Raw genomic sequence first — 57,671 nt, forward strand, 5'->3', positions numbered from 1 at the left:
CGCGCCCCCGCCCCCCCCCCGCGCCGTCGTGCATTCCCCCCACGCGTCCGGTCCGCCCCCCGCGGGCCGGACGCTCCTGCCCCGGGATACGGGACTTCTCCAAGCGTCGTAGCAGGTGTTTCGCTGACACCACAATCAGAACACACGGCTGTGAACATTGTCAACGCGTCTCCATGAACTCGGCTGGTTCACATTCTTTATGGCCGCGTTTGTGTCGATGACGACGGAGAGTGCGCGTACCTGAGCGCCGATTGTGCGAATCGGATCGGCGACTTGCCCTGAACTTGGGAAAGTTCCGCGTATTGCGGCGTGCCCGGCCGTATCTTTGATCGTTGGTCATGGGTCATACGCAATGCCGCCGTACCAGCGCCATCGAACCTCGGGAGTTCGTGTGAGTCGCACGTCGCGTTCCGTCCCCACGCTCGCCCTCGCCGCGCTGCTCGCCGGCTTCGCCCTCACCGGCTGCGCGGACTCCAAGTCCGGCGCGGCCGCGGTGGTGGACGGCGACCGGATCGAGATCTCCAGCCTCAACGCGCGTGTCGAGCAAGCCGCCGACACCCGCGAGAAGGCCGGGGGACAGCAGGTGCCCGGCGTGGATGCGACGCGTGCGCAACTCGCCTACATGCTCGAGGAACGCGTCACCAAGGAAGCCGCCGACCGCGCCGGCATCACCGCCACCGCGACCGACGTCGTCGACTGGAAGCGCGTCTGGACGGTGCAGAACCGCGGCGCCTCGCTGACCGACGTCGCGGCCCGCAGCGGCATCGCCGGAGACCAGCTCGACCGCTTGGTGGCCACCGAAGTGCTGCAGGACAAGCTCGTCCTGCAGCAGGCCGCCAAGGAGGGCAAGGTGCCGACCGACGCCATGCTCACCCGCATCCTGAGCGACACCGCGGCGACCCTGAAGATCACCGTCAACCCGCGCTACGGCAGCTCCTGGAGCCCGACCGACGAGGGCGGCGCGCTCAGCCCCACCCAGTACGCCTGGCTGACCCCGAAGTTCATCGCCTGACGCACCACCGCAGGACCGCGGGGGGTCGTGCGGGCGCCGGTCATCGCGGACGCCGTACGGTGATCACGTGAGCGACGTAGAGACTCCTGCCGAAGATGCCGCAGATGCCGCCGACTCCGCCGGGAGCCCGGAGGGCGCCGAGCCGCGCCTGGTCCTGCTGACCGGGACGCACCGCGTCGCGCCCGGGCTGCTCAGCTGGCCCGCCTGGCAGGTGCTGCGGGCGGCGTCCGCGGCGCCCGGCGGGCAGGTGCTGACCGCCGATCCGGCGCATCCGCAACTGCCGTTCGTGCGCGAGGCCGGGGTCGAGGTGACCGTCGTCGCGGCCGGGCCCGCCGCGGCGCTGGCCCGGCGGCTGCTCGCGGACGCGCGTACCGCTCCGGTCGTGTGGCTGGCCGGCTCGGACGGCGACCCCGACCTGGGTGCCGCGATCGGTGCGGCCGCGACCGGCGCGTCCGGCCCCGGCGACCTGCCCGGCATCGAGGTCGTGCCCGGATCGTGGGACCTGCCCGGTGCCCGCCTGCTGGACTTGGTGGCCGTCATGGACCGGCTGCGGTCGCCCGGCGGCTGCCCGTGGGACGCCAAGCAGACCCACGAGTCGCTGGTCCGCTACCTGGTCGAGGAGGCGTACGAACTCGTCGACGCGATCGACTCGGGCGACCGCGCGCACCTGCGCGAGGAACTCGGCGACGTGCTGCTGCAGGTGGCGTTCCACGCCCGGGTCGCCGAGGAGGACCCCGAGGACCCGTTCACGATCGACGACGTCGCGGGCGGCATCGTCGAGAAGCTGATGCACCGTCACCCGCACGTGTTCGGCGATGTGGTGGCCGAGACCGCCGAGCATGTCGAGCGCAACTGGGAAGAGCTGAAGGCGCTCGAAAAGGGCGACAGTCGCGAGTCGGTCGTCGACGGCATCCCGCTCGGCCAGCCCGCGCTGTCGCTGGCCGGAAAGATCATCTCGCGCACCCGGCGCAGCGGACTCGACGTCCCCGTGCCCGGCGCCGTCGCCGAGCCCGAGCAGGTGGACGCCGAGTCCGTCGGAACGCTCCTGCTGGCCGTCACCGACCTGGCCGGACGGCACGGCATCGACGCCGAAACCGCCCTGCGCGCCGCCGCGTTGCGCCACCGCGACCGGGTCCGCGAGGCCGAGGCGCGCGGCACCGCGGAGTAGCCGGCGCGCTCAGCCTACGTGTGCGCCCTCGTGGTGCTCGATGCGCTTGGGCAGGGCCAGAACCAGCAGGAAGACCAGGCCCATCCCGCCGGCGACGCCGTACAGGGTGCGTTCGAAGGACCGCGCGAAGTCGGTGGCGCCTGCCTCGCGGCCCGCGTCCTGCACGGCCTTGCGCACCTGGTCCTGCATCGGCTGCGGCAGGGCTCGCAGCGGTGCGTCGTCGCACGAGGCGGGCACGATGGCCGGGTCCTCTTCCTCCGCGCGGTCGCGCACGCAGTCGCGGAAGCCGGTGACCATCTGGTCCTGGTACGGGGCCGGCACCCCGGCCGCCGCCAGGTCGCGGCGCAGCTGCGGTTCGGCTGCCGAGGCCGCGGCCCCCGCCTGGGCGGTCATCAGGCCGAAGAACACCACGCCGATGAGCGCGATGCCGACCGCGTTGCCGAGCTGGTTGACCGCGTTCAGGACGCCGGAGGCCGATCCGGCGTCCTTCTCCGCCACCCCCGAGAGCACCGTGTCGGCCAGCGGCGGCAGCAGCATCCCCATACCCGCGCCCGCGACGAACAGCGGAACCGCCATGTGCCAGGCGGATATCGCGGTGCCGTAGTGGTCCACCACCACCGCGTACGCCAGCATCCCGGACGCCATCACCAGCGCCCCGAGGCTGAGCACCTTGCGGCCCAGCCGGGGGACGAGCAGTTGGATCGAGGCGCCCGCCGCCACCGAGACGCCGATCGTGAACGGCACGCCGGCCAGGCCCGCGTGCAGCGGCTCCCAGCCGAGGCCGAGCTGCTGGTACAGGCTCCAGGTGAGGAAGAACGCCGCCATGCAGCCCTGGAACAGCAGCAGCACCAGCATGCCCGCGGAGAACGACCGGGCCCGGAACAACCCGAGTTCGACCAGCGGTGACCCGTCGCGCCGCGTCTTGACGCCCTCGTACCAGACGAAGACCGCGAACAGCGGGACCGAGGCGGCCATCGACGCGTACGTCCACCACGGCCAGCCCAACTCGCGGCCCTGCACCAGCGGGTACACCAGCATCAGCAGCCCGGTGGTGACCAGGCCGACGCCCACCAGGTCGAGCTTGAGCGCGTGCGGGGCCTTCGACTCGCGCACGTACACCACCGTGGCGATGATGCCGAGGATGCCGACCGGGATGTTGACCAGGAAGATCGGCCGCCAGCCCCAGCCGAACACGTCGCCCTTGATGAGCAGTCCGCCCACCAGCGGGCCGCTGATCGCGGCGAGTCCGGAAATGCCGCCGTACAGCGCGAACACCTTGCCGCGCTCGGACGGCGGGAAGGTCACGTGCACGATCGCGAGGATCTGCGGCACCATGATCGCCGCCATGAACCCTTGGAAGGCGCGCGCCCCGATGAGCATGCCGGGACCGGTCGAGATGCCGCACAGCAGCGACGCCACCGTGAAGCCGGTCATGCCGATGAGGAACAGCCGGCGGCGGCCGAAGATGTCGCCGAGCCGCCCGCCGGTGATCAGCACCACCGCGAACGTCAGCGCGTACGCGGCCGCGATCCACTGGATCGAGGCGTAGCTCGCGCCGAGTTCGCCCTGGATCGCCGGGATGGCGACGTTGACGATGGTGACGTCGAGCAGGTCCATGAAGCCGGCCGTGAGGACCACGGCCAGCGCGATCCAGCGGCGCCGGTCCAGCGGTTCGCCCTGCTCGCCGGCGGCCGCGCCGGCCGCGCCGGCCGCGTCGGGCGGATGCCCGGGCGGCTGCGCGCCCGCCCGGTCACCGTCCGGCGGGCCGCCCGGTGCGCCGATGCGGGGGCCCGGCTGCTCCGGTTCGTCCTCCCCGGCGCCGCGTACTGCCTTGCCGATGGTGTCGGCCATGCTGCCTCCCCGGTTGCCGTCGCCTCCGCGTCCTTGATTCTGGCAAGCAAGAACGCGGAGGCCGCAGGCGGGTCCGTCCGGCGCAGGCCGTCCGGTCAGGGCGTCCCGTACGTCTTCTCGCCGCCCAGCCACGTCGCGCGCACCGTGATGTTCGCGATCAGGTCAGGCGCCGACTCCCGCGGATCGCGCCACAGCAGCACCAGGTCCGCCGGCGCACCCGGCACCAGCGCCGCCCGGTCGTCGGCGAAGGCCTGGTACGCCACTCCCGCCGTGTACGCGTCCAGCGCCTGGTCGACGGTCAGCCGCTGGTGCGGCGTCCACCCGTCCGCATCCGGCTTGCCGTCCGCGGTCTGCCGGGTCACCGCCACCTGGATGCCGTCCAGCGGCACCAGCGAGCTCACCGGCCAGTCGCTGCCGAACGACAACCGGGTGCCGCGCGCCGCGAGACCGCCCATCGGGTACTGCAGCGCGGCGCGTTCGCCGCCCAGCCGCGGGATCGTCAGGTCGGTCTGCAGGGCGTCGAGCTGCGCCCACAGCGGCTCGAAGTTCGCGATCACGCCGAGTTCGGCGAACCGGTCCAGGTCCGCCGGGTCGACCAACTGCACGTGTGCGATGACCGGACGCCGGTCCCACTCCGGGTTCGCCTCGCGCGCCGCCGCCACCGCATCCAGCGCGGCCCGCACCCCCGCGTCCCCGATCGCATGGATGTGCACCTGGAAGCCCAGCGCATCGAACGCCACCACGGCTTCCCGCAGTTCGTCCGGCGACCACACCGGCATCCCGCAGCTGTGCGGGGCATCGCAGTACGGCTCCAGCATCGCCGCGGTACCCGACTCGATGACGCCGTCCGCGAAGAACTTCACCGTGTGCGCGGTCACCCGGCCCGCCGACTCGGCCGCGATCCGCGCCCGCGCGGCCGGGAACGCCGCCGACTGCGCGTCGCGCCAGCGGTCCGGGTCGGCCCGGAACGCCAGATTGGCCCGGAACCACAGCAGCCCGGCCGCCTCGGCCGCCAGATAGGGCGCGACCATGTCCGGCTCCACCCACGCGTCCTGCACCCAAGTCACGCCGAACTCCGCGTACTTGCGCCCGGCGATGTGCAGCGCCTCGGCCAGCTCCTCGACACTGCGCCCGGGGATCCGGTCCAGCACCAGATCGCACGCATGCCATTCGCGCAACGTCCCCAGCGGCGTACGCCCGTCCTCGCGCCGCACGATCCACCCGAGCCGCGGATCGGGCGTCGCCTCGGTGATCCCGGAACGCCGCAGCGCCTCCGAGTTGCACCACACCGTGTGGTAGTCCGACGCCCGCAGCACCACCGGCCGGTCCGCGACCGCCTCGTCCAACCACCGCGCGTCGAAAGCCCCTTCGGGCGCCAGCGTCGGGTCGTAACTCCCCCCGACGATCCACTCCGCCCCCGGATTCGCGGCCGCCCACGCGCCCACTTCCGCGACGATCTCCGCCACCGACGCGCAGTCCTTCACCGCCGGCCCGAACGCCTCCAGCCCGCCGAACATCGGATGCGCATGCCCGTCCCCGAACGCCGGCATCAGCAGCCCGCGCCCGACATCCACCACCCGGTCCGGCCGCTCGGCATCAGCCATCCGCACCGCCTCGTCCCCGAGCGCGGCGACCACCCCACCGCGCACCAGCAACGCAAACGTGTCGCCGTGCGCGGCACTGTTCGTACGTATGCAGCCGTCCCGCCCGTAGAAGAACCAGCTTTCGCCTGACACAGACTCATCGCCCCTTCACCTCGCACCGGTCCGGCCCCGGCCGGACCATGCCGACGATAAGGGTGAGGCGCTGGAGACCCGCGGAGACTGACAGCAGCTGCCCCGGGACCAGCCGAGTGAATTGTCCTCCTGATGGCTGGTCGGCGATGGCCCGTCCGGTGTCCCGGACCGGAGGTCAGACGCGGCGGAAGATCAGCGCGCGCTTGACTTCCTGGATCGCCTTGGTGACCTCGATACCGCGCGGGCAGGCGTCCGTGCAGTTGAAGGTCGTGCGGCAGCGCCACACGCCTTCCTTCTCGTTGAGGATCTCCAGGCGCTGCTCGGCGCCCTCGTCGCGCGAGTCGAAGATGAACCGGTGCGCGTTGACGATCGCCGCGGGGCCGAAGTACTGGCCGTCGGTCCAGAAGACCGGGCAGGACGTCGTGCAGCAGGCGCACAGGATGCACTTCGTGGTGTCGTCGAACCGCTCGCGGTCCTCCGGCGACTGCAGGCGCTCGCGCGTCGGCTCGTTGCCGGACGTGATGAGGAAGGGCATCACGTCCTTGAAGGACTGGAAGAACGGGTCCATGTCGACGACGAGGTCCTTCTCGACCTCCAGGCCCTTGATCGCCTCGATGGTGATCGGCTTGGTGACGTCGAGGTCCTTGACCAGCGTCTTGCAGGCCAGGCGGTTGCGCCCGTTGATGCGCATCGCGTCGGAGCCGCAGATGCCGTGCGCGCACGACCGGCGGAACGTCAGCGAACCGTCCTGCTCGCCCTTGACCTTGAGCATCGCGGTGAGGATGCGCTCGGTCGGGTCCGCCTCGACCTGGAAGTCCTGCCAGAACGGCACCGGCGGCTCGCCGTTCGGGCCGACCAGGTCGGGGAGGAAGCGGCGGATCCGCAGGGTGATAACGATCGGCGTGTGGTCGCGGGCCGGCTTCTGGGCCGGAGCCGGGCCCGAGGCCGCCTCTTCGATAACGGCAGTCATCAGTACTTACGCTCCATCGGCTGGTAGCGGGTGACGACGACCGGCTTCCAGTCCAGCCGGATCGAGACGTCGCCGTTCGCGTCGACCTCGCGGTACGCCATCGTGTGCTTCATGTAGTTCGCGTCGTCGCGCGCCTGGTAGTCCTCGCGGGCGTGGCCGCCGCGCGACTCCTTGCGGTTCTGCGCGCCGGCCACCAGGACCTCGGCGAGGTCGAGCAGGAAGCCCAGCTCGACGGCCTCGAGCAGGTCGGTGTTGAACCGCTTGCCCTTGTCCTGGATGGAGACGTTCGCGTAGCGCTTCTGCAGGGCCTTGATGTCCGCGGCGGCCTGCTTGAGGGTCTCCTCGGTGCGGTAGACGCCGGCGTTGGCGTCCATCGTCTCCTGCATCTCGGCGCGGATCGCGGCGACCCGCTCGGTGCCGTCGCTGTCGCGCAGGCGCTCCAGCAGGGCGACGACGTCCGCGGCCGGGTTCTCCGGCAGCTCGACGAAGTCCGCGGTCGCCGCGTACTTCGCGGCGGCGATGCCCGCGCGGCGGCCGAAGACGTTGATGTCGAGCAGCGAGTTGGTGCCCAGCCGGTTGGAGCCGTGCACCGAAACGCACGCGACCTCGCCCGCGGCGTACAGGCCGGGGACCACGGTCTCGTTGTCGGACAGCACCTCGGCCTCGACGTTGGTCGGGATGCCGCCCATCGCGTAGTGCGCGGTGGGGTACACCGGGACCAGCTCGGTGGTCGGCTCGACGCCCAGGTAGGTGCGCGCGAACTCGGTGATGTCCGGGAGCTTTTCCTCGATCTGCTCGGCCGGCAGGTGGGTGAGGTCGAGGTAGACGTAGTCCTTGTTCGGGCCCGCACCGCGGCCTTCGAGGACCTCCAGGACCATGGAGCGCGCCACGATGTCGCGGGGCGCGAGGTCCTTGATGGTCGGCGCGTACCGCTCCATGAAGCGCTCGCCGTCGGCGTTGCGCAGGATGCCGCCCTCGCCGCGGGCGCCCTCGGTGAGGAGGATGCCCAGGCCCGCGAGGCCGGTCGGGTGGAACTGGTAGAACTCCATGTCCTCCAGCGGCAGGCCGCGGCGCCACGCGATGCCCATGCCGTCGCCGGTCAGGGTGTGCGCGTTGGAGGTGGTCTTGAAGACCTTGCCGAAGCCGCCGGTCGCAAAGATGACCGCCTTCGCCTGGAAGACGTGCACCTCGCCGGACGCGAGCTCGTAGGCGACCACGCCGGAGGTGGTCTTGTTGCCGTCCTCGTCGTCGACCAGCAGCAGGTCGAGCACGTAGAACTCGTTGAAGAACTCGACGTTCTGCTTGACGCAGTTCTGGAACAGCGTCTGCAGGATCATGTGGCCGGTGCGGTCCGCGGCGTAGCAGGACCGGCGGACCGCGGCCTTGCCGTGGTCGCGCGTGTGCCCGCCGAAGCGGCGCTGGTCGATGCGGCCCTCGGGGGTCCGGGAGAAGGGGAGGCCCATCTTCTCCAGGTCCAGGACCGCGTCGATCGCCTCCTTGCACATGATCTCGGCGGCGTCCTGGTCGGTGAGGTAGTCACCGCCCTTGACCGTGTCGAAGGTGTGCCACTCCCAGTTGTCCTCCTCGACGTTCGCGAGGGCGGCGCACATGCCGCCCTGGGCGGCGCCGGTGTGGGAGCGGGTCGGGTACAGCTTGGTGAGAACGGCCGTCCGGCTGTTCTTGCTCGCCTCGAGGGCGGCACGCATGCCGGCGCCGCCCGCGCCGACGATGACGGTGTCGTACTTGTGGATCTGCATGACCTGTATGTCCTCTGGTACCGATCTCCGCGACCTCATGAGGCACGCGTTCGGGTGCGTTCGAGTGCGGTCCGTCGGCCGGCTACTGGCCGATGTTCGGGTCGAAGGTGAAGATCACCAGGGTGCCCGTGAAGAGCACGATCAGCGCCGACGTGTAGAGCAGCACCTTGAGCCAGAAGCGGGTCTGGTCGCGCTCCGCGTAGTCGTTGATGATCGTGCGCAGACCGTTGACGCCGTGCAGCTCGGCGAGCCACAGCATGACCAGGTCCCAGGTCATCCAGAACGGGTTGGCCCAGCGGCCCGCGACGAACGCGAAGCCGATCCGGGTCACGCCGCCGTCGATGATCAGCTGGATGATCAGGTGGCCGATGACCAGGACGACCAGCAGGATGCCGGACAGCCGCATGAACAGCCAGGCGTACAGCTCGAAGTTGGTCTTCGTGGAGCGCGGCGAGCGCTTCGACCGCGGGGCCTCGAGGGCCGGGCCGCCGCCGGTGATCTTGGGAGCGTTCTCGATCAAAGCCATGTCGTTCAGCTCCCGAAGACTTCGCGGAACGCGTGGTTCAGGATCGGGTACGCGGCACCCGCCATGAGGACCACCCAGATGCCCATGACGATCCAGAACATCTGCTTCTGGTAGCGCGGGCCCTTCTCCCAGAAGTCGACCGCGACGATGCGCAGGCCGTTGAGCGCGTGGAAGAGGATGGCCGCCACGAGGCCGTACTCCATGACGCTGACGATCGGGTTCTTGTAGATCTCGATCGTCTCGTCGTAGGCCTCGGGGGAGACCCGCACGAGAGCGGTGTCGATGACGTGGGCGAACAGGAAGAAGAAGATGAGGACTCCGGTGACTCGATGAGCCACCCAGGACCACATGCCTTCCCGGCCGCGGTAGAGCGTTCCAGCCGGCACGGAAACTACCCTCCGGATGCGGTAGACGGGGCTCGGCCGGCAAGCCGTCGGTCGGCCCGGCCGGGACCCTTCCTCCGGCCCCGGCCATGTTAGCCACCTAATCTCCCGGCTCCGGCCCGGGGGCGCGCGATGTGATCGATTCCGCACCCGCACGGGAACCAAACGGGTGACACGGGACGTCCAGGATCGTTCCCCGCGACCCGAAGTGACGGAGCGTCACCAAAAGCCGGGGCGCCGCGGACCGCGCGTATTCCTTGCTCCGGTCAAGTGACTTGGGGACGGATGTCACACCGAGGCCGTGTATCGATCTTCCGGCACTGTCCCTACGATGCGTTCACATGACGGAGGCTACTGTCGACGGCGGCACGTCTACCGGCTCCACCTTTGCTTCGCAGTTCCCGCAGCCCACGCGTGAACAGTGGCAGGGCCTGGTGGCCGGCGTGCTCCGCAAGTCGAGGGTGATCGGTGCGGACGACGCACCCGAGAACCCTGAGGATCTGCTCGCGACCACCACCTACGACGGCATCAGGCTGGCCCCGCTCTATACGGCCGACGATGCCTCGCCCGACGCCGGCGTCCCCGGACTCCCCTCGTACGTACGAGGCGCCCGCGCGGCCGGCAGCGCGCTCGACGGCTGGGACGTCCGCCAGCTGCACGCCGACCCGGACCCGGCGCGCACCGCCGAGGCCGTGCTCGCCGACCTGGAGAACGGCGTCTCGTCGGTCTTCCTGCAGACCGGCCCGGGCGCCCTCGACCCGGCCGAACTGCCCCGCGTGCTGACCGGCGTGCTGCTCGACCTCGCTCCGGTGGTCCTCGACCCTGGCGCGGACTTCGCCCCGGCCGCCGACGCGCTCCTCGCGGTCTTCCGCGGCAGCGACGTCGCGCCCGGCGAGATCCGCGGCAACCTGGGCGCCGACCCGCTCGCCGTGCACGCCCGCACCGGACGCGCGCCCCAGGCCGGTGCGGACCTCGCCGCCGCTGCCGGCCTCGCGGTGCGTGCGCACGCCGAGTTCCCGAACCTGCAGGCCATCGCGGTCGACGCGCAGCCGTACCACGAGGCGGGCGCCTCCGAGGGCCAGGAGCTGGGCGCCGCCACCGCGGCCGGCGTCGCGTACCTGCGCGCGCTCACCGCCGCGGGCCTGGACGTCGACACCGCCCTCGGCCTGGTCGAGTTCCGCTTCGCGGCCACCGCCGACCAGTTCCTCACCATCGCCAAGCTGCGCGCCGCCCGCCGCCTGTGGGCCCGCGTCGCGCAGGCCTCGGGCGCCGCGTCCGGCGCGCAGAAGCAGCACGCGGTCACCTCGTGGTCGATGGCCACCCGGCGCGACCCGTGGGTCAACATGCTGCGCACCACCGTCGCCGCCTTCGCGGCCGGCGTCGGCGGCGCGGACGCCGTGACGGTACGCCCGTTCGACGCCGCCCTCGGCCTCCCGGACGCCTTCGCCCGCCGCATCGCCCGCAACACGCAGGCCCTGCTGCTCGAAGAGTCGCACCTCGCCCAGGTCATCGACCCGGCCGGCGGCTCCTGGTACGTCGAGAAGCTCACCGACGAGCTCGCGCACAGCGCCTGGGCGTTCTTCCAGGACATCGAGCGCGCCGGCGGCATCGCCGCGGCGCTCGACTCCGGCCTGGTCGCGGACCGCATCGCCGAGGTGCGCGCGGCCCGCGAGAAGGCGCTCGCCACCCGTACGGACCCCCTCACCGGCGTCAGCGAGTTCCCGAACCTCACCGAGGAGCCCGTGGTCCGCGAGCCCGCGGCCGCACCGGAAGGCGGCGGCCTGCCGCGCGTCCGGTACGCCGAGGGCTACGAGGCGCTGCGCGACCGCTCCGACGCGATCCTCGCCGCGAAGGGCGAGCGCCCGACGGTCTTCCTGGCCACCCTCGGCCCGGTCGCCCAGCACACCGCGCGCGCCCAGTTCACCCGCAACCTGTTCGCCGCGGGCGGCATCGACGCGGTCGAGGCCGGCCCGGTCGAGACCGACGACGAACTCGTCGCGGCCTACCGCGCGGCCGGAACGCCGCAGGTCGTCGCGATCACCTCCAGCGACAAGGTCTACGCGGACGCCGAGAAGCTCAGGCAGACCACCGCCCGGCTTCACTCCGCAGGCGCGCACCACGTCTTCCTGGCCGGTGCCCCCAAGAAGTGGGCTGAGAGCAACGTCGACGGGTACGTGTACCTCGGGTGCGACGCGCTCCAGGTGCTGGACCAGGCTTACTCGATCATCGCGGGAGCCGACCGATGAGCATTCCCGACTTCACCGGCATCGACCTCGGCACGCCCGAGGCCGCCGACGCCGAGGCCTGGGTCGCCGCCGTCGCGCAGGCGACCGGCAAGGACGCCGCCGAACTGGCCCGGGACACCCCCGAGGGCATCCCGGTCAAGGCGCTGTACACCGGGAAGGACACCGAGGGCCTGGACTTCCTCGGCACCTACCCGGGCATCACGCCGTACCTGCGCGGCCCGTACCCGACGATGTACGTCAACCAGCCGTGGACCATCCGCCAGTACGCGGGCTTCTCCACCGCCGAGGCGTCCAACGCCTTCTACCGCCGCAACCTCGCGGCCGGCCAGAAGGGCCTGTCGATCGCCTTCGACCTGGCCACCCACCGCGGCTACGACTCCGACCACCCGCGCGTCGCGGGCGACGTCGGCATGGCCGGCGTGGCGATCGACTCGATCTACGACATGCGGCAGCTGTTCGACGGGATCCCGCTCGACCAGATGTCGGTGTCGATGACGATGAACGGCGCGGTGCTGCCGATCCTCGCGCTCTACATCGTCGCGGCGGAGGAGCAGGGGGTGAAGCCGGAACAGCTCGCGGGGACCATCCAGAACGACATCCTCAAGGAGTTCATGGTCCGGAACACCTACATCTACCCGCCCAAGCCCTCGATGCGGATCATCTCCGACATCTTCGCGTACACCTCGCAGAAGATGCCGAAGTTCAACTCGATCTCCATCTCCGGCTACCACATCCAGGAAGCCGGGGCCACGGCCGACCTGGAGCTGGCGTACACCCTCGCGGACGGCCTGGAGTACCTCAAGGCCGGCATGGACGCGGGCATGGACGTCGACGCGTTCGCCCCGCGGCTGTCCTTCTTCTGGGCCATCGGCATGAACTTCTTCATGGAGATCGCCAAGATGCGCGCGGCCCGCCTCATCTGGGCGGACCTGGTCCAGTCGGTCGGCGCCAAGAACCCCAAGTCGCTGTCGCTGCGCACCCACTCGCAGACCTCCGGCTGGTCGCTGACCGCGCAGGACGTCTTCAACAACGTGGTGCGCACCTGCATCGAGGCGATGGCCTCCACGCAGGGCCACACCCAGTCGCTGCACACCAACGCCCTCGACGAGGCGCTCGCGCTGCCCACCGACTTCTCCGCGCGCATCGCGCGCAACACCCAGCTGCTGCTGCAGCAGGAGTCGGGCACCTGCAACGTGATCGACCCGTGGGGCGGCAGCGCGTACGTCGAACGCCTCACGTACGACCTGGCGATGCGCGCCCGCGAGCACCTCGCGGAGATCGAGAAGGCCGGCGGCATGGCCGCCGCGATCGACGCGGGCATCCCCAAGCTGCGCATCGAAGAGGCCGCGGCCCGCACCCAGGCCCGCATCGACTCGGGCCGCCAGCCGCTGATCGGCGTCAACAAGTACCTGGTCGACAACGACCAGCCGATCGACGTCCTCAAGGTCGACAACGCGCAGGTCCGCGCCGACCAGATCGCCAAGCTCGAACGCCTGCGCGCAGAGCGCGACTCCGCCGAGGTGGCCCGCGCGCTCGCCGCGCTGGCCGGCGCCGCCGAGGCCGACCTGGCCGGCGAGCGCCCGAACGACCTGGAGCACAACCTCCTCAAGCTCGCCGTCGACGCGGCGCGCGCCAAGGCCACCGTCGGGGAGATCTCCGACGCGCTGGAGAAGGCGTACGGTCGGCACCAGGCGACGATTCGCACGCTCACCGGCGTGTACCGCGAGGAGGTGGGTGCCACGGGCAACGTCGAGCAGGTCCGCACGCTCGTCGAGGCCTTCGAGGAGGCCGAGGGCCGCCGCCCGCGCATCCTGGTCGCCAAGATGGGCCAGGACGGCCACGACCGCGGCCAGAAGGTCATCTCCACGGCCTTTGCCGACCTCGGCTTCGACGTCGACGTGGGCGCGCTGTTCCAGACCCCGGAGGAGGTCGCCCGCCAGGCCGTCGAAGCCGACGTCCACGTGGTCGGCGTCTCCTCCCTCGCGGCCGGCCACCTGACCCTGGTGCCGGCCCTGCGCGAAGAGCTGGCCAAGCTCGACGCGGGCGAGATCATGGTCGTGGTCGGCGGCGTCATCCCGCCGTCCGACGTCCAGCCGCTGCTCGACATGGGCGCCGCCGCGGTCTTCCCGCCCGGCACCGTCGTCTCGGACGCCGCGGTCGACCTGCTGAAGCGACTGTACGGCCAGCTCGGCCACGAGCTTCCGGCCTGACATGCCGCGGGTGATCGATGTCGGCCAGTACGCGGAAGGCGTGCTGGCCGGCAACCGCACCATCCTGGCCCGCGCGGTCACCCTGGTGGAGTCCACCCGGGCCGACCACCGGGACCTGGCCCAGGAGTTGCTGGTCAAGCTCCTGCCGCACGCGGGCGGCGCGCACCGGGTCGGCATCACCGGCGTGCCCGGGGTCGGCAAGTCCACCTTCATCGAGGCGCTCGGCACCAAGCTGACCGGTGCCGGGCACCGCGTGGCGGTGCTCGCCGTCGACCCGTCCTCGACGCGGACCGGCGGCAGCATCCTCGGCGACAAGACGCGCATGGGGCAGCTCGCCGTCGACCCGGCGGCCTTCGTGCGGCCGTCCCCGACCGCGGGCACCCTCGGCGGCGTCGCGCGCGCCACGCGCGAGTCGATCGTGCTCATGGAGGCGGCCGGCTACGACGTCGTCCTCGTCGAGACGGTCGGTGTCGGGCAGTCCGAGGTGACCGTCGCCAACATGGTCGACTGCTTCCTCTTCCTGACCCTCGCGCGCACCGGCGACCAGCTCCAGGGCATCAAGAAGGGCGTCCTGGAAATGGCCGACATCGTCGCGGTCAACAAGGCGGACGGCGACTACGCGGCGGCCGCGAAGATGGCGGCCCGCGAACTCCAGGGCGCACTGCGGCTCATGCGCCGCCCCGGCGAGCCCTGGTACACCCCGGTGCTGACCTGCTCGGGCCTCACCGGCCTCGGGCTGGACGAGCTGTGGGACACCGTGGTCAAGCACCGCGAGACGCTGGAGAACGCCGGGCTGCTCGCCGAACTGCGGCGCCGCCAGCAGGTCGACTGGACCTGGGCCGCGGTCCACGACGCGCTGCGCGCCGAACTGCACGCCGCACCCCAGGTCAAGGCCCTTGTCCCGGACCTGGAACGCCAGGTCAGGGACGGCGAGATCACCGCGACCCTGGCCGCGGCCCGCATCCTGGACGCCTTCCGGGACCGCAACGCCTGACTCTCCGGAACCCGCCCCCGTCGCTTCGCCGGGGGCGGTTTCGCGTTCGGGGGTGACCTCACCGGCAGCTCGGCAGTTGTTGACAGTTGGTGGGCGAAAGACTGGGCAGGGACAGCCCATGTCTTCTCACGACAACCAGTCGCCCAAGTGGACGTACCGTCATACCCCCACCGGCCCTGGAACATGCGGCTCGGAGAGCACTTTTTCTCACCCTAACGGGGGTAATTCGCTCTCTACCACGCCGGGGGCATTGAGGCAACGTACCCTTGTCGGGGTGAGCGCATCCCAGCCCGAAGGCTCCGGGAGCGGGGCTTCGGTCCCGCCCTCCGTCCTGGCCTCCCGCGTCGCCGCATACGGCGACGAACTCGTGGCCTTCCGCCGCGATCTGCACATGCATCCCGAGTTGGGCCGGGAGGAGTTCCGCACCACCAAGCTCATTCACGACCGCCTGGTCAAGGCCGGTCTGACGCCCCGTCTGCTGCCCGGCACCGGAGTGGTGTGCGACATCCTCCCGGCGCGCGGCAGCGGCGACGGCCGCGGGACCATCGCGTTCCGCGGCGACATCGACGCGCTGCCGGTCGAGGACCAGAAGGACGTGGCGTACCGCTCCCAGGTCCCCGGCGCCGCGCACGCGTGCGGCCACGACCTGCACACCGCGGTCACGCTCGGGGCCGGCCTGGTGCTCGCCGACCTGGCCCGCGAGGGCAGGCTGCCGCGGCCGGTCCGGCTGATCTTCCAGCCCGCCGAGGAGAAGTTGCCCGGCGGCGCCCTCGACGTCATCAAGGCCGGCGGCCTGGACGGCGTCGAGGAGATCCACGCGGTGCACTGCGACCCGGGCGTCGAGGTCGGGCGCGTGGCGCTGCGGGTCGGGGCCATCACCTCCGCGTGCGACCGGCTGATCGTCACGCTCGGCGGCCCGGGCGGGCACACCGCCCGCCCGCACCAGTCCACCGACCTGGTCACCGCGCTGGCGAAGATGGCCGGCGAGCTGCCCGCCGCGCTGGCCCGGCGCATCGACCCGCGGTCCGGGGTCAGCATCGTGTGGGGCCGCATCGCGGCCGGATCCGCACCCAACGTCATCCCGCAGCGCGGCGAACTGGACGGCACGCTGCGCTGCCTGGACCTGGAGGCCTGGCGGCAGGCGCCGGACCTGCTGCAGGAGCTGATCGACGCGATCGCCTCGACCTACGGCGCGAAGTGGGAGCTGGAGCACCACCGCGGCGTGCCGCCGGTGGTGAACGAAGCCGGGGCGGTCGCCGCGGCGCGCGGGGTGGCCGCCGGGTTCCTCGGCGCGGACGCGATCGAGACGACCGGGCAGAGCCTGGGCGGCGAGGACTTCTCGTGGTATCTGGAGGATGTCCCGGGCCAGCTCACCCGGTTGGGCGTGCGGGCTCCGGGGGAGGCGCCGTACGACCTGCACCAGGGCCGGTTCGATGCGGACGAGCGCGCGATCGGGGTCGGTGTGCGGCTGTTCGCCGGACTTGCCACGAGAGCTCCCCGGTAGCCGGTCGATAACGACCCGGACACGAATCAGGCCCCGTACCGAGAGGTGCGGGGCCTGGCTTTTACCGGAGCGCAACAGTGGGAAACCGTGGAGCGGTAAGACGTCGCCTACTGTGCGGTACGCGTCACCCGGTCGGCTCAGCAGATCGTGTCCAAGTGGTGATCCGACCTGTATGTCAGAGATATTGATTTTGTATGTATGCTCGGCGGCGGTTCGGTGTCTACGCGCGTACACGCCGGATTCTACCCGCGTTGAACGCCGTACGTCAGCTCTTCGGCACCGTACGTCGTACCGCTTGATTCGCTGATTTCGCGCCACGTGGCGCGCATCGGAAGGAGACACCCCGTGCGCCGGGTATCCAAGGTCGCTGTGATCGCGGTCAGCGGGGCTCTCGCCCTGACCGCCACTGCTTGCGGTAGCAAGCCGAAGGACGACGACAAGGGCTCGCAGCCGAGCGCCGGCTCGACCGCGACGGGTGGCGCGGGCGCCACCAACGCCGCGAACTTCAAGGGCTGCATGGTCACCGACCAGGGCGGTGTCGACGACCGTTCGTTCAACGCTGCCGCGTGGGCCGGCTTCAACAAGGCCAACAAAGAGCTCGGCATGCAGATCAAGAAGGTCGACTCCAAGACGGAGAACGACTACGTGCCGAACATCGACAGCCTTGTCGCGGACAAGTGCGACGTCATCGTGTCGGTCGGCGGCCTGATGGCCAAGGCGACCGGCGAGGCCGCGAAGAAGAACCCGAACCAGAAGTTCATCATCGTCGACTCCTCGAGCGTCGAGCCGAACATCAAGGGCCTCGAGTACAACACCGCGCAGGCCGCGTTCATGGGCGGCTACCTCGCTGCGTCGCAGTCCAAGAGCGGCAAGGTCGCGACCTTCGGCGGCATGAAGATCCCGCCGGTCACGATCTACATGGACGGCTTCGTCGAGGGCGTCAACTACTACAACAAGCAGAAGAACAAGTCCGTGCAGGTCCTCGGCTGGGATGTCGCCAAGCAGGAGGGCTCCATCGCGGGCAAGTTCGACTCGCAGGCGGACGGCCAGCGCATCGCGAAGGACTTCATCGCGCAGGGTGCGGACGTCATCCACCCGGTCGCCGGCGCGACCGGCCTGGGTGCCGCGGCCGAGGCCAAGGAGTCCGGCAAGGCCGTCATCGTCTGGGTCGACACCGACGGCTACGAGAGCGCGGCCAACTACAAGGAGGTCATGCTCTCGACGGTCACCAAGGCGATGACCGAGTCGGTCTTCCTGTCGCTGAAGGAAGCCTCCGAGAACAAGTACACGACCAAGCCGTACCTGGGCACCCTCGCGAACGACGGCGTGGGCCTGGCTCCGTTCCACGACTTCGACTCCAAGGTCTCGGCCGAGACCAAGGCCGAGCTCGCCAAGATCAAGTCGGACATCGTGGCCGGCACCATCAAGGTCGAGTCGGCGGCGGCCCCGAAGGGCTGATCCGACACCGGATGCCGCGGACGACTGCGTCCGCGGCATCCGCCGTTGCCGCGGCCCGCTCCGACGGGCCGCGGCGCATCGCTTCACCCGCAGCACCAGAACCCTTGACCACCCCCGCACGCCCCGCCGCCCGGGACGTAGCGCCGCTGAGGAGGTGACCGCGCTGAAGCTGGAACTGCGCGGGATCACGAAACGGTTCGGATCGCTGGTCGCGAACGACCACATCGACCTGACCGTCGAGCCCGGAGAGATCCACTGCCTCCTCGGGGAGAACGGCGCGGGCAAGTCGACCCTGATGAACGTCCTGTACGGGCTCTACGAGCCCACCTCGGGCGAGATCGTGGTCGACGGCACGCCGCGGGAGTTCAGGACCGCCGGCGACGCCATCGCGGCCGGCATCGGCATGGTGCACCAGCACTTCATGCTGGTCCCGGTCTTCACCGTCGCCGAGAACGTCATGCTCGGCCACGAGGAGACCCAGGCGCTCGGCTGGCTGGACCGCCGCCGCGCCAAGAAGAAGGTGCTCGACCTGGTCGCCGAGTACGGCCTCGCGGTCGACCCGGACGCCCTGGTCGAGGACCTCCCGGTCGGCCTGCAGCAGCGCGTGGAGATCCTCAAGGCGCTGGTCCGCGACGCGAAGGTGCTCATCCTCGACGAGCCCACCGCGGTGCTGACCCCGCAGGAGACCGAGGAGCTGTTCCGGGTCATGCGCTCGCTGCGCGAGTCCGGGGTGTCCATCGTCTTCATCACCCACAAGCTCAAAGAGGTCAAGGCGGTCGCGGACCGCATCACGGTCATCCGGCGCGGCAAGGTGGTCGGCAGCGCCGACCCCGCGGCCTCGGAGACCGAACTGGCCTCGCTCATGGTCGGCCGCCCGGTCGACCTGGTGGTGCACAAGGAGCCGGCGCAGCCCGGCGAGGTGCGGTTCGCGCTGGACAAGCTCACCGTGCTCGACGACTTCGGCAACGTCCAGGTCGACGCGGTCGACCTGGAGTTGCGCGAGGGCGAGATCCTCGGCATCGCGGGCGTGCAGGGCAACGGCCAGACCGAGCTGACCCAGGCCATCCTCGGCCTGCGCAGGCCGGCTGCCGGATCGATCCGCCTGGACGGCCGGGACATCACCGCGCTGAGCCCGCGCAAGACGCTGGACGCCGGCGTCGGGTTCGTCCCCGAGGACCGCCAGCACGACGGCATCGTCGGCGAGTTCACCGTCTCCGAGAACCTGGTCCTGGACCTGGTCACCCGGCCGCCGTTCGGCAACGGCATCTCGGTGGACCCCAAGGCGGTCCGGGACAACGCGCGCAAGCGCGTCGCGGAGTTCGACATCCGCACCCAGAGCATCGACACCCCGGCCGGCTCGCTGTCCGGCGGCAACCAGCAGAAGGTCGTCGTCGCCCGCGAGATGTCCCGCCCGCTGCGGATGTTCATCGCGTCCCAGCCCACCCGCGGCGTGGACGTCGGCGCGATGGAGTTCATCCACCAGCGCATCGTCGCGGAGCGCGACATCGGCACCCCGGTGATCATCGTGTCCACCGAACTGGACGAAGTGGTCGCGCTGGCCGACCGGATCGCGGTCATGTACCGCGGCCGCATCGTCGGCATCGTGCCGCCCACCGCGAGCCGCGAGCAGCTCGGCCTGCTGATGGCCGGCGTCGACGACCCGGAGCTGCTGGCCCGCGCGGCCGGCAACCCGAACCTCGTGACCGAGGACGACAGCACCGCGACCGCCGAGGGCTCCGCGCCCGAGGCCGACCCGACCGCCGGGGAGGAGGGACAGGCATGACCGAGTCGAACAACGCGAACCGCGGCAACGACGCGAACGACGCGAGCGGTTCCGGCAAGGCGAACGAGCCGGCCGCCGCGCCGACCGCGACGCAGCCCGCCGCCAAGGCGCCGCAGAAGTCGTTCGGCCGCCAGGTTCTCGACGGCATCGTGACCGGCAACTCGGCCGTGGTCACCTTCCTCGCGATCGTGCTGGCGCTGGTCGTCGGCGCGATCCTGATCGTGCTGTCCGACCAGGACGTCCTGGACAAGTACCAGTACTTCTTCGCGGACCCGGGAGACGCCCTGTCGGCGTCCTGGACCGTGGTGAAGGACGCGTACGTCGCGCTGTTCAAGGGGGCGATCCTCGACCCGGACACGCTCGACTCGAACTACGCGCCCTACATCCTCAAGCCGATCTCCGAGACCATCTCGATGGCCACCCCGCTGATCTTCGGCGGTCTCGCGGTCTCCATCGCGTTCCGGGCCGGCCTGTTCAACATCGGTGCGCAGGGCCAGCTGATCGCGGGCGCGATCCTGGCCTCCTGGGTCGGCTTCACCTTCGACCTGCCCGGCGCGCTCCTGCTGATCCTGGTCATGCTCGGCGGCATCATCGGCGGCGCGCTGTACGCGGGCCTGGCAGGCGTGCTCAAGGCGCGCTTCGGGGCCCACGAAGTGATCGTCACGATCATGTTCAACTACATCGCGGTGTACTTCCTGGGCTGGCTGCTCACCACCACGACGTTCCGCGAGGCCGACCAGCAGCAGCCGATCGGCAAGCCGCTGGACGACGGCGCGCTGCTGCCCCGGCTGTTCGGCGACGAGCTGCGCATCAACCTCGGCATCATCCTGGCGCTGGCCGCGGTCGCGCTGTACTGGTGGATCCTCAACCGCTCCGCGATGGGCTTCGAGCTGCGCGCGGTCGGATCCAACCCGGACGCCGCACGCACCGCGGGCATGAGCGTGGGCCGCGCGCAGATCGTCTCGATGGCGATCGCCGGCGGTCTGGCCGGCATGGTCGGCGTGTGCCAGCTGGCCGGTCCGTACAACGCGGGCCACCAGCTGAGCCCGACCATCGACGCGGGCCTCGGCTTCACCGCCATCACGGTCGCCCTGCTCGGCCGCACCAAGCCGCTCGGCGTGGTGTTCGCGGCGCTGCTGTTCGGCGCCCTGCAGGCCGGCGGTTCGACGATGCAGGCGGCGGCCGGCGTCTCCATCGACATCGTCATGGTCATCCAGGCGGTCATCGTGCTGTGCGTCGCGGCGCCCGCACTGGTCCGCACGATCTTCCGCCTCAAGGGCGCGCACAAGGGCGGCGAAGGCGGCCTGGTGGCGAAGGAAACCGCAGGGGCGGAGGCCGTCTGATGTCGAACACTCTCATCACGCCCGAGGCGGAAGCGCCGCAGGAGGCCTCCGGTGCCGCCGCGCGCACGCTGCGGGCCGCGGCCCGGCGCCGCGCCCTGATCACCGGCGGCGGCTTCATCCTGCTCGGCCTGTACGCGCTGTGGGCGTTCGGCCTGGGCACCAAGAGCGGCATCGACGCGACGTTCGGCATGACCGTGTCCGGTTCCGGCCCCGAGGTCGGCGACCTGGACGTCGCCGCGCGCGCCACCGCCATCGCCATGGCGGTGCTGTGCATGGCGGCCGGTGTGGCGCGCATCGTGCTGGCCCCGGACAACAAGCTCGTGGGCCGGCTCACCGCCGGGGTGTTCGTGGTGGCCTTCCTGGTCGCCTTCCTGTGCTGGGCGGTGGCCGGCAAGCAGATGTCCTTCGCGGGCGCGCTGCAGAACACCATGCTCGCCGCCACCCCGCTCATCCTGGGCGCCCTCGCGGGCGTCATCGGCGAGCGTTCCGGCATCGTCAACATCGCCATCGAAGGCCAGTTCCTGTTCGGCGCGTTCGGCGCCGCGCTCACCGCGTCGGTCACCGACTCGCTGTGGGCCGGCCTGATCGCGGGCGCGGTGGCGGGCGGCCTGGTGGGCCTGCTGCTCGCGGTGTTCGCGGTGCGCTATGTCGTCGAGCAGGTCGTCCTCGGTGTCGTCATCAACCTGCTGGTGGCCGGCCTGACCGGCTTCCTGTACTCGCAGCTGATGCGCCCGAACGCCGACAAGTACAACAACCCGGACATCTTCCAGAGCCACGCGATCCCGCTGCTGTCCGACATCCCGGTCATCGGCCCGGTGCTGTTCGACGTCAACATCATCGTGTACCTGATGTACGCGCTGGTCGTGATCGTGCACTTCGCGCTCTTCAACACCCGCTGGGGCCTGCGCGCCCGCGCGGTCGGCGAGCACCCCACCGCGGCGGACACGGTCGGCATCAAGGTCAACCGCACCCGGTACCTGAACGTCTCGATGGCCGGCTGCATCGCGGGCATCGGCGGCGCGTTCCTGACCATCGGCACGGTCGGCTCGTTCAGCAAGGACATGGCCTCCGGCGCGGGCTACATCGCGCTTGCCGCGGTCATCTTCGGCCGCTGGCGGCCGCTGGGCGCGGTCGCCGCGGCGCTGATGTTCGGCTTCTTCAAGGCGCTGGCCACCTCGCTGCAGACCCTGCAGACGCCGATCCCGACCGAGTTCCTGACCATGCTGCCGTACATCGTCACGGTGTTCGCGGTGGCCGGCCTGGTGGGCAAGGTGCGGCCGCCGGCCGCGGCCAACAAGCCGTACGTGAAGGGCTGATCCGTGGCCGAGATCGATTGGGCGGCGCTGCGCGCGGCCGCCGCCGAGGCGATGGGGCATGCGTACGCCCCGTACTCGAAGTACCCGGTGGGCGCCGCGGCGCTCGTCGACGACGGCCGCACGGTGTCCGGCTGCAACGTGGAGAACGCCTCGTACGGCGTCACGCTGTGCGCGGAGTGCGGCCTGGTGTCCGCACTGCACGCGAGCGGCGGCGGCAGGCTGGTCGCCTTCACGTGCTGCGACGGCGGCGGCGCGGTCCTGATGCCGTGCGGCCGCTGCCGCCAGCTCCTGTGGGAGCACGGCGGCCCGGCGCTGCTGGTGGACACCGCCAAGGGGATACGGCCGCTGTCCGAGCTGCTGCCGGATGCGTTCGGCCCCGACAACCTGAACTGAGCGAGGAGCACGTTGAGCATGGACGCCATCTCCGTCATCCGCACCAAGCGCGACCGAGGCGAGCTGACCGACCGTCAGATCGACTGGGTGGTCGACGCCTACACGCGGGGCGAGGTCGCGGACGAGCAGATGTCCGCCCTGGCGATGGCGATCCTGCTCAACGGCATGACGGCCGCGGAGATCAACCGCTGGACCGACGCGATGATCGCGTCCGGTGAGCGGATGGACTTCTCCGGGCTGTCCCGGCCGACCGCCGACAAGCACTCCACCGGCGGCGTCGGCGACAAGATCACCCTGCCGCTCGCCCCGCTCGTCGCGGCCTGCGGCGTGGCCGTCCCGCAGCTGTCCGGCCGCGGCCTCGGCCACACCGGCGGCACGCTGGACAAGCTGGAGGCCATCCCCGGCTGGCGCGCGCTGCTGTCCAACGACGAGATGCTCGCCGTCCTGGAGGACGTCGGCGCGGTGATCTGCGCGGCCGGCGACGGCCTCGCGCCCGCCGACAAGAAGCTGTACGCGCTGCGCGACGTCACCGGCACCGTCGAGGCCATCCCGCTGATCGCCAGCTCGATCATGAGCAAGAAGATCGCCGAGGGCACCGGCGCGCTGGTCCTGGACGTCAAGGTGGGCACCGGCGCGTTCATGAAGGACCTCGCCGACGCCCGCGAACTCGCCCGCACCATGGTGCGGTTGGGCGTGGACCACGGCGTCAGGACGGTCGCGCTGCTGACCGACATGTCCACCCCGCTGGGCCTCACCGCGGGCAACGCCCTCGAAGTCCGGGAGTCCGTCGAGGTGCTGGCCGGCGGCGGCCCCGCGGACGTCGTCGAGCTGACTCTCGCGCTGGCCCGCGAAATGCTGGCCGCCGCGGGCGTCACCGACAAGGACCCGGCCGACGCGCTCAAGAACGGTGCCGCGATGGACGCGTGGCGCCGCATGATCGCCGCGCAGGGCGGCGACCCGGACGCGCCGCTGCCCACCGCCCGCGAGACGCACGTCGTCACCGCGGCGGAGAGCGGCGTGCTGACGCGCCTGGACGCGTACGGCGTGGGCGTCGCGGCCTGGCGCCTCGGGGCCGGCCGGGCCCGCAAGGAAGAGGCCGTGCAGGCCGGCGCGGGCGTCGAGATCCACGCCAAGCCGGGCGACCGCGTCACCGCCGGGCAGCCGCTGCTCACCCTGCACACCGACACCCCGGAGCGCTTCGACTACGCGCTGGAGGCGCTGGCCGGCAGCCACGACATCGCCGCCGCGGGCACCGCGTTCGCGCCGACGCCCATCGTCATCGACCGGATCGGCCCGACCGCCTGACCCGGTCCCGGGAAGACCCGGGCGACACACCGGGCCTCCTGGGCTCCGGCCGATTACCCGCACGCTCGCACAGGGCGGCCGATAGCCTGGCCGCCCTGTCCGTGCGTCAGGCCCCACGCACGGGCCGGCGCCGCGTTCCCGAGGTGCACAACATGGCCATACCGTCCCGTCCGCGCCGACTTCTCGCGGCGGCCGCCACCGCGACGTCCCTGCTGCTCGCCGCCACCGCATGCGGCGGTGACGACGACCCCAAGGACCCGCCCGCGCAGGGCAAGTCGACGGAGACCCCCGCCGCTTCGGCATCGCAGCAGGCGCCCGACGGCAAGGCTTCCGCCACTCCGACCGGCGGCACTCCGACCGGCGGCACGTCCAAGGCGCTGACCGAGGACCAGCTCGAGCAGGTCGTGCTCGGCAAGGCCGACGTGCCGCCCACGGTGACCGTCGAGTCGTTCGAGCAGTCCGCGTCCGAGCCGGTCCCGCAAAAGGCGGAGTGCCGACCGGTGATGGACGTGCTGTCCGGCGGCATCGCGGTCAAGAAGGACGAAGCGCACGTCGGCAAGCGCTACAAGATCGACGGCGACGAGAACCCGCTCAACGTCATCATGGTCGCGAGCTACAAGCCGGGGGGCGCGAAGAAGCTCGTCGACGAGGCGATTGCGGCGCTCCCCAAGTGCGCGACCTTCACGGCCGAGAAGAACGGCATGATCGCCACCTACACGGCCAAGAAGGCCGCGATGGAGTCGTCCGCCGACACAACCCTGGCCATCGAACTGACCACCTCCGCACCGGGATTGGCCAAGCCGGTACCGACCAGCTACCTGATCGTCCGGGTAGGCGACCAGCTCGCGGTGTTCGTGAACCTCGACACCAAGGAGTTCACCTCGGAGCTCCCCGACCGCGAAATCGTCGACCAGCAGGTCAAGAAGATCAAGGACGCCACCAAGTAGCCATCCGGGAACCGGGACCGGCCGAGCGCCGGTCCCGGGAGCCCCGGACGATGTCCTCCCGTCCCCGCCTGCGCCGCGCGGTCAGGCGCGGACGGCAGCGCGGGGGGCGGCGGCGCGGACCGGCCGGGTGGCAGCGGAAGGCAGCAGGCGCGCGGCCGCAAGCGCGGCCAGGGCGCACAGGACGAGCACGAACACCACGGCACCGGGCCAGCCCGCGTCGTGGAAGGCCACGCCGCCGAGCGGGCCGCCCAGGCTGCTGCCCAGGTAGTACGCCGCGATGTACAGCGCGGACGCCTGCGCGCGGCCGTGCGTCGCGCGCAGCCCCACCGCGGCGCTCGCCGCCGCATGCCCGGCGAAGAAGCCGCCGGTCAGCACGATCAGGCCGGGCACCACGAACGCCAAGTGGTCCGGCAGGGTCAGCAGCGCGCCCGCGGCGGTGACCGCGGCGGCCGCCCACAGCGTGGTGCGGTGTCCGAAGCGGCCGACCATGCGCCCCGCGGCCGCCGAACTGAAGGTGCCCGCCAGGTAGATGACGAACACCGCGCCCACCACGGCCTCGGGCAGCCCGAACGGCTCGGCGAGCAGCCGGTAGCCCAGGTAGTTGTAGACCGTGCCGAACGCCGCCATGAACAGCATGCCGAGCAGGTACAGGCGGCGCAGCGTCGGGTCCGCCAGGTGGGCCCGCAGGGTCGACGCGAGGGCGCGCGGACTCTCCTTCGCGGGCCGGAAGTTGCGCGATGCGGGCACCAGCAGCCGGAACGCGATCGCGCAGCCGAGCGCGACCAGCCCGACGGTCAGCAGCGCGGTGCGCCACCCGCCCAGGTCGCCGGCCAGTCCCGTGACCAGCCGGCCGCCCATGCCGCCGATGCTGTTGCCCGCCACGTACAGGCCCATCGCGGCGCCCAGCGAGGTGCCCTCCACCTCTTCGGCGAGGTACGCCATCGCGGTCGCCGGGAGCCCGGCCAGCGCCACGCCCTGCAGGGTGCGCAGCGCGACCAGGGTGCCGAAGTCCGGGGCGAACGCGGCCAGGACGCCCAGCAGCGCGGCGGCGAAGACCGACACCGTCATGATGCGGGTGCGGCCGACCCGCTCCGACAGCATGCTCACCGGGATGACCGCGAGGGCCAGCGCACCGGTGGCCACCGACACCGAAACGCTGGCCTGAGCGGGCGTCAGGTGGAAGCTGCCGGACAGCTGCGGCAGCAGTGTCTGGGTGGTGTAGAGCATCGCGAACGTCGCGCATCCGGCGAGGAACAGCGCGAGGTTGACGCGCCGGTATCCGGCCGAGCCCCGCGCATGGCGCGCCGGGGCGGCGGCCGCGGTCGCGGGGTCCTGGGCGGCGGCCTGAGCAGGTATCGGGGCAGGTGCTGGGGCAGGGTCGCCGGCGGAGGCCGGCTCGCGTTCGGCGGGCATGCCAAGAAACCTAGGACGGCCCGAGTCATGCGTCCAATGCATGGAACGGCGATGATTGATGCCATGGCGTATGAGAGCAGGTCAGTGCGGCCGCCGGACGATCCGGCGGGGGAAAACCCGGTCGAGATCCTGGCGCCGCGGCTCGTGCAGTTCGCGGCGGTGGCGAAGGCCGAGCACATCACGCGCGCCGCCGAGCAACTCGGCGTGCCGCAGCCGACGCTCAGCCGGACCATGGCACGCCTTGAGGCCGAGCTGGGCGTGCCGCTGCTGGTCCGCACCGGGCGCGGCGTACGCCTGACCCGGCAGGGCCGCATGCTGCTGGCCGCCGTCGAGCCGGTGCTGGACCAGCTGGAGCAGGCCGGTGCGGCGATCCAGGGCGAGGCGAGCGCGACCCGGGGCAAGGTGGCGTTCGGGTTCCTGCACACCATGGGCGCCGAGGCGGTGCCGGGCCTGCTGCGCGCCTTCCGGGCGGACCACCCCGGCATCCGCTTCGCGCTCGTGCAGGACTCCGCCGCGGTGATGCTGGACCGCATGCGCGCGGGCGAACTGGACCTGTGCCTGACCTCGCCGCTGCCGGACGCCCCGGACCTCGCGGTCCGGGCCCTCGGCGAGCAGCGGCTGTACCTGGTGGTGCCGGCCGACCACCGGCTCGCCGGACGGCGGCGGGTCCGCCTCGCCGAGGCCGCCGAGGAGACGTTCGTGTGCATGGAGCCGGGCTACGGCCTGCGCCGCATCGCGGATGCGCTGTGCGCCGAGGCCGGGTTCGTGCCGCGCGTCGCGTTCGAGGGCGAGGAGGCCGAGACGCTGCGCGGCCTGGTCGCCGCCGGGCTCGGCGTCGCGCTGCTGCCCGCCCCGGAGGCGGCCCGCCCGGGCACCGTGCAGCTCGCGGTGAGCGCGCCGCGCGCGTACCGGACCATCGGGCTGGCCTGGCTCGCCGGGCGGCCGGAGACCGCGCCGGTGCGCTTGTTCCGCGAGTTCGTGCTCGGCCGCACCGGGCAACTGCTGCACTGAGCCGCCCGGCAGGCCCGCCGCGGAGCGCCCGTCCGTTGCCGTTCCGGTGCGATGTCGTCATCTGACGTTCGTGCCTTCTACGCGCGTAGGTACTAAAGTCTGCCCATGCACAGCCATCACGCAGCCTCGCCCTCGGCCGAGCACATCCGCCGAGCCCCGAAGGTTCTCCTCCACGACCACCTCGACGGCGGCCTGCGTCCGGCCACCATCGTCGAACTCGCCGCCGCCGTCGGCTACGGCAACCTGCCCACCACCGATCCCGAGGCGCTCGGCGACTGGTTCCGCGAGGCGGCCGACTCCGGCTCGCTGGAGCGCTACCTGGAGACGTTCGCGCACACCTGCGCGGTCATGCAGACCCGCGAGGCGCTGGTCCGGGTGGCCGCCGAGTGCGCCGAGGACCTCGCCGCGGACGGCGTCGTGTACGCCGAGATCCGCTACGCCCCCGAGCAGCACCTCGAAGCCGGCCTGACCCTCGACGAGGTCGTCGTGGCGGTCAACGAGGGCTTCCGGCTCGGCGAGCGCAACGCCGCCGAGGCGGGGCACCGCATCAAGGTCGGCGCGCTGCTCACCGCGATGCGCCACGCGGCCCGCTCGCTGGAGATCGCCGAGCTCGCCAACCGCTACCGCGACCAGGGCGTGGCCGGCTTCGACATCGCGGGCGCCGAGGCGGGCCACCCGCCCACCCGGCACCTCGACGCGTTCGAGTACCTGCAGCGCGAGAACTTCCACTTCACCATCCACGCCGGCGAGGCGTTCGGCCTGCCGTCGATCTGGGAGGCCGTGCAGTGGTGCGGCGCGGACCGGCTCGGCCACGGCGTGCGCATCATCGACGACATCACGGTCAAGGACGACGGCACCGTGGAGCTGGGCCGGCTCGCCGCGTACGTGCGCGACAAGCGCATCCCGCTGGAGATGTGCCCGACCTCGAACCTGCAGACCGGCGCCGCCGATTCGTACGGCGACCACCCGATCGGCCTGCTCCGCAAGCTCTACTTCCGGGTCACCGTCAACACCGACAATAGGCTCATGTCCGGCACGTCCATGTCGCGCGAGTTCGAGCACCTCGCGGAGGCGTTCGGGTACGGCCTGGACGACATGCAGTGGTTCACCGTGAACGCCATGAAGTCGGCGTTCCTGCCCTTCGACGAGCGCCTCGCGATGATCAACGAGGTGATCAAGCCGGGCTATGCCGCGCTGCGTTCGGAGTGGCTGTTCGCGCAGTCCTGACCTGCGCATCCGCCCGTACGCCGCGAGCCGGCCGGCCCCGCCGAAGGGGCCGGGCCGGCTCGCGGCGTTTTGCGCTTGCCATCCCGCGTTCGCTACCTTTCGTGCTCATGTCGTCACGTGGCGTGGCAGTGCCGCGTCCGGAAGATGAGGATGCTCATGGGATCGGTAGCTCGTAAGGCAGCTGTCACGGCCGGACTCGGTGCGGCGATCGTCGCCGGTGCGGCCGCTCCGGCCGTCGCCCTCACCGGCGGCAACGCCGGCCTGCTCAACCCCACCGCGCCGGCCTTGCCCAAGGTCGCGCAGAACAACGGCGGCATGGTCGGGCCGTTCCCGGTCGGCCAGGTCACCGACAAGCTCCCCACCGGTCAGGTGACCAGCGGTCTGGGGAGCGCGACGCAGACCCTCCCGACGAGCCAGCTGCCCACCGGCGCGCTGCCGGGTCTCCCCGGCGTGCCCGGCCTCGGCGGCTGATCGCCCGGGTCGACTCGCCGGGTCGCGCTCTCATTCCCGTGGGCGCGACCCGGCGTTCCCGTGTCCGGGCCGGACCGACTGCGCGCCTCGGGCGCCCCGAGCGCCCCGCCGGGTCAGAACCGGTTGTACAACTCCTGGGCCGCATTGCCCAGATAGGGCCCGGTCATGGTGCGCGCCGTGGTCATGGTGATGCCCAGCGAGATGTTGCTGACCAGGTATCTGCGGCCGTTCACCTCGGCGAACCACCCGCCGCCGCTGGAGCCGCCGGTCATCGTGCAGCCCATCCACAGCATCGCCGGGTCGGGCCAGCCGCGGTTGCGGAAGTCGGTGGTCGGCGACGAGCAGGTGTACATCTCCTTGCCGTCGAACGGGTCCTCGCCCGGGTAGCCGTACGACTCGACGGTCAGGTTGCGGGGCGCGTTGAACAGGATCTCGGCGCTGGCGCCTATCTCGTCGGCGAGCGCCTTCTTGCCGGCCGGCGGCTGCACCTCGAAGGCCCCGAAGTCGAACGGCGAGGCGATGCTGTCGCGTTCCGGGTCGGCATCCTTGACCCACTGCGCGCTGACCTCGACCTGCCGGGCCGGCCACACGCCGTACGGTTCGCGCTCGGCGCGCGACTTGGCGGAGCCGTCGTAGCCCGGGATGAACATCACGCGGCCGTAGAAGTCGCCGTTCTTGCCGCCGTGCAGGCAGTGCGCCGCGGTCCACACCAAGTTGCGGCTCGCATGCTCGACCACCGTGCCGCTGCACTCCGCGATGCCCCCCGGCACCTCGAAGAAGATCTTGCCGCGGATCGCCTTGTCCGGGACGTCGTACGGCGCCGACACCAGCTCCGCCTCGACCGTGGCCGGCGGCCGGAAGCCCGGCGACGAGGGCGCCTCGACACCGGGCGCGACCGGCTTGGCCGCGCCGATGCGGTCCTCGTCGTCCCAGAACTTCTGGTTGTCCTCGACCTCTTTGTCGGAGTAGCGCTTGGACGACATGGCCGACGTCTTGCCCGCCTCGACGGCGAGCGAGCCGCTCAGGAACAGCCCCAGCAGTGTGACGATCACGCCGCCCACCACGGACAGCGTGATGATCCGGTTCTTCTGGTACGTCGGCCCCACCGGGCTTCCCCCTCGCCTACGCCGTCCGACCCCTGCACGGATGATAGGCGCACCGCAGGCCTGCGGACCGGTGCGGGGGGACCGGTCCGGTCCGGGCTCACTTCTCGTTCGGGACGATCACCCACATCGCCAGGTAGGCCAGGAACTGCGGCCCGGGCAGCAGGCAGGACAGGACGACGCCGATCCGCACCGCGCGCGGCGACCAGCCGAAGCGCCGGGCCAGGCCGGCGCAGACGCCGGCGATCATGCGGCCTTCGCGGGGCCGGGTGAGAGTGGCGGGCCGGGGCGCCGCGTACATGGCCATGACGTGCCTCCTTCGAGGGCGCCGCGCCGATCGCTGCGCCTGTATCGAAGGTATGTGCCGGAAAAGGGAGTTCCGTCCTCCTGGCGTACCGCGATCGGGCCCCGCGGCCTGCGCCTTGCGGACTCCGGGACTCCTCCCCGCGGTCTAGGGGACGTCTCGGGGTCGCCCCCGAGAGCAGCGCCCGGCCGGGACGCGCGCCGAAAGCCGCGCCCCGGACCGGCTCAGGAGGCCGCGGTCGAACCGGGCACCGACGGCTTTCCGTTCGCCGGGGGAGGGCCCACCGAGACGGCCTGGAAGGCCGCGCACTGCTGCGGCTTCCCCGGTCCGGCCCGTCCGGCCAGCGGCACTTCCTTGGCCCGGGACGCGTGCTGCAGCGTGCACACGATCTGGCCCAGCGCCAGCGCGTCGATGGCGCCGAACGAGTCCAGGTCCAGGCGGACGAGGTCCGCCGGGTCGCCGGCCAGCGGCTCGGCCAGCCGCACGCCGCCGGGCGGCAGCGCGGTGCTCCAGCCCTGCGCGGCCTCCTCCGGGTTCGGCCCCTTGGCCAGCTCGCGCAGCAGCCGGTCGATCTGCGACATGCGCAGCGGATCGCCGGCCGCCGCGCTGCGCGTGGCACCGGGCCCGGGGAGCTGCAGGTCGACCGCGTCGCCGCGCGGCACGGGCTGCGGGCGGCCTTCGCGGACCAGGTAGATCTGGTGCTGCGGGACCGCCTGCGTGGCGGTGGCGCCCTGCGGCCGGGTGGCCGGGTCGCCCGCGTTGATCGGCCCTTCGGTGGCCCGGATGCCGCAGCCGGCCAGCAGCACCGCGGAGCCGACCGCGCCGGCCACGAGCAGCCCGGTGCGCGGCCGCCGCCGCACGCCGCTCACCGCAGCCCCCCGCGGGCCGCACCGTGCGGCCCCGAGGAGCCGGGCAGGTCGTCGTCGGCATCGCTGCCGCCGCCGTTTCCGCTGCCGTTCCCGGTGCTGTTCCCGCTTGCGTTCCCGCCCGGTGCGGCCAGGCCCAAGTCCTCGTCGGACAGCAGGTCGTCCGGTCCCGGCTCGACGCCGGGGTCCGGGTCGTCCCAGTCCGCATCCGGGTCGTCGAGGCCGACGATGTCCTCGTCGGCCGGCGGCACGAGCGGCAGCCGCAGGCTGAACTTCGCGCCCCCGCCCGGCACATTGGACGCCGACGCGGTGCCGCCGTGGATACGGGCGTTCTCCATCACGATGGAGAGCCCCAGACCGCTGCCCTCGGAGCGGGCCCGCGAGCTGTCCGCCTTGTAGAACCGGTCGAACACGTGCGGCAGGACGTCCTCCGGGATGCCGGGCCCGGTGTCGGACACGTCGATGACCAGGTCTTCGGTGCCCTCCGCGGCGGGCCGCCCGGGCAGGTGCACGCGGGGCTCGCGGCGGATCTCCACGGTCACCGGCGAACCGCCGTGCCGCAGCGCGTTGCCGACCAGGTTGGACACCATGACGTCCAGGCGCCGGGCGTCCACGCGGGCGAGGATGCCGCGCGGCGAGCGCAGGTCGACCGCGTCCATCCAGGCCCGCGCGTCCAGGCACGCGGTCACCAGGTCGGCGATGTCCACGTCGTCGAGGATCAGCGAGGCGGTGCCCGCATCGAACCGGGACACCTCCATGAGGTCCTCGACGAGCGTCGCGAGCCGGTCGATCTCGGCGACCACCAGGCGGGCCGCGGGCGCGCCCTGCTCGCCGAGGCTGTCGGCCTCCTCTTCGAGGAGCTCGCTCACCGCGGTCATCGCGGCCAGCGGAGTGCGGAGTTCGTGCGACACGTCGGCGACGAACCGGCGCGAGGACGCCTCCAGCGCGCGCAGTTCGCTGACGCTGCGCTCCAGCTTCTCGGCCGCGTCGTTGAACGTCCGGGCCAGATCGGCCAGCTCGTCCGAGCCGCGTACCTCGAGGCGCGTGTCCAGCTTGCCGGCGCCCAACTGGCGCGCGGCGTCGCCGAGCCGGCGCACCGGCCGCAGCACGTGCCGGGCACCGACCAGCGCCAGCACCGCGGCCGCGCCGAGCGCCAGCACGGCACCCGTGGTCAGGTAGCGGGCGAGTGACGTCAGATCGGTCTGCTCGGCGCGCAGCGACTGGAACATGTAGCCGGTGGGGCCGTTGGGCGCGCCCGGCGTGGACGCGACGACCTTCGTGCCGGCGATCAGGTACGGCTCGCCGTTGATGTTCACGCGCTGGAAGTACATGTGGAACTTGCCCGCGGCGTCCGGCGTGTTGACGACCTTCTGCAGGTCCTCGGGCACGTCCGCCAGCGTGAAGTCGCCCTCCGCGGGCGCCGAGTTGCCGTCGCCGACCAGCACCACCCGGTAGCCGAAGCTGGTGCTGCGCATCTGCTCCGCGGCGACCTCCAGCTCGGCGGACGTCGGGTTCGGCGGCAGCTCCAGCGAGACGCGGCCCAAGCCGTCCCGGAACTCCTTGATCACCGAGTCCTGGGCGCGCTGCAGCACCGCGTTGCGGGTCAGCCAGTAGGCGATGCCGGACGCCGCGACCGCGGAGATCAGCGCCACGATCGCGAACACCGCGAGGATCCGCACACGCAGTGAACTCAGCCGCAGGGCATGCCCGATCCGCGCCAGGACCGGGCGGCGCGTGCGGGGGCGTGCGGGTCGGCGGGTCCGGGTGAACGGGCCGGTCACGGGGGGTCGAGGCGGTAACCGACGCCACGGACCGTGCGGATGAGCGTGGGCGCCGACGGCACCAGCTCGACCTTGGCGCGCAGCCGCTGCACGCAGGCGTCGACCAGCCGCGAGTCGCCCAGGTAGTCGTGCTCCCACACCAGCCGCAGCAACTGCTGCCGGGAGAGCGCCTGCCCGGGGCGGCGGCTCAGCTCGACCAGCAGCCGCAGCTCGGTCGGGGTGAGCTGGAGCTCCTCGCCGCCCTTGGTGACGATCATCGCGTTGCGGTCGACCACCAGGTCGCCGAACACCGAGGCGTCCGACACCTCGCGTTCGCCGCGGCGCAGCACCGCGCGGATCCGGGCGTCCAGGACGCGCGGCTGCACCGGCTTGACGACGTAGTCGTCGGCCCCCGACTCGAGCCCGACGACGACGTCGATGTCGTCGTTGCGCGCGGTCAGCAGGATGATCGGCAGCGAGTCGGTGCGGCGGATCCGCCGGCACACCTCGAAGCCGTCGATGCCGGGCAGCATCACGTCCAGCACGATCAGGTCGGGGCGCTGCTCGCGCCACCGCTCCAGGCCGAGCTCGCCGGTGGCAGCGGTGACCACGCGGTGGCCCTGGCGGCCCAGCGCGAGTTCGAGGCCGGTGCGTACGGCCTCGTCGTCCTCGATCAGCAACAGGTAGGGCACGCGAGCCATTGTGTCTGACGTCACGGGTGGGAAGAACACGGGCCCGCTTTCCGTGGTTCTCGGGTGCCCGGCCCTGTTGCACAGCTGTGACACGAGGCGGACGGTCCGATGAAGCCCGACCAGCAGAGTTGTGGCTGTGAACGAAGCTCGCGTTGGAGCAGGGTTTGGGGGAGGAACCATGCAGTCACAGATCGACCGCCACGAGAACCGCCGCACGGTGGTGGCACTCGCCGCGGTGCCGGCCGGCACCGCGAAGCCGGCTCCGGCCGACACCGGGTGCATCGACGACGACTTCACGGCGTATGTGCGCGAGCGCCGCTCGGCGCTCTTCGCCACCGCGTACCACCTGACGGGGGACCGCAACGAGGCCGAAGACCTCCTGCAGAGCGCCCTCATGAGCACGTACCAGGCGTGGGGCCGCATCCAGGACAAGGCCGCGCTCGGCGGCTACCTGCGCCGCACGATGACCAACCTGCACATATCGGCATGGCGCCGGCGCCGGATCGGCGAGTACCCGACCGAGGAGATGCCCGAGCGTCCCGACGGTTCGGACTCGATGGGCGACACCGAGCTGCGTGCCGTCCTGTGGCAGGCGCTGGCCAAGCTGCCCGAGCCGCAGCGCACGATGCTCGTGCTGCGCTACTACGAGGGCCGCACCGACCCGGAGGTCGCCGAGGTCCTCGGTGTCTCGGTCGGCACCGTCAAGAGCAGCATCTGGCGCGCGCTGCGCCGCCTGCGCGAGGACGAGGCGCTCAGCTTCGGCGCGGACGAGGCGTTCGCGGAGCTGGTCGCCTGATCCGTGCCCTGCCTTCGCGGCGGGGTCTGCACAACAGCGAGAGTTCACACTGGTCCGGGGGGGCTTGGTGGGGACCTGGAGTCCCGGGTGTGGTCCGTTCAGGGCCGGCCCGGGACTTCTTTCATTTGTGCTGCGCCGGTCCGCGTACCGGGTCGTCCGGGAACGGGTGCCACGCGGGAGAGGACGGCATCGGCGGGTGTTCGGTTCCCGAGTGGTGCCGGAACGGTTTCCGAACCGTGCCGAAGCGCTTGTGCGGGAGGCCTTGCTGGGGTGTCACGTTGCCGAGCCCCCGCTTCCTTCGCTACCTTCCGTGTCTGATCGGATGCATAAGGTGTCCGGTCCGGCAGAACGCTCGGGCTGCCCCCGGCCCGCGGCCGGGACCCGCCCGCGCCGAACGGAAGGACCTGTCATGGCTTCGGCACTGCGTACCGTGATGGCCGCGTCGATCGGTGCCGCGGTGGCCCTGGGCGTGGCCGCCCCCGCCGCGACCGCCTCCCCCACCTCGCCGGCCCCGACCCGGCTGGACCCGGCACTGGACGCGGCGCTCCCCGCCGCGACCGCGCCGATCACGCACGCGGCCCTCAACCCGCTGGCGGGCACCGGCTTCAACCCGCTCGACAACTCGGTCGGCACCCAGGTCGGCGATCTCCCGGTCAGCACCGCGCTGGCCACCGGCAAGGTCGCGAAGGGCACCAACCTGGGTGAACTGATCGGCGGCTGAGCACGTTCCAGGACGCGGGGCGGCTGCGGCGCCCGCCGGGGCACCGGTACCCGGCGCGGCCGGCGGCGGCCGCCCTGTCCCGACCCCCGGTGGCAGCCGTATCCAACCCCGCGGCCGCCACCGGGGGTTCGGTTTTGCGCCGCGGCCCGGTGCGGCCGGGGCGCTTGCCCGTACGGTAGGGCTGTGCCGACGGGGAGGGACGCGTGAGCATACGAACATCGCGAACAGTGCGGGCGATCCGGCGCCTTCGTGCCGAGTGCCGCATCCGGGACGGGGCGCGGGCATGAACCACGCCGAGACGCAGCGCCTGCGCGAGCCGGCCGCCTGGGCCCTGATCGGCTTCGTCGCGGTCGGCCTCGCGGTCACCGCCACCCGCGTGCTGTTCGGGGCCGGGACCCTGGTCGAGGGCCTGCGCGCCCGCGCCTACAGCGCGCAGGCCGACCTGCTGCACGTCATGACGCCGTTCCTGCTGGTCGTCGCGGTCCTGCTGGTGACCCACCTGGGCCGCCCGCCGGCCCGGTCGCGGCTCGTCACCCGGGTGGCCCTGGCCGTCCTCGGTGCGCAGGCGCTCGCCGGCCTCGGCGCCGCGCTGGCCGCGCTGACCTACAAGGGCGGCGCGTTCGCCCCGGTCTCCGAGGGCGCGCGGGTGCAGCAGACGGTCCTCAACATCACCGTGCTGGGGCTTTTCGCGCTGGCCGCGTACTTCTTCCTGATCGTGCTCGCGGTGCCGCACCCGCCCACGGTCACCCGCGGCCGCGTCGCCGAAGGCGCGTACGGGCCGCCGCAGCCGCCACCGCAGCCCGGCCCGATGCCCGCGGCGCCGCCCGTGACCGGCGCGTACCGTGCCCCGCACGTGCCGCCGCCCGCACCGCCTACCGCGGGCCACGCCGCCGTGCCGCCCACGGGCGCCTACGCCGCCTCCGCTCCGCCGCCGCAGGGCCCGGGCGCACCCCGCTGACCCCGGCCGTACGCACACCCGTGCCCGGCAGCGCGAAGAGCCGGGCCCTCGCCGCCTCAGACTCGGCTCGGGCCCGGCTCTCCGGGTTCGGGTGCCCCTAGGGACTACGGATGCGGCGCTCCGTCAGTTCCCCGACGGGTGCCAGACGGTCCGCGTCTCGGTGAACGCCAGCATCCGGTGCGGTCCCGGGTCGGCCGTCCAGTCCGGCTCCTTGGCCTCGGGCCGCAGCACGCGCTTGAGGTTGTCGGCCGCGGCGATCTCCAGATCGCGCACCGACGCCACCCCGGTGTTGTGCGAAGCGCCCGCGAGGTCGATCGCGTTGACGTCCTGGTGCGCGGCCAGCCACGGCGCGATCTCCGCGACCGGACCGCTCAGCAGGTTGACCACGCCGCCCGGCACGTCGGAGACGCCCAGCACCTCGGCGAACGCCAGCGCGGGGAGCGGGGCCCGCTCGCTCGCCACCACGACCGCGGTGTTGCCGGTCGCGATGACCGGCGCGACGACGCTGGTGAGGCCGAGCAGCGACGACTTCTGCGGGGCCAGCACGGCCACCACGCCGGTCGGCTCCGGCGTCGACCAGTTCGCGTACGGGCCGGCCACCGGGTTGGCGCCGCCCGCGACCTGCGCGAGCTTGTCGGTCCACCCGGCGTACCAGACCCAGCGGTCCACCGAGGCGTCCACGGCCGCGAGGGCCTTGTTGCGGCCCAGGCCCTCGGCCGCGGCGACCTCGCCTGCGAACTCCTCGCGGCGGGCCTCCAGCATCTCGGCGATGCGGTAGAGCACCTGGCCGCGGTTGAACGCGGTGGCACCCGACCAGCCGCCGAACGCCTTGCGGGCCGCCACGACCGCGTCGCGTGCGTCCTTGCGGGTGCCGCGCGGCGCGTTGGCCAGCTGACGGTCCTTCGTGTCGGTCACGGCGTACACCCGCCCGCTCTCGGAACGGGGGAACTTGCCCCCGATGTACAGCTTGTAGGTCTTGTTGACCGCGAGCCGGGCGGAGGAGCCTGCGGCGCGCATCGGTTCCTTAGACATCGAGGTACGCCTCCAGGCCCTGGCGGCCGCCCTCGCGGCCGAAGCCCGACTCCTTGAAGCCGCCGAACGGCGACGCCGGGTCGAACCTGTTGAACGTGTTGGTCCACACCACGCCGGCCCGCAGCCGCTGCGCGGTCCACAGCGCCTTGGCGCCCTTCTCGGTCCACACGCCCGCGGACAGGCCGTACGGCGTGTTGTTCGCCTTCTCGACCGCTTCCGCCGGGGTGCGGAAGGTCAGCACCGACAGCACCGGGCCGAAGATCTCCTCGCGCGCGATGCGGTGCGCCTGGGTGACCCCGGTGAAGACGGTCGGCGGGAACCAGAAGCCCTTCGCCGGGATCTCGCACGGCGCGGTCCAGCGCTCCGCGCCCTCCGCGTCGCCGGCCGCCACCAGGTTCTTGATGCGGTCCAGCTGGGCGGCCGAGTTGATCGCGCCGACGTCGGTGTTCTTGTCCAGCGGGTCGCCCAGGCGCAGCGTGCCGAGGCGGCGCGTCAGCATCTCCAGGACCTGCTCGGCCACCGACTCCTGGACCAGCAGCCGCGAGCCCGCGCAGCAGACCTGGCCCTGGTTGAAGAAGATGCCGTTGACGATGCCCTCGATCGCGGAATCGAGCGCGGCGTCGTCGTAGACGATGTTGGCGGCCTTGCCGCCCAGCTCCAGCGTGAGCTTCTTGCCGGTGCCCGCGACGGTGCGGATGATCTCCTTGCCGACCGGCGTCGAACCGGTGAAGGCGACCTTGTCCACGTCCGGGTGCGCGACGACCGCGCGGCCCGTCTCGCCCGCACCGGTGACGATGTTGACGACGCCCGCGGGCAGGCCCGCCTCGACGCAGATCTCCGCGAAGCGCAGCGCGGAGAGCGGCGTGGTCTCGGCCGGCTTGAGCACCACGGTGTTGCCCGCGGCCAGCGCCGGGGCGATCTTCCAGGCCAGCATCAGCAGCGGGAAGTTCCACGGGATGACCTGGGCGGCCACGCCGATCGGCTTCGGGTCCGGCCCGAAGCCGGCGTGGCCGAGCTTGTCCGCCCAGCCCGCGTAGTGGAAGAAGTGCGCGGCGACCAGCGGGACGTCGCTGTCCCGCGACTCGCGGATCGGCTTGCCGTTGTCCAGCGTCTCCAGGACGGCCAGCTCGCGGCCGTGCTCCTGGATCAGCCGCGCGATGCGGAATAGGTACTTGGCGCGCTCGCTGCCGGGCAGCGCGGACCACGACTTGAACGCCTTGCGGGCCGCCTTGACCGCGCGGTCGACGTCCGCGGCACCGCCCACCGCGACCTCGGCGAGTACCTCTTCGGTGGCCGGGTTGACGGTCTTGAGCGTGCCGCCGTCGGCGGCCTCGGTGAACTTGCCGTCGATGAACAGCCCGTACGACGCGGCGATGTCCACCGCGGCCCGGGACTCGGGGGCCGGGGCGTAGTCGAACGCCTTGCCCGGCGTGGGGGAGAGAGAGCTCACGGGTCAGTCCACCGTCACGTAGTCGGGGCCGGAGTAGCGGCCGGTCGCCAGCTTCTGACGCTGCATGAGCAGGTCGTTCAGCAGGCTGGACGCGCCGAGGCGGAACCAGTCGGGGGTCAGCCAGTCGGGCCCGGCGGTCTCGTTGACCAGCACCAGGTACTTGATCGCGTCCTTGGTGGTGCGGATGCCGCCGGCCGGCTTCACGCCGATCTGCCGGCCGGTCGCGGCCCGGAAGTCGCGTACCGCCTCCATCATGATCAGCGTCACCGGCAGCGTGGCGTTGGTGCCCACCTTGCCGGTCGAGGTCTTGATGAAGTCCGCGCCGGCCAGCATGGCCAGCCACGACGCGCGCCGCACGTTGTCGTACGTGGACAGCTCGCCGGTCTCCAGGATCACCTTGAGGTGCGCGCTGCCGCAGGCCGCCTTGACCGCCACGATCTCGTCGAAGACCTGCTGGTAGCGGCCGGACAGGAAGGCGCCGCGGTCGATGACCATGTCGATCTCGTCCGCACCGGCCTGCACGGCCTGCGCGACGTCGGCCAGCTTGATGTCCAGCGCGGCCCGGCCGGACGGGAAGGCGGTGGCCACCGAGGCGACGTTCACCGGCGCCTTGCCGAGCGCCTCCTTGGCGATCCCGACCAGGTCGGGATACACGCAGATGGCCGCCGGGCGCGGGGCGTCCGGGGCGCTCGGGTCGGGGTGCAGGGCCTTGGCGCACAGCGCCCGGACCTTGCCCGGGGTGTCGGCACCCTCCAAGGTGGTCAGGTCGATCATCGAGATGGCGAGGTCGATCGCGAAGGCCTTGGCGTCCTTCTTGATCGAGCGCGTCCCGAGCATCGCGGCCCGGGACTCGGCCCCGACCTTGTCGATGCCGGGAAGCCCGTGGAGGAACCGGGAAAGGGCCGCCTCGGAAGACGTCACCTCGGCCGGGTCGGCTGGGAAGGCAGACAGCATGGTCACAACATGAGCATATCTACACGCGTAGCGCCCTGTCAGGAGGTGCCGGGGAGGGACTATTTCGAAGCGTTGCGGTCGTGCGGCAGAATCCCGGCCATGAACTCCGACGAGAGCGTCACCACATACCGCTCCAAGCCGGCCCTGTTCACCGGGGTCGTCATGGTGGCCGTCGGCCTGTGGCTGATCGTCGACTCGGCGCTCCGCGGCACCGGCGGGGACACCGTGACGATCATCGGCTCGGTCCTCGCCGCCGGAGCCCTGGTGGTCGCGCTCACGATCCGCGCCGCGATGTACGCGGGCCCGGACAAGCTGCTGATCCGCAACCCGTTCCGGACCGTGGAGATCCCCTGGGGCGCGGTCCAGGAGGTCAAGGCGGAGTACTCGCTGGAGGTGCGGGCGGACGACCGCAGCTTCCACATCTGGGCCGTCCCGGTCTCGCTGCGCGAGCGCAAGCGCGCCATCCGCGCCAACTCGCGCTCCCTCGGCGAGGACCCGTACGGCAGCAGCCGCATCAACGAGCCGGTGGCCGCGACCGCCGACCACGCCGTCGCGGACATCCGCGGCATGGCCGAGCAGTTCGCCAAGACGTCCACCGGCCCGGTGCGCGCGGTCTGGTGCTGGCCGGTTTTCGCCGCGATCGCCGTCGGCGCGGGCATGGTCGTGCTCGGCACCACGCTCTGAGTCCGCGGCGCCTGCTCAGGGCTGCGGGCAGGTCACCTGCACCTTGCTGAACGTCGCGCCGAAGTTGCCGCCCCTCTCGGGGGTGTTGAGCACGGTCAGCCCGGCCTGCGTCGCCGCGGCCGGGACGGGGGCGCTGCCCGGCAGGGACATCCAGTTGTCCGATGCGCCGACCCGCCACCAGCCGGTGGCCTGGCCGTTCCGTACGTCGAGGCGCAGCGACACCGTGTCCGCCGAGGTCTCCACAACACCGCCGGCCTCGTTGGCGTAAGGCGTGGTCAGCTTCCGGTGCACGCCGTTCGCGAAGTACTCGAACGCGATCGCGTCGAACGTCCCGTAGCCGCGCTCCAGGCGCACGTAGTTGTTCTGGTCCGCGAACACCAGCAGCCCGGCGGCCTGGTACCCGGCCTTCGGATCCACGGTCACCCGCGTCTCGATGCTGAACGACCCATTGACCCGCACGGTCACGAACGGCGCGGTCACCTTGCCCTGGAAGTCGGTGCGCACGTCGCTGCCCGGTGGGGCGGTGACCACCAGCCCCGGAGCCGTGTAGCGCGGCTCGATCGCGGTGTTGCCCACGTCCAGTTGCGGGTAGACGGTCGTGCCCCCGGTCAGATCGGCGTCCAGCGCACCGCACCCGGTCGGCGACGCCGCCGGGCTCCCGCTTCCTGCGTTGTCCCGCTTCGGGGTGTCGTCGTCCAGCAGCTTGGGGATGCCGAGCGCCGCGGCGGCGGTCAGCACGGCGACGGCTGCTGCGGCGGCGAGGATGCGCCGACGCCGCGGACTTCCGGCATGGCCATGGGCCAGCTCGGCGGACCTGTTCGGCACGGGCGGCAGCGTCGGCCGCGCGGTGGGCAACTGCGGTGTCGGCGAGGGCGCTTCGGGCGCATGCCCGCGGTACACACCGCCGCCCGGAGCCGTGGGCTCCGCCGGCCCGACCATCTCCTGGACCGCCGTCTCGCCGGCCAGCGGATCGTCGGACAGCAGCGCCGCCGACCGGGCCAGCACCAGCTGCGTCAACGGCCGCGGGAGCCATGCGCCCGGCCGGTCGTTTTCGCCCAATGCGCTCAGCCGGTCCAGGATCTGACGCGGCGTCGGGCGGTCCGCCGGATCCTTCGCGAGCATCGCCGCGACCAGCGTCCGGTAGCGCTCCGGCACCGCGGACACGTCCGGCTCGCCGTACAGCACCTTGAAGAGCAGCTCCGTCAGGATGCCCTCGCCGAACGGGCTTTGCCCGGTGGCCGCATACGTCAGCACCGAACCCAGCGCGAACACATCGGTGGCGGGCCCGATCGGCCCGCTGCCGGCCTGCTCCGGGGCCAGGAAGCCGGGGGAGCCGACCATGAAACCGGTCCGGGTGATCGTGCCGCCCTCCAGGGCGCGGGCGATCCCGAAGTCGATGAGGCGCGGGCCGTCGGCGGCCAGGATGACGTTCGCGGGCTTGAGGTCGCGGTGCACGATGCCCGCGGCGTGCACGGCGACCAGCGCCTCCGCGAGCCCGCCCGCCAGCGGGCCGAGTGAATCGGGCAGCGGGCCGAAGCGGCCCACCGCGTCGCCGAGCGGTACGCCGGCCACGTAACCGGTGGCCAGCCAGGGCGGGTTCCCCTGCGGGTCGGCGTCGAGCACCGGTGCGGTGAACACCCCGCTGACCGAGCGCGCCGCGGCCACTTCCCGCGCGAACCGCTCGCGGAAGTCCGGGTCGTCGGCGAAGTCGCTCCGGATCACCTTGAAGGCGACCGGACGCCCACCGGGCGAACGGGCCAGGTAGACACGGCCCATGCCGCCCGCCCCCAGGCGCGCCAGCATGCGGTACCCGGCGACCGCCGACGGATCGTCAGAACGCAGTGCTTCCACAGTTGTCCCTCCCCGCAACCACGGTACGGCCGGAAGAACGGTTCACCCAGACCGATCACCCACACGGCGGAACGCCCATCGGATCCGCACCATGCCGCCTCGCAATCCCCGGACGAGCCGTGCCCCGCACCAGTTCCACGCCTCTGCGCCGACGCCCAAGTCCGAGGGATCTCCCCCGAGATCGAGGTGGAATGCCGAAGCCCGGCGGGCATGTGTGGTGGCCACACGTGCCCGCCGGGCTTTCGTCCGGCTGCGGGAATCCCGTCCGGACCAAGGCCGATCCGCGCGGTCCGAACCGGTCTTGACCGGTCCGAACCGGTCCGACCGCCGGTCAGGCCCCGGTCACATGCCCAGCGCCGCCGCCAGGTCCGTCTTCAGCGCGGCCAGCGTCGCCGCGCCGACCGCCCTCGCCTCCTCGACCTGGCTGTGCACCGGCACCACGACCTGCAAGTAGCCCTTGAGCTTCGGCTCGGTTCCGCTCGGCCGGACCACGATGCGCGCCGAGGCGACGTCGTCGGCACCCGCGAGGGTGTACCGGAGGCCGTCGGTGGGCGGCAGGTCGGCGGAGCCCTCGGCCAGGTCCTCCACGCGCGCGACGGCCAGCCCGCCCAGCGCGGTCGGCGGAGTCGCCCGCAGCCGGGCCATGCCCTCCGCGATCTGCTCCAGCTTTTCCACCCGGACGGAGTACTGGTCGGTGGCGTGCAGCCCGTACTCGACGGCGATGCCGTCCAGCAGGTCGAGCAGCGTGCGGCCGTCCCGCTTCGCCGCCGCGGCCAGCTCCGCGACCATGAGCGCCGCGGTCACGCCGTCCTTGTCGCGCACTCCGGACGGGTCGACGCAGTACCCCAGGGCCTCCTCGTACGCGAAGGTCAGCCCCGGCACCCGCGCCAGCCACTTGAAGCCGGTCAGCGTCTCCACGTACTCCAGGCCGTACCGCGCGGCCACCGGGCCGAGCAGCGACGACGACACGATCGTGGTGGCCAGCACGCCGGAGCCGCCCGCCCGCCGGGCGATCTCGACACCCAGCAGCGCGCCGACCTCGTCGCCGCGCAGCATGCGCCACCCGCCCGGCGCCGCGGCATCCGGCACCGCGACGGCGCAGCGGTCCGCGTCCGGGTCGTTGGCGATCACCAGGTCGGCGTCGGCCGCGGCTGCGGTCTCGAAGGCCAGGTCCATCGCGCCCGGCTCTTCCGGGTTCGGGAAGGCGACCGTCGGGAACTCCGGGTCCGGCTCGGCCTGCGCGTCGACCACGGTCGGGACCGGGAAGCCGGCGCGCTCGAAGGCCCCGACCATCACCGCGCCGCCGACGCCGTGCATCGAGGTGTGCACGATGCGCACGTCCCGCGGCCCGCCGGCCGGCACCACGGCCGCGGCCCGGTCCAGGTACGCGTCCAGCAGGGTCTCGCCGAGCACCTCCCAGCCGCCGTCCGCCATCGGTACGTCGGCGAGCGCGCCGACCGCGTCGATGGCCGCCGCGATGTCCGCATCCGCGGGCGGCACGATCTGCGAGCCGTCGCCGAGGTACACCTTGTAGCCGTTGTCCCGCGGCGGGTTGTGGCTGGCCGTGACCATGACGCCGGCCGCGCAGCCCAGGTGCCGGATCGCGAACGCCAGCACCGGCGTGGGCAGCGGGCGCGGCAGCAGCAGCGCGTGCAGGCCGGCCGCCTCCATCACCGCCGCGGTGTCGCGCGCGAAGACGTCCGACTTGTGGCGGGCGTCGTAGCCGATCACCACGGTGCCCGGCCGCGTGGCGTTCAGGTACGCCGCGAGCCCGGCCGCGGCCCTGATCACCACCGCGCGGTTCATGCGGTTCGGCCCCGCCCCCAGCTCGCCGCGCAGCCCGGCGGTGCCGAACTGCAGCAGGCCGGCGAAGCGGTCTTCCAGCGCGGCGCGGTCGTCGGCGTCGAGCAGGGACTGCAACTCGGCGCGGGTGTCCGGGTCGGGGTCCTCGGCCAGCCAGATGCGGGCGGTCTCGACGACGTCACTCAAGGCGGTCTCCTTAACGAGCAGGTGGCATCCACCGGCCTGGGACTGATCGGGATGATGCCCGGAGCGGATCGGGATCATCCCGGACCTGTTCGGCCGGATGCGGGAAATGATCGGGCGCGGCACATGCCACAAGCCGCCGGTCCGGTCCGGGGCGGGAGCTCCCAGGTCCGGACCGGCGGCTTGTGGCATGTGCCGCGCCGGGCGTCAGATGCGCGGCAGGACCTCGGTGAGCAGGTGCCCCATGCGGACCGCGGACGCGCGGCCGGCCTCCAGGACCTCCTCGTGGTTCAGCGGCTCGCCGGTCATGCCCGCGGCGAGGTTGGTGACCAGCGAGATGCCCAGCACCTCGGCGCCCGCTTCGCGCGCCGCGATGGCCTCCAGCGTGGTGGACATGCCGACCAGGTGGCCGCCGATCGCGCGGACCATGCCGATCTCGGCCGGGGTCTCGTAGTGCGGGCCGGGGAACTGGACGTACACGCCCTCTTCCAGGCTCGGCTCGACCTCGCGGCACAGCTCGCGCAGGCGCGGCGAGTACAGGTCCGTCAGGTCGACGAAGTTCGCGCCGACGATCGGGGACGTCGCGGTGAGGTTGATGTGGTCCGAGATGAGGACCGGCTGGCCGGGCGTGAACGACGGGCGCAGGCCGCCGCAGCCGTTGGTGAGCACGACGGTCTTGCAGCCGGCCGCGACCGCGGTCCGGACGCCGTGCACGACGGCGGCGACGCCGCGGCCCTCGTACAGGTGGGTGCGGCCGAGGAAGACCAGCGCGCGGCGCTCCCCGACGGTGATCGACCGGATCGTGCCGGCGTGTCCCGCGACCGCCGGCGGCGGGAAGCCGGGCAGCTCGGTGACCGGGAACTCGTGGTCAGGGGTGCCCAGCATGTCGGCGGCGGGCACCCAGCCGGAGCCCATGACCAGCGCGATGTCGTGGGTCGCCGCACCGGTGATCTCCTGCAGACGCTGGGCGGCGGCAGTGGCGGCGGCGGTCGGGTCGTTGCTGACGGAAGCGTTCACATCGTGAGCGTAAAGGGTGGTGCACGGTTCGGCGCGCTTGGGGTCTATGCGCGTAGAGATCGTGTCGCAATCGATGCCGGATTCAGCGCCGATCGACCTTTCGGCCGCGCCGGTCCTCGGGGGAGCAGGCAGGTACGCACGCACGCCGGAGAGGCGGCCCGACCGCTGCCGAGCGGCTGCCGTGCGTGGGGAATGCGGGGGGAATCAGGGAGGAGCGGAGCGGGTCCTACGGGCCGACCGACAGGCAGGGCCGCGTGCGCAGCTCCTTGACGTAGTCGTCCGGCGCGCCCGCCGACTCCGCGGCGTCGGCGACCATGCCGAGGTAGCGCGCCGAGGGCAGCCCGCCCTCGTAGTCGTTGAGCACATAGAGCCAGGCCAGCTCCTCGCCGAACAGCGTCTCGACCCGGATCTTGACCTTGCGGTAGAGGCCGAGCGACTCGCCCTCCCAGCGGTCGAGGGCGTCCTCGTCCGCATCGGTCAGGTCGTACAGCGCGACGAAGACCTGCGAGATGTCGTCCTCGACGACCGTGGCGAGGGAGCCTTCCCAGCCCAGCTGCTCGCCGCCGAACGTCAGGCGCCAGCCGGGCAGCCAGCCCGTCACGCGGAGCGGGGAGTGCGGAGCGCGCCGGGCCATCTGCCGCGCGTCGAGGTTGCTGGCATACGCGGCGTAGAGGGGCATGGGACCGCATCCTACGCGGCGCCCGGTGATGCGGAAGAATGACATGCGTGACTCGCATTGTGATCGTTGGTGGCGGCCCCGGTGGGTACGAAGCTGCGCTGGTCGCGGCCCAGCTGGGGGCCGAGGTGACCGTCGTCGAGCGTGAAGGCGTCGGCGGTGCGGCGGTGCTCACGGACTGCGTGCCGTCCAAGACGCTCATCGCGACCGCGGAGGTCATGACGACCTTCGCGGACTCGCACGCGGAGCTGGGCATCTACGTGGACGACGGCACGCCCGGGACTCTGGACCGGCCGATAGTGGGCGTCGACCTGGACGTGGTCAACAAGCGCGTCCTGGAGCTCGCGCAGGCCCAGTCGGTGGACATCGCCAACGGGCTGCGCCGGGCCGGCGTGGAGATGCTGCGCGGTACCGGGCGGCTGGACGGGCCGCGGCGCGTGGTGGCGACGCTGGAGGACGGCACGGTCCGCTCGCTGGAGGCGGACGCCATCCTCGTGTCGACCGGTGCCACGCCGCGCGTGCTGCCCGGCGCGGAGCCGGACGGCGAGCGGATCCTGGACTGGAAGCAGGTGTACGCGCTCACCGAGCTGCCGCGCGAGCTGATCGTGGTGGGCTCGGGTGTGACCGGTGCCGAGTTCGCCGGCGCGTACCAGGCGCTCGGGTCGAAGGTGACGCTGGTGTCCAGCCGGGACCGGGTGCTGCCGGGCGAGGACCCGGATGCCGCCGAGGTGCTGGAGGGCGTGTTCAAGCGCCGCGGCATGCGCGTCATGTCGCGCTCGCGCGCCGAGCGCGTGGAGCGCTGCGGGGACAGCGTGATCGTGCACCTGCAGGACGGCCAGACGCTGGAGGGCAGCCACTGCCTGATGGCGGTCGGTGCGGTGCCGAACACCACGGACATGGGCCTGGAGGAGTCCGGGGTCTTCCTCAAGGAGTCCGGGCACGTGCGGGTGGACCGCGTCTCGCGGACCACCGCGAACGGCGTGTACGCGGCAGGCGACTGCACGGGCGTGTTCGCGCTCGCGTCGGTGGCCGCGATGCAGGGCCGCATCGCGATGTACCACATGCTCGGCGACGCGGTCTCGCCGCTGGACCTGAAGGCCGTCGCGTCGAACGTCTTCACCGACCCGGAGATCGCCACCTGCGGCTACTCGCAGGCCGCGATCGACTCGGGCGAGATCGACGCGCACACCGTCAAGCTGCCGCTCTCCCGCAACCCGCGCGCGAAGATGCAGGGCATCCACGACGGCTTCGTGAAGCTGTTCTGCCGCCCGGGCACCGGCATCGTGGTGGGCGGCGTGGTGGTGGCGCCGCGCGCGAGCGAGCTGATCCACGCGGTCTCGCTGGCCGTGGACCTGCACTTGACGGTCGATCAGATCGCGAGTGCGTTCACCGTCTACCCGTCCCTTTCCGGGTCGCTCGCGGAGGCGGCCCGCCGCCTGCACCGGCGCGACCGGGTCTGATCCTTAGGCGAGTTCGTGCGCCGCGGCCCGGCAAAGGGCCGCCGGAACGCCGCGGCCGTGATTCCCGCTCCGGGAATCACGGCCGTTGTCGTCGGTTGTGGACATCCGGCGTATGCGCTCGATCGGGTGGCTTTCCGCGAACCGGCGCGACCGTGCTCGCCAAGCGCGCATACTCGTCTGCGAGTGGTCAGGTGTCGTGCACGGATGGGCACGACATGACCCCGGCGGCGTCGGGCAGTTTTGCTGACGGCGGGTCAGAAGGCATGCCCGCAGGCGGAATACGCGTCGTCCAGCAGCGGTGCTCTGCGGTTTCCCCCGTCACCGCCCCTTCCTCATGCCCTAAATGCCCCGGGTATTCATCATCTTGGTGAACAAGTTTGGGTAAGACCTGCAACCGGCTGAAAAGAGGTGGTCGGTCGCGTTACCTTCGTCACGTGTTCGCTGCAGAGCGTCGTCAGTTGATTCTGGAAATGGTGCGGGCCAACGGAGCGGTATCCCTCAGGGAACTCGCCCGGGTGGTCCAGACGTCCGAGGTGACAGTCCGCCGGGACGTGCGTGCGCTCGAGGCCGAAGGGCTTCTCGACCGCAGGCACGGCGGTGCGGTGCTGCCCGGTGGACTGGCGCGAGAGCCCAGCTACTCGCAGAAGACCCATCTCGCCGCCGCCGAGAAGGCCGCGATCGCCGATCTCGCCGTGTCGCTCGTCGACGAGGGGGACGCGATCGTCGTCGGTGCGGGAACCACGACTCAGGAGCTGGCCAGGAGACTGGCCCGCATCCCCGGCCTCACCGTCGTCACCAACTCGCTGCTGGTCGCCCAAGTCCTCGCGCATGCCAACCGGGTCGAGGTCGTCATGACCGGCGGCACGTTGCGCGGTTCGTCGTACGCCCTGGTGGGCAGCGGCGCCGAGCAGGCCCTCTCCGGGCTGCGGGTGCGCCGTGCGTTCGTGTCGGGCAACGGCCTGACCGCGGACCGCGGGCTGTCCACCCCCAACATGCTGTCCGCGAGCGTGGACCGCGCGCTCGTCCAGGCGGCCCACGAAGTCGTGGTGCTCGTCGACCACACCAAGATGGGCGTCGACACGATGTTCCAGACGGTGGCCGCGGAGCGGATCACCCACCTGGTCACCGACGAGGACGCCCCGTCCGCCGAACTGTCCGCGCTGGCCGAGCTCGGCGCGCAGATCCATGTCGCCCAGCTGCCCCAGCGGGCGGTCCCGGGCGCCCGCTCGGAGATCAACGGGGACCGGCTGCTGGGCGGCGTCGACCACGCCGCGAGCGGTGCGGAAAGCCGTGACCGGCGGGCCTGACGGTCCGCCGGGCGGCCCGTACGGCGGCCGCGGCCGCCGGGCCGGCCCGCTGCCGCCCGGGCACGCGGGCGGCCCCCTGCCCGGGCGGGCAGGGGGCCACACGATGCCCCGGACGGGCCGGGGCGGGTGAGACCTCGGATCAGTCCTTGATCTCGCAGAGCACCGCACCGCTGGTGACCGTGGCGCCGACCTCGGCGACCAGGCTCTTGACGGTGCCGGCGCGGTGCGCGTTCAGCGGCTGCTCCATCTTCATGGCCTCGAGGACGACGATCAGGTCGCCCTCGGCGACCGTGGCGCCTTCCTCGACCGCGACCTTGACGATGGTGCCCTGCATCGGGCTGGTGAGCGCGTCGCCGCTCGCCGCGGCGCCGGCCTTCTTGGCGCCGCCGCGCTTCGGGGCCTTCTTCGCCGGGCCCGCGGCCGCGGCACCGGAGGCGCCCAGGCCGGCCGGGAGGGTGACCTCCACGCGCTTGCCGTTGACCTCGACGACCACGGTCTCGCGCTCGGCGGGCTCCTCGCCCTCCGCGCCGCCGCCCGCGTACGGGGCGATGGTGTTGTCGAACTCGGTCTCGATCCAGCGGGTGTGCACCGTGAAGGGCGCGTCGCTGCCGTGCGTCTCCGGCGTGAAGGCCGGGTCCTCCATGACCACGCGGTGGAAGCTCAGCGCGGTGGCCATGCCGTCGATGCCGAACTCGTTCAGCGCGCGCACCGAGCGCTGGATGGCCTGCTGCCGGGTGGCGCCGGTGACGATCAGCTTCGCGAGGAGCGAGTCGAACGCCTGGCCGATGACCGAGCCCTGCTCGACGCCCGAGTCCAGGCGCACGCCCGGACCGCTCGGCGGGTTCCACACGGTGACCGCGCCGGGCGCGGGCAGGAAGCCGCGGCCCGGGTCCTCGCCGTTGATGCGGAACTCGAACGAGTGGCCGCGCAGCGGCGGGTCGTCGTAGCCGAGCACCTCGCCGTCCGCGATGCGGAACATCTCGCGGACCAGGTCGATGCCGGTGACCTCTTCGGTGACCGGGTGCTCGACCTGGAGGCGGGTGTTGACCTCGAGGAACGAGATGGTGCCGTCCTGGCCGACCAGGAACTCGCAGGTGCCGGCGCCGACGTAGCCGGCCTCCTTGAGGATGGCCTTGGACGCGCGGTACAGCTCGGCGTTCTGCTCGTCCGAGAGGAACGGCGCGGGGGCCTCCTCGACGAGCTTCTGGTGCCGGCGCTGCAGCGAGCAGTCGCGGGTCGACACGACGACCACGTTGCCGTGCTGGTCGGCGAGGCACTGGGTCTCGACGTGGCGCGGCTTGTCGAGGTAGCGCTCGACGAAGCACTCGCCGCGGCCGAAGGCGGTGACCGCCTCGCGGACCGCGGAGTCGTACAGCTCGGGGATCTCCTCGAGCGTGCGGGCCACCTTGAGGCCGCGGCCGCCGCCGCCGAAGGCCGCCTTGATGGCGATCGGCAGGCCGTTGGCCTTGGCGAACTCGACGACCTCCGCGGAACCCGAGACCGGGTCCGGGGTGCCGGCCACCAGCGGCGCGCCGGCGCGCTGCGCGATGTGCCGGGCGGCGACCTTGTCGCCGAGGTCCCGGATGGCCTGCGGGGGCGGGCCGATCCAGATGAGCCCGGCGTCCAGGACGGCCTGGGCGAACTCGGCGTTCTCCGACAGGAAGCCGTACCCCGGGTGGATGGCGTCCGCTCCCGAGTCGGCGGCGGCCTTGAGCACCTTGGCGACGTCCAGGTAGCTCTCGGCCGGAGTGTTGCCGCCGAGCGCGTGGGCCTCGTCGGCCACCCGCACGTGCACGGCGTCGCGGTCCGGGTCCGCATAGACGGCGACACTGGCGATGCCGGCGTCCTTGCAGGCGCGGGCGACGCGGACGGCGATCTCCCCGCGGTTGGCGATCAACACCTTGCGCACGATCAGGCTCCCCTCTAGAACTGGGCAGAGTCTAGGGAGTGGCCCGCACGGATGCGGTGCCGCCCCACCCCGTCACAGGTCGGCGTCCCGGTCGACCTGACTGGTGACGGGACTTCGGCGGCGCTGCCGATGCGTCCAAGTTACTCCGCGGCAATGGGAACGTGTTCTCGGGGGGCACTTGGGTGCGCCGTTCGGGGTATGCGGCGGATCCGGGGACTCCGGTCCGGGCCTTTCGGGGCGGCCGGGCGGGGGCCGTCCGGCCCTGATGTCCGCCCGCCGTGGAAAAGTTCATGCCGCGGGAACGCGGCGTTGATCATCGCGCGTTAGCGTGGAGAACGAAATCACCCATTAGGGGAGTTCGCCATGGTTTCTGCACTCGTCGCCCCCAAGGTCGTCGACACCATCCGCCAGTCGCTCCCGGAGCGGCTGCGCCCGGACTTCGATGCCGATGTCCGGCGTGCCGAGATGTCGCGCCTGCAGGGCGTACTGCGGCTCTGGCGGGCGCGCGGGGCGGCCCGCAACGACCCGGAGCGGATCCGCCGCCTGGAGAGTGCGGTGCGCACCGACCCGGCGTCGGGTGCGGTCACGTGGACGGCGGATCCGCGGGCCTGAGGACTGGGGCCCGGCCCCGGGCGGGGCGGCCTACCGGAAGATGCCGGTGTGCCCGAGGGAGTAGCGGCCCGGCTGCGGGTAGACGGCGAGGCCGTGCGGGCCGCGGCCGACCTTGATGCGGGCGATCAGGTGCCCGTCGGTGGTGTCGATGGCGTACACCTCGGAGTCGTAGCGCCCGGACAGCCACAGCACCTTGCCGTCCGCCGAGACGCCGCCCATGTCGGGGCTGCCGCCGCCGGGGATGTGCCACTTGGTCTTGATCCTGCCGCCGTTCTCGGCGCCCGGGGTGAACTCCCACAGGGTGATCGAGCCCTCGCCGCGGTTCGAGATGTACATGTACTTCGAATCGCGGCTGATGTAGAGGCCGTGCGCGCCCTTGCCGGTCGGCACGAGGCGCGGCTTGTCGAACTTGTCGCCGTCCATGACCCACACGCCGTGGCTCATCATGTCGGCGATGTACCAGGTCTTGCCGTCCGGGGAGATCTTCACGTCCTGCGGCATCATGTGGTGCCCGGGCAGCTTCTGCCGCGCGATGATCTCCATCTTCTCGGTGTCGACCTTGAGCAGCGTGGCGTCGAACTCGCACGAGACGATGAAGTAGCGCCCGTCCGGTGAGAAGTCCGTGTGGTTCACGCCGTCGCAGGCGACCGGCAGGTGCTTGACCGCCTTCATGGTGTGCGCGTCGCGGAAGACGAGCTCGTGGTCGGCGGAGGCCATGACGATGGCGTGCTTGCCGTCCGGCGTGAAGTACAGGTTGTACGGGTCGTGCACGTCGACGGTGGGGCCGATCTTGCCGGTGGCCGGGTCGAGCGGCGTCAGGGTGTTGCCGAGGTCGTTGTTGACCCACAGCGTCTTCATGTCCCAGGACGGCACCACGTGCTGCGGCTGGTCGCCGACCTTGATGGTCTCGATGACCTTGTACGTGGCCGGGTCGATGACCGAGACGGTGTCCGACTCGGTGTTGGGCACGTACACCCGGGACGGGAAGTTCTTGACCGCGTCGGCGAGCTGGTTGGGGCGGTCGGCGGCGTACAGGTCGTTCGGGTCGAGCACCGGGGGCATGCCGGGCAGCCCGTTGATCTGCGGGGCGGCGTTGCCGTGCGGTGCGGCCGGCTGCGCGCTCGGTTTGCCGGACGCGGTGGACGGGGTGGCGCGGGTCTTGGCCTTGCCGGGTTCCTCGCTCGAGCAGGCGGTGAAGGTCATGAGCCCGCCCAGCGTGAAGACGAGCGTACCGGCGGTGGTCAAGGCGACGGCCAAGCGCGACATTTGGGTACGAGACACCGGGTCAGCCTAGGTCGCCGAGCTGCGATTTCGGTGGTTTCGTCACCCGTCCGGCTGAGCCTGCGCCGTTATGGGCGACGGCAGTTGGGCCGGTCCGGGGAGTTCGTACGACCATCCCACCGGCTGGTTTGTCGCCACTGTGTCCCGCTTCGGACCCGAAGTTGCCGCCGGGGGCACCACGCGGTTCCCGGCGTCCCTATAGTCCGAGTCATCAACTGCCGCGCGGGGGCGGAGTTTTCGACAAGTCATCCACCATGGGGTTGGGGGAGCGGCGATGGCCGTGGGCGGCGGGTTGCTGCGCAGAACATACGAAACCGGTGCGACGGTGGCCGAACGCACCGCGCGCAAGCCGGAACCGGCGGGCCTGCGGGCCGCGGAGTGGATCCCGGGCGTGCTGCTCGTGATCGTCGCGGTCAGCTCGGCGCTGATCCTGCTGCGGACGGGTGCCTCGGTCGGCGGCGCGTCGGCAGCCGTGCCCACGGACGCGAACACGTACGGGACGCCCGCACCGGGCGCCTCGTCCGGGGTCCCGTCATGGAACATCTGGGACCTCACCGCAGTCCTCCTGCCGTGGTCGATCCCGCTGGTCATCGGCGGCGTGGGCCTCACCGACACCGCGTACGTGCACCGGCGCGGCGCGGTCGCCGGCGTCCTGCTGGTCGGCCTCGGCGGAGCGGCGGCCACATCCCTCCTGGACCTGGTCGCGAGCGGCGACGGCACACCGCCGCGCTGGCTGGGCGTCGTCTACCTGCTGCGCTTCGGCTTCGCGGTGCAGATCCTGGTCGGCGTGGTGCTCTGGATCCACCTCTCGGCGCCGCGCAACCGGGTGGCGCTGAACGCCGCGTTCGCCGCCACCCTCGCGGCCGCGCTGCCGCTGCTCTTCGCGGTGGTCGGCGAGGACCTCCTCGACCCGCTGTGGAAGGCCGACGCGGTGTGGCAGACCGCGCTGCCGCTGGTCGGCATCGCGCTCGTACTGCTGCTCCTGCCCACCGGTTCGGTGCTGGTCCGGCAGGGCCAGGGCTGGCCGCGTGCCTCGCGCGGCGCATTCCGCGGCGTCGTCCTGCTCGGCCTCGTCGGCGTCGCCGTGGCCATCTGGACGCTGGTCGCCCCCGACGACATCCCCAAGGCCATCGGCCTGTGGCCGGTGGCCGCGCTGGGCGGCTGCCTGGTGGCCGCGGGCCTGACGTACCGCGTGGACGGCATCCGCTCGGTCGCGGGGGCCCTGCTGGCCATGGCGGTCGGCCTCGCGGCCTTGCCGGCCGCGCTGTTCGGCTTCGACCGCACCACCTTCAACCCCGGCCTCGGCTTCGACGGGCCGGGAGAATCGGTTCCGTGGATCGCCGGCCTGGTCGCGGCCGGTGTCGCGGGCGCGGTCCTGGCCCGCTTCCTCGGCGCGTACGCGATCGGCGCCGCGGCGCTGATCCTGGTGGTCGGCGAGTTCGCCGGCCCCGACACCGGCGAGACGCACATCCTCCTGGTCCGCTGCGCGGGCGCGCTGGCCCTCGGCGTGGTGATCGGCGGCCTGCGCCCCGAACCCGCCCTCGCGGCCCTCGGCCTGACCGCGGCGTGCGGGCCGGTGTGGCCCGACCTGCAGAAGGCGTCGAGCGACTACAAGTGGGTCGAGTTCCTGACCGAGCGCCCGGGCGGGGTCCCGATGCCGCTGCTGATCCTGGCCGGCCTGGCGGTGCCGCTGAGCATCTGGGCAGGCCTGCGCCAGGCCCCGGCGAACGGCGCCGCGGGCCCGGATCCGAACCTCGTGCCCGCTTACCCGTACGGCCCGGCCCCGGTGCCCGCCCAGGCCGGCGCGGCCGAGGCGTACCCGACCGGCCCGGACCCGTACGGCCCCGGCCCCTACGGCGGCCCGGACCAGTACGCGGCCCCCGACCAGTACGGCGCCGCCCCCGAACCCTCCGCCGCACCCCCGGCGTTCGGCGCACCCCCGGCCTTCGGCGCGGACCCGGCCCCGGCCCCGGTACCGCCGCCCGCCGCCCCGTCCACCGACTTCGCCGTCCCCGGCCCCACCGAACCGGCCCCCGGCAACGGCGGCTTCGGCCAGTCCATGGGCCCCGGCCCCCGCCGCGGCGACCTCTCCGGCAACGGCACCCGCGACGACGACTGACCCCCCCAGACCCCCCGCCGCAGCCCCTCGCGCGAACACCCGCGCGGGGGCTGCGGCGTTCCCGCGGGCTGCTCCATCCCGATCTCTGGGTGGACGACAAGTTGCCGAGCCTGCCGAAGTCTCTGGGCTGTTTCCGACGTCCGCGGATGCGGCGGCATCACGCGGCGACCGCGAGGTGCTCCTGCGGTCCGGCGCGAAGGGCGCTCAGGCGAATCACTTGGCGGCAGGGGTGCCATGTGAAATATTACTGACGCCGTGCGCGGGTGAGGCGTTGCCGCGGGCGCGGCTGCTCCGTCCGCCTGCACTGCGGTGACCACACCGCGAGAGGACCTCATGAACCCCGCGTACGCGACCACCGACCACACGTTCACCGTCCCGCTGGACCACGCGGACCCGCAGGGCGAGACGATCCAGGTGTTCGCCCGCGAGGTCGCCGCCCCCGACCGGGCCGGCGAGAACCTGCCCTGGCTGCTGTACCTGCAGGGCGGACCGGGCGGCAAGTCGCCCCGCCCCTCCGCCGGTTCGCCCGGCTGGCTGCCGCAGGCCCTCAAGACCCACCGGGTCCTGCTGCTTGATCAGCGCGGCACCGGCCGCTCGACCCCGGTCACCGCCCGGGCCGCGGCCCGCTTCGCCTCGCCCGAGCGGCTGGCCGCGTACCTGGGCCACTTCCGCGCCGACGCGATCGTCGCCGACTGCGAACTGATCCGCCGCGAACTGTGCGGCGACGCCCAGTGGGAGACCCTCGGGCAGAGCTACGGCGGGTTCATCACCCTCACCTACCTGTCCCAGGCCCCGGAAGGACTGCGCGCCTGCTACGTCACCGGCGGCCTGCCCGGCCTCACCGCGACCGCCGACGACGTGTACGCCCGCACGTACCCGCGCGTGCGCGACCGCGTCCTGGAGTTCTACGCCCGCTACCCGGACGACGCCCCGCGCTTGCGCGAAATCGCCGACCTGCTCGGCAAGTCGGACGTACGCCTCCCCAACGGCGACCGCCTCACCGTCCGCCGCCTCCGCACTCTCGGCCTCGCCCTCGGCATGGGCGACGGCTTCGAGAAGATCCACTGGCTCCTCGACGAAGCACTCGACGCGGACGGCGAGTTGACCGACACCTTCCTCCTCCAGGTGATGACGCTCACCGGCCTCACCGACAACCCGCTCTTCGCCGTCATGCAGGAGACCCTGTACGGCCAGGGCGCCGCGACCGCCTGGAGCGCGGCCCGCGCGATGGAGGAGCGCCCGGAGTTCGCCGAGGACGCGGACCCGCTGCTGTTCACCGGCGAGATGATGTTCCCCTGGATGTTCCGCGAGATTACCGGCCTGAAGCCCTTCGCCGACGCCACCGACCTCCTCGCCGCCCGCACCGACTGGCCGGCCCTCTACGACCCGACCCGCCTGGCCGCGAACGAAGTCCCCCTGGCAGCCGTCGTCTACCACGACGACATGTACGTCGACGAAGGCCTGTCCCTGGAAACCGCCCGAGCCATCGGCAACGCCCGCGCCTGGGTGACCAACGAATGGGAACACGACGGCGTCCACGTCTCCAACGGCCGAGTCCTGTCCCGCCTCATGGACATGGCCTCCGGCCGCGTCTGAGACCCCACTCCCCCCGAGGCAGTCCCGCCCGACAGCTCGGACCGTCCGAGGATGGCGTCCACAAGTCCCTCTTGTGGGCGCCATTCTGGTGATGCCAGCCGACTTTCCCGTTCTGGAAAGCGCGTTTCCTTGACCCCCGCTCCAGGCCGCCGACAGCATCGGAGTACGGCAGAACCCCAGGGGGAGCAATGTTGCGAAAGCTGACCGGCGATCCGGCGTGCAAGAACGGGACCTGCCCGACTCTGTGGATCACCGAGGCCGGCACGGGCTACATCGTGCAGGGTCGAGTGGTCGACGACCCGGAGCACTTGGCGCAGTTGGGTCTGCCCGCCGGGGAGTCTGCCGTGTTCGTGCCGGCCGAGGTTTTGGAGGCGTACTTTCGTGCTGACCGGTGACGACTTCGCCCGGCTGTTCGCGGAGTTCGAACGTGAGGCGTTCAGGTTGGAGACGTTGAGTGCGTACGACGTCGAGGACGAGCAGGAAGAGTTCGCGGCTTTCCTTGCGGGCGAGCCGATGCCGCCGGAGTGGAGCGACAATCCCTGGGTCCGGGCGATGACCGACCGCGGCAAGGCGGTCGCCCGCGTCCACGTCCTCCGCTCGCCGTGGACCGACTATCTGCGCTACGAACTCTCCGCCTACCCAGGCAATGTCAAGGCGGGCGAGTCCATCGGGATCATCGATCTGGCCGACCACGTCGTTCCCGGCCTGCCGGATCATGACTTCTGGCTGTTCGACAATGCATCGGTCTACCGCATGCACTACACCGAAGCGGGCCGGTTCGTCGGGGCTGAACCTCTGCCCGTCGACCGCGTCGCGGAGTACCGGGGGTATCGCGACGTCGCGCAAGCCCACGCAGAGCCGTTCGCGGTGTACTGGGAGCGGCACCGACAGACGTGAACCGCGACATCGGCGCGGCGCTGCGGGCCTTGAGGTCGGCTTCCGGCCTTACGGCCGCGACGCTCGCCCGCCGCGCCGCCATGTCCGCCGGGAAACTGTCGAAGATCGAGAACGGACGTGTCCGTCCGACGGCGGCTGACGTCGAGCTGCTGCTCACCGCACTTGGTGTCTCCGATGAGGCGCGTGGCGAGTTCGTCGCTGCAGTGCGGGCGGCTGCCACCGAGGCAACGGCATGGCGACTCCTGCGCCGCATGGGGCCGTCAAAACACCAGCAGGCGATCCGAGCGCTGGAAGCGCAGACGACCACGCTCCGCCTCTTCCAAGGACAGTTGATCCCGGGGCTATTGCAGACACCCGAGTACGCGAGCGCGGTGCTGTCGCTTCCCCCTGGCCTGCCCGAACAGACCAAGGCTGCGACGCTCGCCGCGCGGTTGGCACGGCAAACGATCCTGTACGAGGAGGGGAGAACGTTCCACTTCCTCGTCTGTGAACACGTGCTGCGCTGGCTGATCTGCACGCCGACGGTGATGGCCGTGCAGCTCGATCGGCTCGTATCCCTGTCGCGTCTCCCCGCCGTCCGGATCGGCGTCCTGCCGCTGGCAGCCCGCATGCCCGA

At 71.9% G+C, this 57,671-nt stretch carries 49 protein-coding genes (1 of these 49 running past the window's edge); 28 read left to right on the plus strand and 21 right to left on the minus strand.

Features of this window, described 5'->3' with window-relative positions; genetic code table 11:
- Window positions 1–391 precede the first annotated feature (391 nt).
- Both LZ495_RS21470 and LZ495_RS21475 read left to right on the plus strand, forming a co-directional pair.
- Entirely contained in the window at window positions 392–1,012 is a 621-nt protein-coding gene (locus LZ495_RS21470; protein WP_235054223.1) for a SurA N-terminal domain-containing protein, read from the plus strand.
- 67 nt (window positions 1,013–1,079) lie between these two features.
- Window positions 1,080–2,180, plus strand: a complete 1,101-nt coding sequence (locus LZ495_RS21475) for a nucleoside triphosphate pyrophosphohydrolase (RefSeq protein ID WP_235054242.1) — start codon at window positions 1,080–1,082, stop codon at window positions 2,178–2,180.
- A 9-nt stretch (window positions 2,181–2,189) separates the two neighbouring features.
- Here the strand turns inward: LZ495_RS21475 and LZ495_RS21480 are convergent, their stop codons facing one another.
- The 6 genes from LZ495_RS21480 to sdhC all read right to left on the minus strand — a co-directional run bounded on the left by LZ495_RS21480 (window position 2,190) and on the right by sdhC (window position 9,406).
- The gene (locus tag LZ495_RS21480; protein ID WP_268823161.1) at window positions 2,190–4,031 is read right to left on the minus strand and encodes an MFS transporter; all 1,842 of its coding nucleotides are present in this window, start codon (window positions 4,029–4,031) and stop codon (window positions 2,190–2,192) included.
- Between the two features lie 95 nt (window positions 4,032–4,126).
- Window positions 4,127–5,767, minus strand: coding sequence for an amidohydrolase (locus tag LZ495_RS21485; RefSeq protein WP_235054243.1), 1,641 nt, complete (start codon window positions 5,765–5,767; stop codon window positions 4,127–4,129).
- A 175-nt stretch (window positions 5,768–5,942) separates the two neighbouring features.
- The gene (locus LZ495_RS21490; RefSeq protein ID WP_235054245.1) at window positions 5,943–6,737 is read right to left on the minus strand and encodes a succinate dehydrogenase iron-sulfur subunit; all 795 of its coding nucleotides are present in this window, start codon (window positions 6,735–6,737) and stop codon (window positions 5,943–5,945) included.
- On the minus strand, window positions 6,737–8,494 hold the full coding sequence (gene sdhA / locus LZ495_RS21495) for a succinate dehydrogenase flavoprotein subunit (RefSeq protein ID WP_235054247.1): 1,758 nt from the start codon (window positions 8,492–8,494) through the stop codon (window positions 6,737–6,739). Before sdhA ends, LZ495_RS21490 begins: the two co-directional genes overlap by 1 nt.
- 82 nt (window positions 8,495–8,576) lie before the next feature.
- A complete protein-coding gene (locus LZ495_RS21500; RefSeq protein ID WP_235054248.1) occupies window positions 8,577–9,020 on the minus strand; it encodes a succinate dehydrogenase hydrophobic membrane anchor subunit in 444 nt (147 codons plus the stop codon).
- A 5-nt stretch (window positions 9,021–9,025) separates the two neighbouring features.
- Window positions 9,026–9,406 carry a succinate dehydrogenase, cytochrome b556 subunit gene (gene sdhC / locus LZ495_RS21505; protein ID WP_308268492.1) on the minus strand — a complete coding sequence of 127 codons (381 nt, stop codon included), beginning with the start codon at window positions 9,404–9,406 and terminating at the stop codon, window positions 9,026–9,028.
- A 338-nt stretch (window positions 9,407–9,744) separates the two neighbouring features.
- Between sdhC and LZ495_RS21510 the strand changes: the two genes are divergently transcribed.
- From LZ495_RS21510 to LZ495_RS21560, 11 genes are all read left to right on the plus strand, one after another.
- Complete coding sequence (locus tag LZ495_RS21510; protein WP_235054249.1) at window positions 9,745–11,649, plus strand: methylmalonyl-CoA mutase subunit beta; 1,905 nt, start codon at window positions 9,745–9,747, stop codon at window positions 11,647–11,649.
- Window positions 11,646–13,859 (plus strand): methylmalonyl-CoA mutase, encoded by a 2,214-nt coding sequence (scpA, locus tag LZ495_RS21515; protein WP_235054251.1) that lies wholly within the window; start codon window positions 11,646–11,648, stop codon window positions 13,857–13,859. The genes LZ495_RS21510 and scpA overlap by 4 nt, the downstream gene beginning before the upstream one ends.
- 1 nt (window position 13,860) lies before the next feature.
- The gene (gene meaB / locus LZ495_RS21520) at window positions 13,861–14,853 is read left to right on the plus strand and encodes a methylmalonyl Co-A mutase-associated GTPase MeaB (RefSeq protein ID WP_235054253.1); all 993 of its coding nucleotides are present in this window, start codon (window positions 13,861–13,863) and stop codon (window positions 14,851–14,853) included.
- Window positions 14,854–15,127: 274 nt separating this feature from the next.
- Window positions 15,128–16,357: an amidohydrolase gene (locus LZ495_RS21525; RefSeq protein ID WP_372498617.1), complete on the plus strand. Its 1,230-nt coding sequence runs from the start codon at window positions 15,128–15,130 to the stop codon at window positions 16,355–16,357.
- Window positions 16,358–16,702: 345 nt separating this feature from the next.
- Window positions 16,703–17,815: a BMP family lipoprotein gene (locus LZ495_RS21530; protein ID WP_235054255.1), complete on the plus strand. Its 1,113-nt coding sequence runs from the start codon at window positions 16,703–16,705 to the stop codon at window positions 17,813–17,815.
- Window positions 17,816–17,969: 154 nt separating this feature from the next.
- On the plus strand, window positions 17,970–19,598 hold the full coding sequence (locus LZ495_RS21535) for an ABC transporter ATP-binding protein (protein WP_235054257.1): 1,629 nt from the start codon (window positions 17,970–17,972) through the stop codon (window positions 19,596–19,598).
- A complete protein-coding gene (locus LZ495_RS21540) occupies window positions 19,595–20,941 on the plus strand; it encodes an ABC transporter permease (RefSeq protein ID WP_235054258.1) in 1,347 nt (448 codons plus the stop codon). The genes LZ495_RS21535 and LZ495_RS21540 overlap by 4 nt, the downstream gene beginning before the upstream one ends.
- Entirely contained in the window at window positions 20,941–22,257 is a 1,317-nt protein-coding gene (locus tag LZ495_RS21545) for an ABC transporter permease (protein ID WP_235054260.1), read from the plus strand. Before LZ495_RS21540 ends, LZ495_RS21545 begins: the two co-directional genes overlap by 1 nt.
- A gap of 3 nt (window positions 22,258–22,260) precedes the next feature.
- The gene (locus LZ495_RS21550; protein WP_308268496.1) at window positions 22,261–22,650 is read left to right on the plus strand and encodes a cytidine deaminase; all 390 of its coding nucleotides are present in this window, start codon (window positions 22,261–22,263) and stop codon (window positions 22,648–22,650) included.
- 12 nt (window positions 22,651–22,662) lie between these two features.
- Window positions 22,663–23,955 (plus strand): thymidine phosphorylase, encoded by a 1,293-nt coding sequence (locus LZ495_RS21555; protein ID WP_235054262.1) that lies wholly within the window; start codon window positions 22,663–22,665, stop codon window positions 23,953–23,955.
- A 152-nt stretch (window positions 23,956–24,107) separates the two neighbouring features.
- Complete coding sequence (locus tag LZ495_RS21560) at window positions 24,108–24,902, plus strand: hypothetical protein (protein ID WP_235054263.1); 795 nt, start codon at window positions 24,108–24,110, stop codon at window positions 24,900–24,902.
- An 81-nt stretch (window positions 24,903–24,983) separates the two neighbouring features.
- Here the strand turns inward: LZ495_RS21560 and LZ495_RS21565 are convergent, their stop codons facing one another.
- Window positions 24,984–26,315: an MFS transporter gene (locus LZ495_RS21565; protein ID WP_235054265.1), complete on the minus strand. Its 1,332-nt coding sequence runs from the start codon at window positions 26,313–26,315 to the stop codon at window positions 24,984–24,986.
- A gap of 63 nt (window positions 26,316–26,378) precedes the next feature.
- Between LZ495_RS21565 and LZ495_RS21570 the strand changes: the two genes are divergently transcribed.
- The 3 genes from LZ495_RS21570 to LZ495_RS21580 all read left to right on the plus strand — a co-directional run bounded on the left by LZ495_RS21570 (window position 26,379) and on the right by LZ495_RS21580 (window position 29,024).
- Window positions 26,379–27,326: a LysR family transcriptional regulator gene (locus LZ495_RS21570; RefSeq protein WP_235054267.1), complete on the plus strand. Its 948-nt coding sequence runs from the start codon at window positions 26,379–26,381 to the stop codon at window positions 27,324–27,326.
- A 105-nt stretch (window positions 27,327–27,431) separates the two neighbouring features.
- A complete protein-coding gene (locus LZ495_RS21575) occupies window positions 27,432–28,553 on the plus strand; it encodes an adenosine deaminase (RefSeq protein ID WP_235054269.1) in 1,122 nt (373 codons plus the stop codon).
- A 156-nt stretch (window positions 28,554–28,709) separates the two neighbouring features.
- The gene (locus LZ495_RS21580; RefSeq protein WP_235054271.1) at window positions 28,710–29,024 is read left to right on the plus strand and encodes a hypothetical protein; all 315 of its coding nucleotides are present in this window, start codon (window positions 28,710–28,712) and stop codon (window positions 29,022–29,024) included.
- 113 nt (window positions 29,025–29,137) lie between these two features.
- Here LZ495_RS21580 and LZ495_RS21585 read toward each other — a convergent pair whose 3' ends face one another.
- The 5 genes from LZ495_RS21585 to LZ495_RS21605 form a co-directional block, all read right to left on the minus strand.
- A complete protein-coding gene (locus tag LZ495_RS21585) occupies window positions 29,138–30,130 on the minus strand; it encodes a trypsin-like serine peptidase (protein WP_235054273.1) in 993 nt (330 codons plus the stop codon).
- A 97-nt stretch (window positions 30,131–30,227) separates the two neighbouring features.
- Entirely contained in the window at window positions 30,228–30,434 is a 207-nt protein-coding gene (locus LZ495_RS21590) for a PspC domain-containing protein (RefSeq protein ID WP_235054274.1), read from the minus strand.
- Between the two features lie 221 nt (window positions 30,435–30,655).
- Window positions 30,656–31,300 carry a GerMN domain-containing protein gene (locus tag LZ495_RS21595; protein ID WP_235054275.1) on the minus strand — a complete coding sequence of 215 codons (645 nt, stop codon included), beginning with the start codon at window positions 31,298–31,300 and terminating at the stop codon, window positions 30,656–30,658.
- A complete protein-coding gene (locus LZ495_RS21600; RefSeq protein ID WP_372498627.1) occupies window positions 31,297–32,982 on the minus strand; it encodes an ATP-binding protein in 1,686 nt (561 codons plus the stop codon). The genes LZ495_RS21595 and LZ495_RS21600 overlap by 4 nt, the downstream gene beginning before the upstream one ends.
- A gap of 92 nt (window positions 32,983–33,074) precedes the next feature.
- On the minus strand, window positions 33,075–33,749 hold the full coding sequence (locus tag LZ495_RS21605) for a response regulator (protein WP_235054277.1): 675 nt from the start codon (window positions 33,747–33,749) through the stop codon (window positions 33,075–33,077).
- A gap of 178 nt (window positions 33,750–33,927) precedes the next feature.
- Here LZ495_RS21605 and LZ495_RS21610 point away from each other — a divergent pair, with 178 nt between their 5' ends.
- The 3 genes from LZ495_RS21610 (at window position 33,928) to LZ495_RS21620 (ending at window position 36,224) form a co-directional block, all read left to right on the plus strand.
- Window positions 33,928–34,545 (plus strand): SigE family RNA polymerase sigma factor, encoded by a 618-nt coding sequence (locus tag LZ495_RS21610; protein WP_235054279.1) that lies wholly within the window; start codon window positions 33,928–33,930, stop codon window positions 34,543–34,545.
- A 409-nt stretch (window positions 34,546–34,954) separates the two neighbouring features.
- Window positions 34,955–35,266 (plus strand): hypothetical protein, encoded by a 312-nt coding sequence (locus tag LZ495_RS21615; RefSeq protein WP_235054281.1) that lies wholly within the window; start codon window positions 34,955–34,957, stop codon window positions 35,264–35,266.
- Between the two features lie 283 nt (window positions 35,267–35,549).
- Entirely contained in the window at window positions 35,550–36,224 is a 675-nt protein-coding gene (locus LZ495_RS21620) for a hypothetical protein (RefSeq protein WP_235054282.1), read from the plus strand.
- 123 nt (window positions 36,225–36,347) lie between these two features.
- Here the strand turns inward: LZ495_RS21620 and LZ495_RS21625 are convergent, their stop codons facing one another.
- From LZ495_RS21625 to deoC, 3 genes are read right to left on the minus strand one after another with little or no spacing between them, the layout of a single operon-like run.
- On the minus strand, window positions 36,348–37,256 hold the full coding sequence (locus LZ495_RS21625; protein WP_235054285.1) for an aldehyde dehydrogenase family protein: 909 nt from the start codon (window positions 37,254–37,256) through the stop codon (window positions 36,348–36,350).
- Window positions 37,249–38,706, minus strand: a complete 1,458-nt coding sequence (locus tag LZ495_RS21630) for an aldehyde dehydrogenase family protein (RefSeq protein ID WP_235054402.1) — start codon at window positions 38,704–38,706, stop codon at window positions 37,249–37,251. Before LZ495_RS21630 ends, LZ495_RS21625 begins: the two co-directional genes overlap by 8 nt.
- Before the next feature lie 3 nt (window positions 38,707–38,709).
- Entirely contained in the window at window positions 38,710–39,660 is a 951-nt protein-coding gene (gene deoC, locus LZ495_RS21635) for a deoxyribose-phosphate aldolase (protein WP_235054632.1), read from the minus strand.
- 99 nt (window positions 39,661–39,759) lie between these two features.
- Between deoC and LZ495_RS21640 the strand changes: the two genes are divergently transcribed.
- Window positions 39,760–40,344, plus strand: a complete 585-nt coding sequence (locus tag LZ495_RS21640; protein WP_235054403.1) for a PH domain-containing protein — start codon at window positions 39,760–39,762, stop codon at window positions 40,342–40,344.
- A 15-nt stretch (window positions 40,345–40,359) separates the two neighbouring features.
- Here the strand turns inward: LZ495_RS21640 and LZ495_RS21645 are convergent, their stop codons facing one another.
- The 4 genes from LZ495_RS21645 to LZ495_RS21660 all read right to left on the minus strand — a co-directional run bounded on the left by LZ495_RS21645 (window position 40,360) and on the right by LZ495_RS21660 (window position 45,877).
- Window positions 40,360–42,195 carry a protein kinase domain-containing protein gene (locus LZ495_RS21645; protein ID WP_235054404.1) on the minus strand — a complete coding sequence of 612 codons (1,836 nt, stop codon included), beginning with the start codon at window positions 42,193–42,195 and terminating at the stop codon, window positions 40,360–40,362.
- A gap of 342 nt (window positions 42,196–42,537) precedes the next feature.
- Window positions 42,538–44,184 carry a phospho-sugar mutase gene (locus tag LZ495_RS21650; protein WP_235054405.1) on the minus strand — a complete coding sequence of 549 codons (1,647 nt, stop codon included), beginning with the start codon at window positions 44,182–44,184 and terminating at the stop codon, window positions 42,538–42,540.
- Window positions 44,185–44,388: 204 nt separating this feature from the next.
- Window positions 44,389–45,198, minus strand: coding sequence for a purine-nucleoside phosphorylase (locus LZ495_RS21655; RefSeq protein WP_235054406.1), 810 nt, complete (start codon window positions 45,196–45,198; stop codon window positions 44,389–44,391).
- A gap of 226 nt (window positions 45,199–45,424) precedes the next feature.
- Window positions 45,425–45,877, minus strand: coding sequence for a gamma-glutamylcyclotransferase family protein (locus LZ495_RS21660; protein WP_235054407.1), 453 nt, complete (start codon window positions 45,875–45,877; stop codon window positions 45,425–45,427).
- Between the two features lie 38 nt (window positions 45,878–45,915).
- Between LZ495_RS21660 and LZ495_RS21665 the strand changes: the two genes are divergently transcribed.
- The gene (locus LZ495_RS21665) at window positions 45,916–47,334 is read left to right on the plus strand and encodes an NAD(P)H-quinone dehydrogenase (protein ID WP_235054408.1); all 1,419 of its coding nucleotides are present in this window, start codon (window positions 45,916–45,918) and stop codon (window positions 47,332–47,334) included.
- Between the two features lie 470 nt (window positions 47,335–47,804).
- The gene (locus LZ495_RS21670; protein ID WP_235054633.1) at window positions 47,805–48,641 is read left to right on the plus strand and encodes a DeoR/GlpR family DNA-binding transcription regulator; all 837 of its coding nucleotides are present in this window, start codon (window positions 47,805–47,807) and stop codon (window positions 48,639–48,641) included.
- 139 nt (window positions 48,642–48,780) lie between these two features.
- Here the strand turns inward: LZ495_RS21670 and LZ495_RS21675 are convergent, their stop codons facing one another.
- Window positions 48,781–50,550: an acetyl/propionyl/methylcrotonyl-CoA carboxylase subunit alpha gene (locus LZ495_RS21675; RefSeq protein ID WP_235054409.1), complete on the minus strand. Its 1,770-nt coding sequence runs from the start codon at window positions 50,548–50,550 to the stop codon at window positions 48,781–48,783.
- A gap of 363 nt (window positions 50,551–50,913) precedes the next feature.
- Here LZ495_RS21675 and LZ495_RS21680 point away from each other — a divergent pair, with 363 nt between their 5' ends.
- Window positions 50,914–51,162 (plus strand): hypothetical protein, encoded by a 249-nt coding sequence (locus LZ495_RS21680; protein ID WP_235054411.1) that lies wholly within the window; start codon window positions 50,914–50,916, stop codon window positions 51,160–51,162.
- Window positions 51,163–51,192: 30 nt separating this feature from the next.
- On the opposite strand, the gene LZ495_RS21685 is transcribed toward LZ495_RS21680, so the two are convergent.
- Window positions 51,193–52,428, minus strand: coding sequence for a YVTN family beta-propeller repeat protein (locus LZ495_RS21685; RefSeq protein WP_268823181.1), 1,236 nt, complete (start codon window positions 52,426–52,428; stop codon window positions 51,193–51,195).
- A 340-nt stretch (window positions 52,429–52,768) separates the two neighbouring features.
- On the opposite strand from LZ495_RS21685, the gene LZ495_RS21690 reads away from it, so the two are divergent.
- The 5 genes from LZ495_RS21690 to LZ495_RS21710 all read left to right on the plus strand — a co-directional run.
- Window positions 52,769–54,562 (plus strand): hypothetical protein, encoded by a 1,794-nt coding sequence (locus LZ495_RS21690; RefSeq protein WP_235054413.1) that lies wholly within the window; start codon window positions 52,769–52,771, stop codon window positions 54,560–54,562.
- A gap of 333 nt (window positions 54,563–54,895) precedes the next feature.
- Entirely contained in the window at window positions 54,896–56,158 is a 1,263-nt protein-coding gene (locus tag LZ495_RS21695) for an alpha/beta fold hydrolase (protein WP_235054634.1), read from the plus strand.
- A gap of 188 nt (window positions 56,159–56,346) precedes the next feature.
- Window positions 56,347–56,553 carry a hypothetical protein gene (locus LZ495_RS21700; RefSeq protein ID WP_235054415.1) on the plus strand — a complete coding sequence of 69 codons (207 nt, stop codon included), beginning with the start codon at window positions 56,347–56,349 and terminating at the stop codon, window positions 56,551–56,553.
- Window positions 56,540–57,055 carry a DUF6879 family protein gene (locus LZ495_RS21705; RefSeq protein WP_235054417.1) on the plus strand — a complete coding sequence of 172 codons (516 nt, stop codon included), beginning with the start codon at window positions 56,540–56,542 and terminating at the stop codon, window positions 57,053–57,055. The genes LZ495_RS21700 and LZ495_RS21705 overlap by 14 nt, the downstream gene beginning before the upstream one ends.
- On the plus strand, window positions 57,052–57,671 hold the 5' portion of the coding sequence (locus LZ495_RS21710) for a helix-turn-helix domain-containing protein (RefSeq protein WP_235054419.1). 235 nt of this gene lie beyond the right edge of the window; only the first 620 of its 855 coding nucleotides appear in the window; it begins with the start codon at window positions 57,052–57,054; the stop codon falls past the right edge of the window. The genes LZ495_RS21705 and LZ495_RS21710 overlap by 4 nt, the downstream gene beginning before the upstream one ends.

The sequence above is a fragment of the Yinghuangia soli genome, assembly GCF_021502675.1.
In the GTDB taxonomy this organism is placed as follows: Bacteria; Actinomycetota; Actinomycetes; order Streptomycetales; family Streptomycetaceae; genus Yinghuangia; species Yinghuangia soli.

Excerpts from the sequence above, each read along its gene's own strand:
- LZ495_RS21480 (WP_268823161.1), bottom strand. The coding sequence starts at position 4,031 with ATGGCCGACACCATCGGCAAGGCAGTACGCGGCGCCGGGGAGGACGAA.
- LZ495_RS21490 (WP_235054245.1), bottom strand. The coding sequence starts at position 6,737 with ATGACTGCCGTTATCGAAGAGGCGGCCTCGGGCCCGGCTCCGGCCCAG.
- sdhA (WP_235054247.1), bottom strand. The coding sequence starts at position 8,494 with ATGCAGATCCACAAGTACGACACCGTCATCGTCGGCGCGGGCGGCGCC.
- LZ495_RS21500 (WP_235054248.1), bottom strand. The coding sequence starts at position 9,020 with ATGGCTTTGATCGAGAACGCTCCCAAGATCACCGGCGGCGGCCCGGCC.
- LZ495_RS21510 (WP_235054249.1), top strand. The coding sequence starts at position 9,745 with ATGACGGAGGCTACTGTCGACGGCGGCACGTCTACCGGCTCCACCTTT.
- scpA (WP_235054251.1), top strand. The coding sequence starts at position 11,646 with ATGAGCATTCCCGACTTCACCGGCATCGACCTCGGCACGCCCGAGGCC.
- meaB (WP_235054253.1), top strand. The coding sequence starts at position 13,861 with ATGCCGCGGGTGATCGATGTCGGCCAGTACGCGGAAGGCGTGCTGGCC.
- LZ495_RS21540 (WP_235054258.1), top strand. The coding sequence starts at position 19,595 with ATGACCGAGTCGAACAACGCGAACCGCGGCAACGACGCGAACGACGCG.
- LZ495_RS21545 (WP_235054260.1), top strand. The coding sequence starts at position 20,941 with ATGTCGAACACTCTCATCACGCCCGAGGCGGAAGCGCCGCAGGAGGCC.
- LZ495_RS21560 (WP_235054263.1), top strand. The coding sequence starts at position 24,108 with ATGGCCATACCGTCCCGTCCGCGCCGACTTCTCGCGGCGGCCGCCACC.
- LZ495_RS21565 (WP_235054265.1), bottom strand. The coding sequence starts at position 26,315 with ATGCCCGCCGAACGCGAGCCGGCCTCCGCCGGCGACCCTGCCCCAGCA.
- LZ495_RS21570 (WP_235054267.1), top strand. The coding sequence starts at position 26,379 with ATGGCGTATGAGAGCAGGTCAGTGCGGCCGCCGGACGATCCGGCGGGG.
- LZ495_RS21575 (WP_235054269.1), top strand. The coding sequence starts at position 27,432 with ATGCACAGCCATCACGCAGCCTCGCCCTCGGCCGAGCACATCCGCCGA.
- LZ495_RS21580 (WP_235054271.1), top strand. The coding sequence starts at position 28,710 with ATGGGATCGGTAGCTCGTAAGGCAGCTGTCACGGCCGGACTCGGTGCG.
- LZ495_RS21590 (WP_235054274.1), bottom strand. The coding sequence starts at position 30,434 with ATGGCCATGTACGCGGCGCCCCGGCCCGCCACTCTCACCCGGCCCCGC.
- LZ495_RS21610 (WP_235054279.1), top strand. The coding sequence starts at position 33,928 with ATGCAGTCACAGATCGACCGCCACGAGAACCGCCGCACGGTGGTGGCA.
- LZ495_RS21615 (WP_235054281.1), top strand. The coding sequence starts at position 34,955 with ATGGCTTCGGCACTGCGTACCGTGATGGCCGCGTCGATCGGTGCCGCG.
- LZ495_RS21620 (WP_235054282.1), top strand. The coding sequence starts at position 35,550 with ATGAACCACGCCGAGACGCAGCGCCTGCGCGAGCCGGCCGCCTGGGCC.
- LZ495_RS21625 (WP_235054285.1), bottom strand. The coding sequence starts at position 37,256 with ATGTCTAAGGAACCGATGCGCGCCGCAGGCTCCTCCGCCCGGCTCGCG.
- deoC (WP_235054632.1), bottom strand. The coding sequence starts at position 39,660 with ATGCTGTCTGCCTTCCCAGCCGACCCGGCCGAGGTGACGTCTTCCGAG.
- LZ495_RS21640 (WP_235054403.1), top strand. The coding sequence starts at position 39,760 with ATGAACTCCGACGAGAGCGTCACCACATACCGCTCCAAGCCGGCCCTG.
- LZ495_RS21660 (WP_235054407.1), bottom strand. The coding sequence starts at position 45,877 with ATGCCCCTCTACGCCGCGTATGCCAGCAACCTCGACGCGCGGCAGATG.
- LZ495_RS21665 (WP_235054408.1), top strand. The coding sequence starts at position 45,916 with ATGACATGCGTGACTCGCATTGTGATCGTTGGTGGCGGCCCCGGTGGG.
- LZ495_RS21670 (WP_235054633.1), top strand. The coding sequence starts at position 47,805 with ATGGTGCGGGCCAACGGAGCGGTATCCCTCAGGGAACTCGCCCGGGTG.
- LZ495_RS21680 (WP_235054411.1), top strand. The coding sequence starts at position 50,914 with ATGGTTTCTGCACTCGTCGCCCCCAAGGTCGTCGACACCATCCGCCAG.
- LZ495_RS21685 (WP_268823181.1), bottom strand. The coding sequence starts at position 52,428 with ATGTCGCGCTTGGCCGTCGCCTTGACCACCGCCGGTACGCTCGTCTTC.
- LZ495_RS21695 (WP_235054634.1), top strand. The coding sequence starts at position 54,896 with ATGAACCCCGCGTACGCGACCACCGACCACACGTTCACCGTCCCGCTG.
- LZ495_RS21700 (WP_235054415.1), top strand. The coding sequence starts at position 56,347 with ATGTTGCGAAAGCTGACCGGCGATCCGGCGTGCAAGAACGGGACCTGC.